Origin of the sequence: Haloechinothrix alba (genome assembly GCF_900188115.1) — a bacterium.
Lineage (GTDB): Bacteria > Actinomycetota > Actinomycetes > Mycobacteriales > Pseudonocardiaceae > Haloechinothrix > Haloechinothrix alba.
In genome coordinates, this window is sequence record NZ_FZNW01000004.1 from 115,343 (window position 1) to 173,013 (window position 57,671).

Sequence of the window (57,671 nt, forward strand, 5' to 3'; positions counted from 1 at the left end):
GCTCGAGGACATCGATCACCCGAAGCCGCTCGAGGAGCTGATCGAGGCGGCCTTCGAGACCTACCGGCGCGGCCACCCGTGGGTCGCGGACAACGAGCCGTCGCCGAAGTCGGTGGTCCGTGACATGTACGAGCGGGCGATGAACTTCACCGAGTACGTGCGTTTCTACGGGATCGCGCGCTCGGAAGGGCTGTTGCTGCGATACCTGTCCGATGTGTATGACGCGCTGCGGCACACGGTGCCGGACGAGGCCAAGACCGAGGAGCTCGGCGACCTGATCGAATGGCTCGGCGAGCTGGTGCGACAGGTCGACTCCAGCTTGCTCGACGAGTGGGAGCAGATCCGCGACCCGGATCCGGCCGCACGAGGGGCCTCCGGTGATCAGGTGCGTCCGCCGAGCACCCCGAGCGCGGTCACCGCAAACGAGCGGGCGTTCCGGGTCCTGGTGCGAAACGAGCTGTTCCGGCGCGTGGAGCTGGCAGCACGCCGCAACTACGACGCGCTCGGCGAGCTCGACGGCGAGTCCGGATGGGACTCGCAGGCATGGGAGCATGCGCTCGAGGAGTACTTCGCGGAGTACGACACGATCGGCACGGGTCCCGACTCACGCGGGCCTGCCTTCTTCCATGTCGAGACAGGACCCGGCCGGTGGCATGTCCGGCAGACGTTCGACGACCCCGACGGTAACCGCGACTGGGCGATTACCGCCGAGGTCGATCTCGCCGCATCGGACGAGGTCGGGCACGCGGTGGTCCGTGTTCTCGACGTGGGTGAGCTCTAGGATGTCGCCGGCCCCGCGTACCCGGCGCGCGGGGCCGGCATGTCACCGCACGGCCGTCGCGTCACACTAGGCCAGCGCGTAGATCCCGGACGCGATCGCGAAGCCCATCAGCCCGATCGTGGTCTGCATGACCGTCCACGTCTTGAGGGTGGTCTTGACGTCCATCTCCATGAACCGGCCGACGAGCCAGAACCCCGAGTCGTTCACGTGGCTCGCGGTGACCGACCCGGCTGCGAGGGCGAGCACGATCGCGGCGAGCTCGACACCGTTGAACGCGCCGGACTGCACCACGGGCTGCACAAGCCCCGCTGCGGTGATCAGCGCGACGGTCGCCGACCCCTGCGCGATGCGCAGCGCGGTGGCGATGACGTAGGCGGCGACGATCACGGGCAGGCCGATACCGTCCAGTGCGTCGGAGAGGGCATCGCCGATCCCGCTCGCCCTGAGCACCGCGCCGAACATCCCGCCTGCGCCCGTGATGAGGATGATCGCGCATACCGGACCGAGCGCCGAGTCGAGCAGCCGCTCGACGAGGTCCTTACCGCGGCCGCGGCGGGTGCCGAGCACGTACGAGGCGACGAAGACGGTGATCAGCAGGGCGACCGGTGTCGCGCCGAGCGCGCGCCACGTCGTATCCGGCTGCCTGCTCGTCCAGCCACCCGGCGGCGCGAGCCGTGTCGAGTCCGGTGTTGGCGAAGATCAGGACAAGGGGCAGCAGCAGGATGCTCACGACCGTGGCCGGGCGGGGCGGGTTCGGATCGTGCTCGGCCTGCGGGCCACCGAGGATCTCCGGCACGGGCAGGACGATGCGCTTGCCCACCCAGAGGCCGTAGAGGTAGCTGGTGACCAGCCAGGTGGGGATCGCGACGACCAGTGCCAGCACGAGCACGAGCCCGACATCCGCGCCGAGCAGCTCGGTTGAGGCGACCGGGCCGGGGTGCGGCGGGGCGAAGATGTGCATCACCGAGAACGCGCCTGCCACCGGAAGGCCGTAGCGGAGGACACCACCGCCGACGCGCCGCGCGACGGTGAACACGATCGGCAGCATCACCACGAGTCCGGCGTCGAAGAAGATGGGAAACCCGAACAGCAGCGAGGCCGTCCCCAGTGCCAGTGGTGCGCGATGCTCGCCGAACCGGGACACCAGGGCATCGGCCAGTGCCTGTGCGCCGCCGCTGACCTCGACGAGCCTGCCGAGCATGGCGCCGAGCCCCACGAGAAGGGCCACGGCCCCGAGCGTCTCGCCGAACCCGCCCGTGACGGTGTCGATGACCTCGCCTGCCGGGATCCGCGCGGCGAAGGCTGTTGCGATGCTCACCGCGATCAAGGCGAGGAACGCGTGCACACGTAGCTTGATGATCAGGAAGAGGAGCACGGCGATGGCTCCCGCCGCGATACCGAGCAGGGGGCCCGTTCCGAGGGTCTGGGTCATGAGAAGCTCCGTTGCTTGTCGTTGACGCGCGGGTCAGGCTTGCGGTCCGATAGCGAGCGTGGCCAGGGTCGTGCGGACGATCCGCTCGGGTGTCGCGGTCGAGTCGACCGTGGTCCCGTCCTCGTCGGGTCCCAGCGGTTCCAGGTCCGCCAGCTGGGACCGCAACAGCTCCGGGGGCATGAAGTGGCCGGTGCGGTGCAGCAGCCGCTCGGAGACCGTCTCCGTATCCCCGGTGAGGTGGACGAAGCGCACCCTCGCCCGCGCCCGCCGGAGGAGGTCGCGGTACGAGCGTTTGAGAGCCGAGCAGGTCAGGACCAGGTCCTGTCCGGTACCGGCGTGCTCGTCGATCCGGTCGCGGATGGCATTGAGCCAGGGAAGGCGGTCCGCGTCGGTCAGCGGAGTGCCCGCGGTCATCTTGCGGATGTTGCTCTCGGGGTGGAACTGGTCGGCCTCGGCCATCGTCCAGCCGAGCTCCTCGGCGAGCAGGGCGGCGACGGTGCTCTTGCCGACCCCGGAGACACCCATCACCACGATGGCCGTACGGGCGCTCGATCCGGCGTGTGACACGGTGCCTTCCCTCACGTGATGCGTGCGTGTGCGCTCGTCCGTAGCCACGTACGGATCAATTCGTAGTATCATTGGCGATAAAACATAGCACCATTACGCCACCCGGGGAAGACCGCGAAGCGAGATATCCTCGGTGGGTGAGCTCAGGCAGCCCGAAGGACGAGGTCAGCAGCGGCGCGCTGCACAGCACCGTGCTGGATGCGATCGGCAGGCAGATCGTCTCCGGAGAGCTCGCCGAGGGGCACGTGCTGCGTCTGGATCAACTGCAGCAGCAGGCAGGCGTATCCCGCACGGTGGCCCGCGAGACGGTACGTGTGCTGGAGTCGATGGGGCTGGTGCGCTCGCGCCGCAGGGTGGGCATCATCGTGCAGCCACGCTCGGCGTGGAACGTCTTCGACCCGTGGGTGATCTGGTGGCGGCTGGCCGGGCCCGGCAGGGACATCCAGCTGCGCTCGCTGACGGAGCTGCGCATCGCCGTCGAGCCGCTGGCCGCTGCCGCGGCGGCCAACAGCGCGACGGCACAGGACCGCGAGAGGCTGGTCGATCTCTCAGGCGCGATGCGCACCCGAGGCGAGGCGGGTGAGCTCGACGAGTTTCTGGAACTCGACATCGCTTACCACACACTCGTGCTGACATCCAGCGGAAACGAGATGTTCGCGGCGCTCACCGATGTGATCGCCGTTGTCCTGCGCGGCAGGATCAGTTTGGGGCTCATGCCGCGACACCCGGTGGCCGAAGCCCTCGACCTGCACGAAGCGGTGGCTCGCGCGATCGCGGCGCGACGGCCTGCCGACGCGGAGGACGCGATGCGGGAGCTGCTCCGTGAGGTCCGCGACGCGGTGGTACCGCAAGGCGCCTGAGTCGGGGAGCCGGCGCGACAGCACCGGTTCGCGAAGGCAGTGCGGTTCCGCGCCTACCCGTTCGGGCACGCGCGGAACCGGGCAGGGCTAAGAGTTCTGCTCCCGCCTCCGTGCCAGCAGGTCGTCAAGCAGCCCTGACGCGCCGATGCGGAACAACGTCGGGGTCGACCATCGCGGCCCGGCTGTCCCACGGACCAGCGTGAGGTACCGCAGGGCGTCGTCGGTGGTGCGGATACCTCCCGCGGGTTTGAGACCGCGGCGCTCACCGGTCGATTCGTGCCAGCCGCGGACGGCGTCGGCAAGCAGGTACATCGCGGGCAGGCTCGCGGCAGGTGAGATCTTGCCGGTCGAGGTCTTCAGTATGTCCGCACCGGCGAGCAGTGCGAGCCAGCTCGCCCTGCGTACCTGCTCGGCGGTTACCAGCTCGCCGGTCTCCAGGATCACCTTCAGCGTCGCATGCCCGCACGCCCGCTTCACCTCCGCGACCCCGTCGAAAACGGTTCCGTACCGCTCCTCGAGGAAGGCGCCCCGATCGAGCACCGCGTCGATCTCGGTCGCTCCGGCCGACACGGCGTGCTCGACCTCGGCGAGCTTGACCGGCAGCGGTGTTCTGCCCGAGGGAAAGCCACCGGCGACGCTCGCCACGCCGATACCGCTGCCTGCCAGCGACGTGGCTGCCGCCGCAACCAGATCGGGATACACGCAGACGGCAGCTACCGGGGGGACACCGTGCGCCCGCGGGTCGGGCTGGCGCGCTCGGCCGCACAGATCGCGAACGGAGCTCTCGGTGTCGGTGGCTGCGAGCGAGGTGAGGTCGAGCATTCCGATCACCGTGTCGATCAGCTCGCCGTCCGGGACGGGCACCTCGCTCGTCAACGCTGCGACCTCGGCCTGCATGTCGCCGTCGTCGATCGGCGGCATTCCGTGCAGGAAGCGGCGCAACTGCGCCTCGTCTCGGGCGGCATCCCCCGGCGCGAAGGGTAGGTCCTCTGCGGCATGCGGCATGCCCCGAGTCTAGGGCGTGGCCGGGGTGAGCCGCCCGTTAGTCGCCCTCGCCCGGCGGCAACGTGCCTCGCTTCCTCCTCGGACGCCGCTTGATCTCGACACCGCCCCAGAAGGCCAGTCCGTTGACATTCAGCACGGGACCGTCGGCGAGGGGTTCCTCTGCCTCGTTCCCGCTGCTCTCGAACGCTCCCATCAGGCCGATACCGTTGACCTCGACGTGGATGTCGTCCGGCACGATGATATCGATGCCTGCCATGATGGCCACCGCCGTGATCGTGGTGTGCCGTTCGGCGAACCGCGCCTGTCGCAGGTCGATGACCACCCCACCCCAGAAGGCGCAACTTGTGTGCTGGGGCGGTATCACCCAGCGGCCCTTGCGCTCGGTACCGGTCATGACGGCGATCGAGGTCGTCGATCCAGGGGTACCGCCGATCAGATCACCCGGCGCTCCGCCGGTGCGGGACGCCTGCTTGCCAGGCGTTGTAGCGAGGTCGGTTCCCGGTGCTTCGCCCGGCCGACCGCCCGGAAGGTCCACCGCGAGCGGTTCGAGGTCGGCGAAGGTCCTGGCGGCGTACGCCGATTCCACCCGCGTCTCGAACTCGACCATCGTCAGCCTGCCCTCGCTGAAGGCGGTTTGCAGGTGCCGGACCACCCGCTCCCGGTCCGCGTCGGAGGCACGCAGATATCCTCGGTCCGCGCCACCGTCCTGATCGTCCACGATGTGTGAGTCTAACGGCACGCAGGCGCCGGTGTGTGCCGGAACCACGAACACAGCTACCGTCTGGGAATCATGGACCTCACAGTCATCGATCACCCGCTGGCCAAGGTGCGCCTGTCCGTCATGCGTGAAGCCGGTACCGGCAACGCGGCGTTTCGTGCCGCGCTGGACGACCTCACCATGATGCTGGTGTACGAGGCGGTGCGCGGTACGCCGCTACGCACCGAGCGCATCCGGACCCCGCTCGTCGAGACGGACGGCTACCGCCTCGCGCAGCCCCCGCTGCTGGTGCCGGTGCTGCGCGCAGGGCTGGGTATGGCCGATCGCGCGCATCAGCTCATCCCGGAGGCGCAGATGGGCTTCGTCGGGCTCGCGCGGGACGAGGAGACCCTGCGGCCCGAGCCCTACATGGAATCGCTTCCCGGGGACCTGTCCGGGCAGCCCGTGTTCGTGCTGGATCCGATGCTGGCCACGGGCGGGTCGATGGAGTACACGGTGGGGCTGCTGGCCGCACGCGGCGCGGAGGAGATCACCGTGGTGTGCGCGCTGGCCGCGCCGGAGGGGGTGGAGCGGCTACGCGCGTCCGACCTGCCGGCCCGGGTGGTCACCGCCAGCGTCGACGAGCGGCTGGACGACGCCGGGTTCATCGTTCCCGGCCTCGGGGACGCCGGCGACCGGCAGTACGGACCCCGGTAGCGCCCGGACGAGATCGAGCCGAAGGGGTCCTTCGGCTCGCCACCACGCCGGGTATCAGCGGTCGGCGCCGAGCAGCGTGCTGATCGCCTCGGCCGCTTCCTCGTGCGGTACCTGTCGCTGGTCACCCGAGCCGAGGTCGCGCACGGTCACGGTGCCGTCCTGCCACTCCTCGGCGCCGACGATGACGACTGCGCGCGCGCCGGCCCGGTCCGCGCGGGTGATTTCCTTACCGAGCTTGCGCGGCTCCAGCGGGACCGAGGTGCGCAGCCCGGCCCTGCGCAGGGTGCGCGCGACCGTCCGCGCCGCGTCGTCCTGCTCGGCTGTCACCGGGATGACCACGACGTCGACCTCGCCGCGGGGAGCGGGGGAGAGGCCGTGGGTGTCGAGGAAGTCGAAGAGCGTGACATCTCCCATGCCGAACCCGATGCCCGGGATCTGCTTCGGGGTGAACAGGCCCGCCAGGTCCGCGTAGCGCCCGCCGCCGAACAGGGCGCGGTTGTTCTTGCCCGAGGTGTCGAAGACCTCGAACACGGTAGAGGTGTAGTAGGCGAGACCCCGCACGATGTGCGGATCGAAGCGGATGAGGTCGGCGGAGCTGCTACGCAGGGCGCGCACCACGTTGGAGTTGCCGGTGACCTCGTCCGGTAGCTCGTCGAGCAGGGACGTTCCGGCCCCGAGGACATCGGTGAGCCCGGCGAACTGCTTGTCGTCCAGCCCGATCTCCGCGGCGTCGGCGGCCAGGCGCTCGCTGTCGTACTTCTCCCAGCGGTCCACCAGGGCGAAGACCTCGCCGAGCTGGTCGGTCCGTACCCCGACGAGCTCGGTCAGGGCCGCGGACAGCAACTGGCGGTCGTTGACGCGGATGACGAACGTGTCCTCGTCGGCGCCGAGCGAGCGCATCATGCTGTCGATGAGCTCGAACATCTCGATCTCGCAGGCGGCGGCCTCGGAACCGAAGATGTCCACGTTGATCTGCCAGTGCTCCCGCACCCTGCCACGCTGCGGGCGCTCGTAGCGGTGGCAGTTCGGGTGGCTGTACCAGCGCACGGGGAACTGCAGCGAGCCGGCGTTACCGGCGACCATGCGCGCGGCGGACGGGGTCATCTCCGGGCGCAGCGCGAGCCTGCGCCCACCCTGGTCGGTCAGCGTGTACAGCTGCTGGTTGGCGATCTCCTCGCCGGACTTGGCCTCGTAGATCTCCGCGGGCTCCAGCTGGGGCCCGTCGTAGCGCCGGAAACCGAAGCGCTCGATGACGTCGTAGAGCCGGTGGAATACCTGGGTTCGCACGGACATCTCGTCGGGCAGGAAATCGCGCGTCCCCCGGTAGGGTGCGGTCGGCTGGTACTCGGTCACCGGGTATTCCTCGGCCAGTTCTCGTCGGGTGCGGTACCCGTCGAGGATATCGGCTCGCGCGTACCCCGCGTGTCGGGCACTGCGAAAGCCCGTGTCGGGTGCGCCGACAGTCCGTGTTGGGATCAGTGCGTCTGTGGGCCCGACACGGGGTGCTGACGGGCCCGACACGGGCTCAGCCGGAGCGTTCGCTCCCGCGGGACGAACCGATGAGCAGCGCGAGCGCTCCGCCCGCGACGCAGATCACCGCGGTGAGAGCGAAGGTCTCGCCGTACTGGGTCAGCAACGCCTCCCGGACGGCCGCGGTGTAGGCGGCCTCGGCCGCCTCGAAGGCTTCCTGCGAGGGGTACAGGGGCCGGACCGGGACGTCGAGATCGGCCGTGAGGCTGTGGAACCGGTACAACCCCCACGCCGACAGCGTGGCCAGGCCGACCAGCATGCCGGTCATGCGCGCCACGACCACCGCGGCGGAGGCGATGCCGTGCTGCAGCGGTGGAACCACCCGGAGCGCGGCCGCCGAGACGGGCGCGATGACGAGCCCGAGGCCGAGACCGACCAACGCGAGGTCCGTGTCCAGGCGGGGTAGGGCGATACCGGCGAGCTCGTGCCGCGCAGCGAGTACCTCGGCGGGCCAGCCGGACATCAGCCAGAACCCGCAGGCGGCGATCAGCATGCCGGCCGTCGCCACCCACCGCTCGCCGAGCCGGGAGCTGAGCAGCCCCCCGAGCAGGGCGCCCGCGGGAAGCGCGAGCAGGAACCGGAGCAGGAGCATGATCGCCCCCGTGTCACCCTTGCCGAGCAGCGACTGGGCGAACAGGTCGACGTTGACCAGCGTGACCATCAGCGCGGTGCCCGCCGCCGCGCTGACCGCGAGACCGGACAGGAACGGCCGCATCGCCACGCCTGCGGTATCGACCAGCTTGGTGCGTGCGCGCAACTCCCACGCCACGAGCCCCACAAGGGCCACTCCCGCGCAGACCAGCAGCGGCACTCCCCGCTCTGGCAGGACCTGCTCCCCGGGTTCGGGGTTGTACAGCCCGATCACCAGCAGGCCGAGCAGCACGGCGAGAAGCCCGCCGCCGACCACATCCACACGCGGCTTACCTGCGGATACCGACCGGTCCCTTCCGGGCGGCGCGGGCAACGCGTAGTGCACGGCCACGATCGCGAGGATCGCCAGCGGGATGTTCATCCAGAACACGCTGCGCCACCCGGCCAGTGCGGCGAGCGCGACTCCGTACACTGGTCCCAGCACCGCGCCGAGCTCCTGCGCAGCCCCGATACCGCCGAGCACGCCCGCGCGGCCGTGCCTGCTCCACAGGTCGGCGGCAAGTGCCATGGTGACCGGCAGTAGCGCGCCGCTGGCGACTCCCTGCACCACGCGCCCGGCCACGAGCACCGGCACTGTGGGGGCCACAGCAGTGAGCGTAGAGCCCGCCAGGAAGGCGGCGAGGCAGATCTGCAGTACGCGCTTGCGGCCGTAGCGGTCGGAGGCCTGCCCGAGCAGCGGCATGGCGGCCACGTAACCGAGCAGGAAACCGGTCACGACCGGGGTGAGGCGTTCCAACCTGTTCAGCGGGATCCGCAGGTCCGCCATGATCTCGTTGAACAGGCCGATCACCACGTAGGTGTCCAGTGCACCGAGGAGCACGACCATGCCGCCCGCACCGATCGCGACCGACCGCGCACGGCGCGAGCCTGCTACGGGTCCAGCCGGGTCGTCCTCCGGAGCGGTCAGCGTGGCCCCCTCGTGTTCGCTGCCTCGCGGCCGGCTCATTCGGGCGGACTCACCGTGACCGGTTCGTTGACCTCGGACAGCGTGACGTCGACGGTCGGCGTCTCGTCGCCGCCCGCTTCCGGGAAGGACAGCGTGACCTTGACGGGAAGGTGGTCCCGTTCCTCGTCCAGCCACAAAGTGATCTCCGCGTCGGACTCGACGCCGGGTATCAGCTCGTCGATGACCTGGTGTTCCACGGTACCGGTCACCCTGTGGGTCTCGGTGCCGTCGACGGTGTCGGTTCCGGTTGTCTCCGCCTCCCGCACCTGGTCGAGCAGGTGGGCCACGCCGCGCTCGGGGTCGAGCACGGCGGACGGGTCGTAGATCGAGGTGACCCGGTCGGCGGGGATCTCCTGGAAGCCTCCGGTGGGGCCTTTCAGGTAGAGGGACTCCTCGTGCAGCACGAACTCCGACTCCACCAGCTGACCACCCATCGACACGGTGGCCACGCCCTGCGCGGCCCCGTACGGCCCGCCGTCGGTCGTCAGGTCCCCCTCGACCATCTGCACGGTCAGTCCGGGCACATCGCCGGTGGCCTGCAACGCGAAGTGCGCGCTCGTGACCTCACCGGCGGAGTCGGCGGCGGCGTCCAGTAGCGTGCCCGCGGCGGGCAGGTCCTCGTCGTCCGATGTGCACGCCGCCGCGGCCAGCGCGGTCGCGGCGACCAGGCATGCCGTGCGGCGGACACGTTGTCGAAGCTGCAGCATTCCCGCATGGTAGACCGCGCGCTACGGCATGACGTTCGCGGCCAACGTGGCGCCCAGCTCCCAGCACGTATCGAGATCCTCATTGCCGGGTTCGCCGGTGACGGTCACCGGCTCGGCCGCCTTCTCCCACCCGAGCCCGGTGATGATGCTCTCGATCCCGCGGGTGGTGCCCGACGTGTCGCTGCCCCCGTGCACGTAGTAGCTGAACGGCCTCCCCCTCGTGGCGTCCAGGCAGGGATAGTAGATCTGGTCGAAGAAGTGCTTGAGCGCCCCGGCCATGTAGCCGAGGTTCGCGGTCGTGCCGAGCAGGTAACCGTCGGCCTCGAGCACATCGGACGCCGTCGCGGCGAGCGCCGGCCTGCGTACGACCGTCACGCCCTCGATCTCGTCGGTGGTCGCGCCGTCCACGACGGCCTCGAACATCGCCTGCACGTTCGGTGAGGGGGTGTGGTGCACGATCAACATAGTGGACATGACCTCACTGTGCACCACGACGTTGCCGCGTGGAGCGCGGCCCGCGTACCCCGGCGGGTGAGCGGGTGGCTCGCTCAGCCCTCGAGCAGCGCGCGGGTGTCCGCGTGCAGAGCCGAGAGGGCGTTCGCCGCAACACGCCGTGCCTGCTGCAGAGCCTCGGGTGAGCCCTGCTCAGGGGGCGGTTCGACTACCTCGAGGTAGGCCTTGATCTTGGGTTCGGTGCCGGACGGGCGCACGACGACGCGGACGCCCGCCCCGGTCAGGCGCAGCGTGTCGGACCCGGGAAGCAGGTCGTCGATGGTGACCGTACGCCCGGCGAGCTGTCGCGGCGGGTCGGACCGCAACTGCCGCATGATTCCCGGAAGCTCCCGGGAGGAGCGCACCCGTACCGTGACGGGGGCGGTCAGGTATACGCCGTGCTCGGTGGCCAGCTCGTCGAGCATCTGCCCGATCGACGAGCCTGCCGCTTTCCGGGACGCGGCGAGGTCGGCCGCGAGAACCGCGGCGGTGATGCCGTCCTTGTCCCGCACGGCTGCAGGGTCCGCGCACACCCCGAGGGCCTCCTCGTAGGCGTAGACCAGCCTGTCGCCGCCTGCGGCGCGTACCAGCCACTTGAACCCGGTCAGCGTCTCGGCGTAGCTCGCCCGGTGTGCGCGTGCGAGGGCAGCAAGCGCCGAGGAGGACACGATCGTCGTCGCGACGACCGGGTCGGGATGCCGCGCGCGATCCAGCGAGGCGAGCACGTGCTCGCCGAGCAGCGTCCCGGTCTCGTCCCCGGTCAGCATGCGGAAACCACCGGAGACGTCGTGCGAGTCGTGCCGGGTCGGGATGCCGAGGGCACAGCGGTCGGCGTCCGGGTCGAGCGCGACGGCGAGATCGGCCCGGCAGGACGCTGCGAGCTCGAGCAACCGGTCGCAGGCCCCGGCTTCCTCGGGGTTGGGGTAGGGCACGGTCGGGAAGTCGGGGTCCGGTTCGGCCTGCTCGGCAACCACGACCACGTCGTCGAACCCGGCGTGGTGCAGCGCGGCGACAGCGGTGTCCGCGCCGACGCCGTGCAGCGGGGTGAGCGCGACACGTATCCCGCGTGCGGTGCCGCGGGGCATCGTGGCGGCACGCGAGACGTAGCGGTCGACCACGGCCGGGTCGGGGCGGTCCCAGGCACGGGACCGGGTCAGGCTCCTGACCTCCGGCGCCGCCTCGATCGACGCGGAGATCTCCGCATCGGCGGGCGGGACGATCTGCGCCCCGGAGGCGTCGTAGAGCTTGTAGCCGTTGTCGCTCGCGGGGTTGTGCGAGGCGGTGATCTGGATTCCCGCGGCCGCGCCGAGGTCTCGGACGGCGAATGCCAGCACCGGCGTGGGGACCGGTTCGTCGAACACGCTGACGGTCAGGCCCGCCCCGCAGAGCACGCCGGCGGCCTCGGTGGCCAGCTCTGCGGAACCGTGCCGGGCGTCCCTGCCGACGAGCACCCTCGCGCCGGTGTGCCCGTGCTCCTCGAGCCACCTGGCGACGCCCGCTGTGGTGCGGGCCACCACGGCCCTGTTTATGCCGTTCGGGCCCGCGCGGAGCGGGCCGCGCAGGCCGGCAGTGCCGAACGTCAGCGGTCCGGACATCCGGTCGTCGAGCTCCGCGGCGGCTTCGGTGTCCCCGGACGCGGCCCGGTCGGCCAGGTCGTGCAGCTCGGCGCGGCAGCGCTCGTCGACGTCGCCTGCCGCCCATCGGCGGGCGGCCTCGAGCACGCCAGGGTCCGGTGCCATCACGTCGCCGAGATCAGCTCGACGAGCAGCTCGCCCATCCGCCTGGCGGAGGCCTGTCCCGCCGCGAGTACCTCCTCGTGGTCGAGCGGCTGCCCGGTGATCCCGGCCGCGGCGTTGGTCACAAGCGACAGCCCGAACACCTCGACCCCGGCGGCTCGACAGGCGATGGCCTCGAGCACGGTGGACATCCCGACCAGGTCCGCCCCCATCGTGCGCAGCATCCGGATCTCCGCGGGGGTCTCGAAGTGCGGGCCGGGAAGGCCCGCGTAGACGCCCTCGCGCAACGTGGGGTCGATCCGCCTGGCGTGCTCGCGCAAGCGAGGTGAGTAGAGGTCGGTGAGGTCGACGAACGACGCGCCCGTCAGTGGGGACCGCGCGGTGAGGTTGAGGTGGTCGCTGATCAGGACCGGCTGGCCGACCTCGTGGTCCTCATCGAGCCCGCCTGCCGCGTTGGTGAGCAACACGGTGCCGACGCCGGTCGCCGCGGCCGTACGCACGCCGTGGACCACCGGTTCGATGCCCTTGCCCTCGTAGAGGTGGGTGCGGCCGAGCAACACGAGGACGCTTCGCCCCCCGATCCGAAGTGAGCGAAGCGTTCCGGCGTGCCCGACGGCTCCCGGCTCGGCGAAGCCCGCCAGGTCACCAAGATCGAGCTCGGCGTCCGGTTCACCGAGCACGTCGGCGGCGGGGCGCCAGCCTGAGCCGAGCACGACAGCCACATCGTGCGCCTGCCGACCGGTCCGAGCCGCGATCTCGCTCGCCGCGCCCGCCGCCTGCCGGGCGGGGTCCTCGTGCACGTACTCCTCGCTGATAGCAGACTCCTTCCGCTTCTCGCCCGTACCGGCCGCCCGTACCGGCCGCCCGTACCGACCGCCCGTACCGACCGCCCGTACCGACCGGCTGTGCCGGTCGCTGCCGGTCGGTACCGACCTTTCCGGTCAACACCCAGGAGTATCGCAGGCAAGGGCGGACAGCGAGTCGAAGAAGATCTCCTCGAGGTCGCCGATCTGCTCCGAGAGGAACACCTCACCGCCGGTGATCTCGGATATCTCCGTCAGCTCCGCGGGGTCTACGTCGGTGCCGAGGCCGATGAACACGACCGGCACCGCCTTCCCGGCGCCGGTGTGCGAGTCGAGCTCGGCGAGGAGCTCCTCCCGTGAGATGCCGTCCGGGTTCTCGTCCGCGCCGTCGGTGAAGATGATGATCACACTGAGCTGTTCCTCGTCGCGGGCGTCGAGCATCTCCTCGTAGGCGGCCAGCGTGGTGTCGTACAGGGCTGTGGGGCCGCCCGGCTCGGAAACCTTCTCGTCGAGCTTCTGCGGCAGACCATCGGCGAGGTGCGTGCTCACCTCCTGCCACGGGGACAGGAGCCTGTGATGCTTGTCACCGTCGAGTTCGTGACCGAACTCCCAGTGGGAGACATCGGTGCCCGGCCGGAGCAGGTGCATTCCCTGGGCGACGGCGTCCACGGTGGCTTCCATCCGGGTGACCTCGGTGCCCGGGACGGCGGCGTTCATGGAGCCGGACACGTCGAGCACCACAAGCATCCTGCCTTCCTTGGACACCGTGGACCACTTCTCAAGGGCCGACTCGGCGCGGTCGGAGCTCGGTGGCGGTCCCACGGGGCCTGCGTCGGTGCGCACCGCCCGGTTCACGGCGGCATCGGATTCCGCGTGCCCCGTGGCCGTCTCCATGGCGTTCCCGGAGAGCACGCCATCCACGTCGCGGAAGCCGTGCGCGGCAAGCCGCTCGGCGGCGGCCTCACTGAACAACGCGTCGCGGAACAGCTCGGCGGACTCGCGTCGCTCGTCATCGCCGTCGGCGAGCACGACGGCCGGGTAGTCCAGCCACGGCGTGGGTACCTCGGGGTAGGCAGTCACGATCGGCGCCGGGCTGTCCTTCTCCTCGTGCGTACCGGGGATCACCTGCTGTTCGCTTGTGGGGAAGGCGTCGACTGTGGGCTCCGTTCCTCCTCCTGGAAGCCGGTTGAACGGGTTGTCCGATGGCGCGATCGCGTGCTTGGCCATCGCCTGCACGATGCGTGTGCGGGTGCCGTCGTCCCAGTCGTGCGCGCCGATGCTCATCACCGCGATCAGCGAGGCGGCGCTGGCGTTGGGGTCCACAGCGCCGGGCACGGCGTCCTCGTGGAGTACGCGGGTCCAGGTGAGCTGCTCATCCGGCCACCCGACGTCGCTCGCGTGCTCGTCGGTTGTCGCCAGCACGACCGGGCTGGTCGCTATCGAGGAGCCGTGCTCGGGTACGGACTCGTCCTCGGCGTGGGTTCGTTTGAGCCAGAGCGTGGAGTCGGGGATCCACAGGGCGGTGCTGCCGTCCCCGGCGTGGTCCGGGCCCCCGTTGTCGGCGTGGTAGGCCCCGGCCACCGACGCCGGCTCGGTGGCACGGATCTCGGGGTCGAGACAGGCTGCCTTTCCGTCCGCGTCCGGGAGGTCCTCTTCGGCGAACTCGGTGAGAGCGGGCGCGATGCTCGGGGCCGCATCCACGATGAACGGCTCGTCGCCGCCGCAGCCTGGCCCGTCGAAGACTCCCCAGGCCAGCCCCGCGGCCGCGACGAGAGCCGCGACGAGGCCGGAGACCGCCGCCGCGATCGTCCCGGTACGCCGCCGTGCGCGCGGGCCGGAGCGATGTCGTCCACTCACGGTGCGTGCCCCCATATCGTTCCATTGATCACTCAGTCAGGTGATTTTTCGCTATTGTGCTACGGAGTGCAAGGCTTCCCGGTCGCAGGCTCTCGAGTGCGGCTACCGGCACGGAGGCAGCATGCGGGCGCCGGGCCCGTGCGGTCGCCGCGCGTCAGCCGAGCACCGTGAAGCCCGGCGCGACCCGTTCGGTCAGCATCCGGTGCCCGGCGTCCTCGTCGCGGGTGGGCACGGTCACGCCGACCAGCCACATCTCGTTGCCGGATCGTGCGAGGTGGGCTGTCGTGGTGCGCCTCGGTACATGCGCTTCGTGGTCGCCGTCGGCAGGAACGCGGTAGCATACGGCCGTCGACGCTTCTGTGCCTTCGGGCGGATCCACGACTTCCCGCGTACCGAGCTCGATGCCTCCCCTGTGCACCTCCGTATGGAGCTCGTCGAGGTAGTCGTCGAGTTCGTAATGGACGAAGTAGTCCGGGAAACGCTCGACCGTGATGACGGCGGCTCCGTCGCCGGAGACGTACTCGGTCCGGGTGCTCGCCGGTAGCTCGCGGAAGTCGTGCCTGCTCACGAAGGTGGCCCACCCCTGCGGGACGGGGACGGTGAACGGTGCAGCACCGGCCCCGCTCGTGCTGCCCGCGTTTCCCGTGCGGCTGCCGTACCGGTAGGCGTACTCGCCGGTGGAACCGTCGCCTGCCCCGCCGCCGAGCGCGGTGGCAGGCAGGATCTCGGCACCTGCTGTCCAGCGTGTGGCTGCGGTGCCTGCCAAGGCGGACAGGCAGAACAGCAGCACGGCCGCCACGGCGAGCGCCACCGAGGTCGCCGGACCGCCGGTGCTGGCCGTGTCCCGCTCGCGGAACGGCAACGGCCCGGGGTCGGTTGCCAGCGGCGCCGCCGGCTCGGGGGCGGCCTCCTCCTGCGGGGAGTCCGGGGTGGCACCTGCGCCGCGCGCAGCGCCGGGCGGCCCGGCACCCTCCGGAGCACCGTCGGCCCCGACTCCCGTGTGCGGAAACAACGATTCCTGGAACAGCTGCGCGCCGGGCGCGGCTCGGTGGGCGGCGAGTGCCTGCCGAACCTCGGGCGGTCTCGGCCGGAGCCGGGGGTCCTTCTGCATCAGCGCGGTGACGATGTCGGAGAGAGGGCCGTCCGGCAGCCGCGGTACGGGGTCGTGCGAAACCGCGCGGACCGTCGCCATGGCGTCGTCGGCCTCGTCGTACGGCGGGTGCCCGGACAGCGCGGCGAACACGGTCGCGCCGAGTCCCCACAGGTCGGCCTCCGGGCCCGCGCCGTGCCCGGAGGCGACCTCGGGGGCCATGTACGCGGGGGAGCCGAGCAGGAGGTGCCCGCTGTCCCGCGCCGCGTCGGTGGCGTGCGCGGCGATCCCGAAGTCGGTGAGCTTGGCCCTGCCGTCCCGGCAGACCAGCACGTTGCCGGGTTTGACGTCGCGGTGGGTGACCCCTGCGGCCTCCGCTGCCTCCAACGCCGCGGCGACCGCGTCGGCGACCGTGGCGACCTGTGGCACCGACAGCGGCCCGAGGTCGGCGATGAGCCCTGCGAGGTTGCGTGCCGGTAGCAGCTCCATCACGATGCACGGCTCGCCGCCGGAGGTGACCACGTCGTGCAGGGTGATCACGTTGGGGTGGCTGATCCCAGCGACGGCGCGGGCCTCGCGCAGCGTGCGCTGCCGCATCCGCTCAGCCGTCTCGGCGGGTAGGGCGTGCTCGAGGTACACGAGCTTGACGGCCACCCATCGATGCAGGAAGTCGTCGAAGGCCGACCACACGGTGCCCATCGCCCCGGTGCCGAGCGGGACGTGCAGGCGGTAGCGGTCCGCGACGACGAGAGGCTCGCCGGCGCTCCCGCCCGCGGGACCTGAATCGTGCGATGCCACACACGTATTGTGTCGGACGCAGCTCGCTGTGTCCGAGCTGACGAGGTCGAATGCACCGGAACGTGGCCCGATCGAGTCGCGCGAGGGCGACCCGCGTCACATCGTGTCGCGTGCGTTTGGCTTTAGCATGGCGAGTTATGACAACGTCGTCCGCGCCAGAGGAACTCACCCTTGGCGGCGAGTTCCCGACCCCGACCCGTGAGCAGTGGCGGGAACAGGTGGCTGCCGCGCTCCGCAAGACCGGCATGCTCGACGCGGAGTCCGCGCCGGCCGAGCCCGAACGCCTGCTGATCAGCACCACCTACGACGGTATCGCCAGGGACCCGCTGTACACGGCGGAGGACGTTCCGGCGAGCGCGGGTGAGCCAGGGCTGCCGGGGTTGCCCCCGTACATCCGGGGCGACCAGCCCGAAGGCAGGGTGGTGACGGGGTGGGACACCCGGGTGCGGCACGCCGATCCGGACGTCGCCGCGACCAACCGCGCCATACTGGCCGACCTGGAGAACGGGGCCAACTCGATCTGGCTGCGGACCGGAACGGCAGGCGGTGACGCCGTCCCGCTCGACTCCCTCGCCGACGCGCTGGCCGGCGTGCACATCGACCTCGCCCCCGTGGTCCTCGACGCGGGTGCGGACTACCCGGCCGCCGCCGAGGCCCTGCTCGAGCTCTTCGCCGATCAGGACATCCCGGCGAGCACGGCGGTCGGCACGCTCGGTGCCGACCCGGTGGGGCTGCGCGCCGGCACGGGCCGGGCACACGACATCTCCCAGGCCGTGGAGCTGGCGTTGCGCGTGTCCGGCACCTACGAGCACGTGCGCGCGATCACGGTGGACGCGTTGCCGTACCACGAGGCGGGCGGTTCCGACGCCCAGGAGCTCGGTGCGTCGATGGCGGGCGCCGTCGCGTACCTGCGGGCCCTGACCGCTGCGGGGTTGCCCCCGGATGCCGCGGCGGCCCAGCTCGAGTTCCGCTACGCGGCAAGTACCGACCAGTTCCTGACCATCGCCAAGCTACGCGCCGCGCGGCGGATGTGGGCGCGGGTGTGCGAGGTCTGCGGCGTGAGCTCGTCCGCGGCCGCCCAGCGCCAGCATGCCGTGACGTCCCCTGCGTCGCTGACCACCCGCGACCCGTGGGTGAACATGCTGCGCGGGACCGTGGCCTGCTTCGCGGCCGCTGTCGGCGGCGCCAACGCGATCACCGTGCAGCCCTTCGACGCCGCCATCGGCAAGCCGGACGGCTTCGCACGGCGGATCGCGCGCAACACGAGCTCGATCCTGTTCGCCGAGTCCAAACTGGCCGGTGTCACCGACCCGGCGGGCGGTTCCTGGTACGTGGAGAGCCTGACCGACGCCCTCGCGCACGCGGCATGGCAGGAGTTCCAGGCGATCGAGGCCGCGGGCGGTATCGAGGCCGCACTGGACTCCGGCTTCGTGGCCGAGCGGCTCGAGCGAACCTGGCAGCAGCGGTCCGCGCGGCTGGCGACGCGGGACGACCCGATCACGGGGGTGAGCGAGTACCCGCTGCTCGGTGAGGAGCCGGTGCGGCGCGAACCATGGCCGGAAAGCACGGACCGGTCCGGCGGGCTGCCGAGACGCCGGTACGCGCAGGCCTACGAGGAGCTGCGGGACCGTTCGGACGCGCACCTGGCCACGCACGGCAGGCGTCCGCGGGTCTTCCTCGCGACGCTCGGCCCGCTCGCCGCGCACACCGCGCGGGCGGCGTTCGCCGCCAACCTCTTCGAGGCAGGCGGCATCGAGGCGGTCGATCCCGGGGAGACGGCGACGATCGAGGAGCTGGTCGCGGCCTACACGCGCAGCGAGACGGCGGCGGTGTGCCTGTGCGGGACCGACTCCGCCTACCGCGAGCAGGCAGGTGCGGTGGTCGAGGCGCTGCGCGCGGCGGGAGCCGAGGCTGTGCTGCTCGCCGGCAAACCGGACGAGCAGCACCGGCGCGCAGGGGTCACCGAGTTCGTGCACACCGGCTGTGACGCGCTCGGCGTCCTCACCGCGACCCTGGACACGTTGGGAGTGGCCCGATGACTGAGACCGAAGCCGGCGCAGGCGACGCCCGGCGCGTCCCCGACTTCAGCGAGATCCCCCTCGGCACGCCGGAAGGCGGGGATGCCGGCGACTGGGCGGCCGCGGTGCAGGCCAACACCGGTAAGGACGCCGACGCGCTCGAGTGGGAGACGCCGGAGGGTATCTCGATCAAGCCGGTGTACGACGAGCAGGACACCGCGGACCTGGACTTCCTGGACGGCTATCCCGGTATCGCACCGTTCCTGCGCGGTCCCTACCCGACGATGTATGTCAACCAGCCGTGGACGGTGCGGCAGTACGCGGGGTTCTCCACCGCCGAGGAGTCCAACGCGTTCTACCGGCGCAACCTCGCTGCCGGGCAGAAGGGACTCTCGGTGGCCTTCGATCTGGCCACCCATCGCGGGTACGACTCCGACCACCCCCGGGTCTCCGGGGACGTGGGTATGGCGGGCGTGGCCATCGACTCGATCTACGACATGCGCCAGCTCTTCGACGGCATACCGCTCGACAGGATGAGCGTGTCGATGACGATGAACGGCGCGGTGCTGCCGGTGATGGCGCTGTACGTGGTGGCTGCCGAGGAGCAGGGTGTGGCGCCCGAGCAGCTGGCAGGCACGATCCAGAACGACATCCTCAAAGAGTTCATGGTCCGCAACACCTACATCTACCCGCCACAGGCGTCCATGCGGATCATCTCGGACATCTTCGCCTACACCTCGCAGCGCATGCCGCGGTTCAACTCGATCTCCATCTCCGGGTACCACATGCAGGAGGCCGGGGCGACCGCTGACCTGGAGCTGGCCTACACCCTCGCCGACGGTGTCGAGTACATCCGCGCGGGACGCGATGCCGGGCTGGACATCGACTCGTTCGCGCCCCGGCTGTCGTTCTTCTGGGCGATCGGGATGAACTTCTTCACCGAGGTCGCCAAGATGCGGGCAGCGCGGCTGCTGTGGGCCAAGCTCGTCAAGCAGTTCGGCCCCTCCTCGGAGAAGTCGCTGAGCCTGCGCACGCACAGCCAGACCTCCGGCTGGTCGCTGACCGCCCAGGACGTGTTCAACAACGTCACGCGTACCTGCGTCGAGGCGATGGCCGCCACGCAGGGACACACCCAGTCGCTGCACACCAATGCCCTCGACGAGGCGCTGGCGCTGCCGACGGACTTCTCGGCACGGATCGCGCGCAACACCCAGCTGCTCCTGCAGCACGAGTCCGGAACGACAAGCGTCGTCGACCCGTGGGGTGGCAGCCACTTCGTCGAGCGGCTCACCTACGACCTCGCCCGCCGTGCCTGGGCGCATATCGAGGAGGTCGAGGCCGCGGGAGGCATGGCCAAGGCGATCGAGGCCGGTATCCCCAAGATGCGTATCGAGGAGGCGGCCGCACGCACGCAGGCGCGGATCGACTCCGGCAGGCAACCGGTGATCGGCGTGAACACCCACCGGCTGCCGGAGGGGGAGGACTCCGAGCAGATCGACGTGCGCCAGGTCGACAACGCGGAGGTACGGGCGCAGCAGCTGGACAAGCTGCACAGGCTGCGCGCGGAGCGGGACGACGATGCCGTCGGCGAGGCGTTGCGCGCGCTGACCGCCGCGGGGGAGGCGTCCGCGGACTCCACGGACATGTCGACGAACCTGCTCGCCAGGGCCATCGACGCGGCGCGTGCCAAGGCCACCGTCGGTGAGATCTCCGAGGCGCTGGAACGGATCTGGGGCAGGCACTCCGGGCAGATCCGTACGATCTCCGGTGTGTACCGCGACGAGGCTGGCTCGTCTCCGCACGTGGAGGCGGCCAGGAACAAGGTGGAGGCTTTCGCGGAGGAGGAAGGCAGGCGCCCGCGCATCCTGGTGGCGAAGATGGGGCAGGACGGTCACGACCGGGGCCAGAAGGTGATCGCCACAGCCTTCGCCGATATCGGTTTCGACGTCGACGTCGGCCCGCTGTTCTCCACCCCTGCCGAGGTGGCTCGCCAGGCTGTGGAAGCCGACGTGCACGTGATCGGGGTGTCCTCGCTCGCGGCAGGGCACCTCACGCTCGTTCCCGCGCTCCGTGCCGAGCTCGCGGAGCTGGACCGCGCCGACATCCAGGTCGTCGTGGGCGGCGTGGTTCCACCGCAGGACTTCGACGCGTTGCGGGAGGCAGGGGCAGCCGCGATCTTCCCACCCGGGACGGTGATCGCCGATGCCGCCATCGACCTGCTGGACAAGCTGCACGGTGAGCACTGAGGGGCGGGCACGGCGCGGTGGGTGGGGGCGCGTGTGGCGGGTCGCCCACCCGCCGGACGTAGCGACGACCCGCGAGGAACTCTGCGAGGAATACTGACCCCATGCCGCCCAAGAAGATCGACGTGGCCTCGTACGCCGAGGGAGTCCTGGCAGGCGACCGGGGCATGCTCTCCCGGGCGATCACGCTGGTCGAGTCCAGCCGTGCCGAGCATCGCGCGCAGGCGCAGGAGCTGTTGACGCGGCTCCTCCCGCACGCGGGGCGGTCGATGCGAGTGGGCATCACCGGGGTCCCCGGCGTCGGCAAGTCGACGTTCATCGACGGGCTCGGCAGCATGCTGCTCGAGAAGGGTCACCGCCTCGCCGTGCTCGCCGTCGACCCCTCGTCGACGCGTTCCGGCGGCAGCATCCTCGGGGACAAGACGCGGATGGCGCGGCTGGCCGTCGAGCCCGGCGCGTTCATCCGGCCCTCGCCGACATCGGGCACGTTGGGCGGGGTGGCCGGGGCGACGCGGGAGACCATCGTGCTGATGGAGGCGGCCGGACACGACATCGTGTTCGTCGAGACCGTCGGCGTCGGCCAGTCCGAGGTCACCGTGGCGAACATGGTGGACTCCTTCCTGTTCCTGACGCTGGCCCGCACCGGCGACCAGCTGCAGGGCATCAAGAAGGGCGTGCTCGAGCTCGCCGACGTCATCGCGGTGAACAAGGCCGACGGCGAGTACCAGCAGCAGGCGCGTAAGGCCGCGCGGGAGCTGCAGGGTGCGCTCCGCCTGCTCTACGGTCCGGATGCCGACTGGACACCACCGGTACTGACCTGCAGCGGCCTGAGTGGTACGGGCCTGGACACCGTCTGGCAGCAGCTCGTCACCCATCACGAGTCGCTCGAGTCGTCCGGGTCGCTCGCGGAGAAGCGCAGGCAGCAGCAGGTGGACTGGACCTGGTCGATGGTGCGGGACGAGCTGCTCTCGCGGCTGGAGCGGCACCCGGGTGTCCGCGACCTCGTACCTGGCGTCGAGCAGGCGGTGCGGGACGGGGAACTCACCCCGGCGCTGGCCGCGCACCGCATACTGAACGCCTTCTCGCACGACGGTGACCAGTAGCAGGATCCGGTAGCGGGGCTCATCAGCAGGATCCGGTTGCGGGGCCCGGAAGCGGGCACGGGCAGCACCGTGTTGTCAGCGTGCCGAGATGACACACCGTGGTCGAACGGGCACACTGTCAAGGGCGATATCGTTCCCGGGCATGCTCGCTGGGCTCGATCGCGGGCTCGAACGTGGGGCACAGGAACCGGACCGGAAGGCAGCGTGATGACGAAGGTGCGCGGCGTGGCGTTCACGCTACTGCTCGTCGGAGTGATCGCCGCGCTGGTGCCGACGCTCGGGCTGGCAGGCCCCGAGGAGCATACCGTGCGGGGCACGCCGAGCGCGGCCAGTGACCCGGAGGTCGTGGCCGAGCAGGCCGAGGAGCAGGCCCGTGAGCAGGCCGGGGAACAGGCCCAGGAGCAGGAGCAAGACCAGGACGAGGACGGCACCGGCGAGGAGGGCGCTCCGAACGAGGGGCCGCGCCTCGATCCCAACGCGAAGGACAGCGACGACAAGCTCATCGTCGGGGGAGCCGCGGTGTTGCTGCTCGGCATCGTGCTCTGGGGCCGGCACGTCCGCTCCGAACGCCGGAACCCGTCGAGCGGCTGATCACCGTCGGGCTGCGGTCCTACGTTACCGCGCGAGCGAACTCTGCGTAACCATTCGCCGCATTCGAGCGACCGGCTGTCTCGTCGCTACGTGAATCGGCGCACAACCCGCTCCGGCGTCATGCACAATGAGTGGCAAATGCGTACCACCATGACTGCCCCTCGATCTGCGTTGCCTCCGCAGACTTCGCGCGCCGTCGTCGGTTCCGGCTGTGGAGGTGGCCAATGACAGTTGCGTTCTCGCGGCCAGAGGTGCCCGGTGACCGTGGCGACCAGCAGGCCATCACCGATGCCTCGCTCGACGGTGCGATCACGGCGAGCGGTGTCAGCATGGCGTCCGTGCCGGATCTCGCCGCCGGGCGCGGACCGGACTGGCTGGAGCAGAGCTTGACGCGCAGCGTGTCCGATGTCGTCGCCTGGCGCAGGCATATTCACGCCAACCCGGAGTTGTCCAACAGGGAGTACGGCACCACCGAGCTCGTCGAGTCGGTGCTGCGTTCGCTCGGCCTGCGGCCGACCGTGCTCTCCGGCGGGACCGGCGTCGTCTGTGACATCGGTAGCGGCGACACCTGTGTCGCGCTGCGGGCCGATATGGACGCGCTCCCGATCACCGAGGCCACCGGTCTCCCGTTCGCGTCGTCCGTGGACGGTGTCGCGCATGCCTGCGGGCACGACGCGCACACGGCGATCCTGATGGCCACGGCGATGGCGCTGACCGCTGCCCCCGAGCTGCCGGTCAAGGTGCGCCTCATCTTCCAGCCCGCGGAGGAGGTCATGCACGGCGGCGCGCTGGACGTGATCTCGGAGGGCTGGCTGGACGGGGTCGACCGGATCTTCGCCCTGCACTGTGCGCCGCACCTTCCGGTCGGCACGATCGGGTCCCGTACCGGTGCGGTGACCTCGGCTGCCGATCTCGTCACGCTGCGACTGAGCTCGCCGGGAGGGCACACCGCGCGCCCGCACCTGACAGCCGACCTGGTGCACGCGCTGGGCACGGTGGTCACGGGACTGCCCGGCGTGCTGTCCAGACGGGTCGACCCCCGCTCCGGGACGGTGCTGACCTGGGGATCGGTGCATGCCGGGGATGCGCCGAACACGGTGCCCGAGCACGGCTCGTTGCTCGGCACGTTGCGTACGGCAGACCGAGAGGTCTGGCGCGAGCTGGAGCCGCTCGTGGCCTCCGCGGTCGAGGCGCTGGTCGCGCCGACAGGGGTCGAGCTCGACTTCGACTACCGGCGTGGCGTGCCGCCCGTTGTCTGCGACGAGGACAGTACCGCGCAGCTGCGCGCGGGTGCGGCGGCGGCGCTGGGCTCGGACGCGCTCGTCGACATCGAGCAGTCCTCCGGAGGGGAGGACTTCGGCTGGTACCTCGAACACGTTCCGGGGGCTTTCGCCCGTCTGGGAGTCTGGCCGGGCCACGGTCCGGTGCGGGACATCCACCAGGGGACCTTCGAGCTGGATGAGCGCGCGCTGCTGGTGGGTGTCCGCACGCTCGTGCACACCGTCCTCGCCTCCTAACCGCGTCGGGCGCCCCGGCACCCCGAGCTGGGCGCTTCAGCGGCTACGACGGCGCGGTTGTCCACGGATGTTCGTCCGGTACTCCCGGCCGACCCGCTGCACGGGCGGATTGGAGGGCGTGGACGACCTCGTTGCCGACCCCCTGCACGGTTGCGATGCCGCCGAACCGGCACCCGTACACGTACAGGTGCCCTACGACCGGTGGCCCGCTCGCCGCTCGGGTGTCGTGCTGCATCACGGGCCCACGGAGCCGGGGGATGTCGTCGAGCTGTCCGCTCTACCGGTGCACGCGGTGGACAGGGCGCTGACCGACCTGCTGTGCGGGCGTTCGGCAAGGACGGCTCTGGCCTGTTGTGATCAGGCGCTGGCCACGGTCGTGCTCGTGCGGCGGACGCGGCGCGGGAGGAAGACCTGCGGTGTCGCGGATGGCTCGTAGTACGGGCAACGGCAGCCGATCTCGCCGAGCCGTCGCGCCTGCTGGCCGAGCGGCGGGCGGCGTTCCGGCACCGAGGACTGTAGCCGCGCCCGACACGGGATGCCGGAGCGCCCGACACGGTGCGTTCAGGGGCCGATCCCGATACACGGCCGGGTACGCAGGTTGGCCACGTAATCGGCGGGCGCGCCCGCGGCCTCGGCCGCGTCGGCCAGCATGCCGAGATAGCGCGCCGACGGCAGGCCGCCCTCGTAGGCGTCCAGCACGTAGAACCAGGCGAGCACGTCACCTTCCATCGTCTGCACGCGCAACCGGATCTTGTTGTGCAGGAACAGCTCCCCGCCTTCCCAGCGGTCCAGCCTGTCCTCGTCGAACGTGCTGACGTCGTAGAGCACGACGAACACCCTGGACTCGGGGTCCTCGACGATGGTGGCGAGAGCTCCTTCCCACCCGACGTCCTCTCCTCCGAACGTCAGGCGCCACCCCTCGAGCCAGCCGGTGCCGGCAAGGGGAGACAAGGGTGCGCGCTCCATCATCTGCGCGGGATCCATGTTGGATCCGTAAGCGGCGTAAAGAGGCACGGTCGACAGCCTAGTAGCTCGTTGATCATCGGCGTGCGGGAACTGTGTGTTCACGGTAGCAGCGCCGTGGGTGCCGAGCACGTTCAGGCGGCCGCCACGTACGGTGGCAGTGGCTCAGATTGTCGAGCGGAGGAGGCCGCGTGACCAGGATCGTGATCATGGGTGGTGGGCCCGCAGGCTACGAGTCGGCGCTGGTCGCCGCCCAGCATGGTGCTGACGTGACCGTGATCGACCAGAACGCACTCGGCGGCGGTTGTGTCCTGTACGACTGTGTGCCGTCGAAGACACTCATCGCCACGTCGGGCGCGCGAGCCGGGCTGCACGGTATGGGTGAGCTGGGGGTGTCGCTGGACCTGGACAACGTCACGGTCGACAACCACGTGGTGCACGGCCGCGTCAAGGGCCTCGCGCTCGCCCAGTCGGCCGACATCAAGGCACGGGTCCAGCGTGAAGGCGTGCGGGTGCTCACCGGCACCGCCCGGCTGTGCGACGCCGAACCGGGTCTGGCCGTCCACGAGGTCGAGGTGACTGTCGACGGCGGCGAGACCGAGAGGCTCACCGCGGACTTCGTGCTCATCGCCACCGGCGCGACGCCGCGCGTGCTGCCCGGTGCGGTGCCGGACGGGGAGCGGATACTGGACTGGCGGCAACTCTACGACCTCGACGAGATGCCGGAGCACCTGATCGTGGTCGGGTCCGGCGTGACCGGCGCGGAGTTCGCCTCGGCGTACACCGAGATGGGCGTGCGCGTCACGGTGGTCTCCAGCCGGGACCGCATCATGCCGCACGAGGACGCCGACGCCGCGGCCGTGATCGAGGAGGTGTTCAGCCAGCGGGGTGCCACCCTGGCCAAGCACGCCCGCGCGGAGCAGGTCGAACGTACCGAGAACGGGGTGGTCGTACACCTCAGTGACGGTCGCACGATCGAGGGTAGCCACGCGCTGATGACTGTCGGCTCGGTTCCGAACACCTCCGGCATCGGGCTGGAGACGGTCGGGATCGAGACGGACTCGCGTGGCTTCATCCCGGTCGACCGGGTTTCCCGTACCAGCGCCTCGGGCATCTACGCCGCGGGTGACTGCACTGGGCTGCTCATGCTGGCCTCGGTCGCCAGCATGCAGGGTCGGATCGCGATGTGGCACGCGCTCGGTGAGGGCGTCTCCCCGATCAAGCTCAAGACCGTGGCCGCGAACGTGTTCACCCACCCGGAGCTGGCCACGGTGGGCATCAGCCAGCAGGCGATCGACGCGGGCGAGGTACCGGCCCGCACGATCATGCTGCCGCTGGCGACCAATCCGCGCGCGAAGATGGAAGGGCTCCGGCACGGGTTCGTGAAACTGTTCTGCCGGCCGGCCACCGGAGTGGTCATCGGGGGCGTCGTGGTGGCCCCGATGGCCAGCGAGCACATCCTGCCCATCGCCCTTGCCGTGCAGAACCAGCTCACCGCACACGACCTCGCGCTGACCTTCGCGGTGTACCCCTCGCTGTCCGGCTCGCTGACCGAGGCCGGGCGGCAGCTCATGCGGCACGACGACCTGGACTAGGGGTCGGCGGCAGGACCAGAGCGTGCCGCGTATCAGCGGGCAGGCGCGAGCAGTCCGAACCGGACGTGTCATACACCGTGCGCGGGGTAATCCGGGCACACGCGTGCGCGCAGGGTTACCGTGACACCATCGTTGACGTCGAGAGGAGCGCGCGGTGGGCAGGCAAGCGCGTACGGCCAGCTGGTCGGGAATAGGTCGCCTGGGCGTCGTGGACCGGGAGGACGCGTGGCAGCGGCTGGGTAAGGAGTCCTTCGATCTCGTCGTGATCGGTGGCGGCGTGGTCGGTGCGGGGACCGCGCTGGATGCCGCCACCAGGGGGCTGCGGGTCGCGCTTGTAGAAGCGCGTGACCTCGCGTCGGGGACGTCGAGCCGCTCGAGCAAGCTCGTGCACGGTGGTCTGCGGTACCTGGAACAGCTGGAGTTCTCCCTGGTGCGCGAAGCGCTCGCCGAACGGGAGCTGATGCTCACCAAACTGGCTCCGCATCTGGTCAAGCCCGTCAGCTTCCTGTACCCGCTGACACACAGGGTGTGGGAGCGTCCTTACACTGCGGCGGGGCTGTTCCTGTACGACACGATGGGCGGGGCCCGCTCGGTTCCCGGGCAGAAGCACCTGACCCGGGCGGGTGCGCTGCGGATGGTCCCCGCGCTCCGGCGGGACTCGCTGGTCGGGGGCATCCGCTATTACGACGCGCAGGTCGACGACTCGCGGTACACGATGATGCTGGCACGCACGGCCGCCCGCTACGGAGCCGTGGTACGTACCTCGACCCAGGTCGTCGACTTCCTGCACGAGGCCGACCGGGTTTCCGGCGTGCGCGTCCGGGATGTCGAGGACGGCCGGGAAGTGGAGGTCCTCGCGGGTGCGGTCGTCAACTGCACCGGGGTGTGGACCGATGAGCTGCAGCAGCTCTCGGGTAGTCGAGGCCGTTTCAGGGTGCGGGCCAGCAAGGGTGTGCACGTGGTGGTCCCGCGCGACCGGATCGTCTCCGAGTCGGGCATGATCCTGCGCACCGAGTCGTCGGTGCTGTTCGTGATCCCGTGGGGCAATCACTGGATCCTGGGCACCACGGACAGCGACTGGCGGCTGGATCTCGCGCACCCCGCGGCCACCAAGCAGGACATCGACTACATCCTCGGTGAGATCAACGCGGTACTCGCCACGCCGCTGACCCACGACGACATCGAGGGCGTCTATGCCGGGTTGCGCCCGTTGCTTGCCGGGGAGAGCGAGGAGACGTCCAAGCTCTCCCGCGAGCACGCCGTCGCGCGGGTGGCTCCCGGCCTGGTCGCGATCGCGGGTGGCAAGTACACGACCTACCGGGTCATGGCGGCCGACGCGGTCAACGCCGCCGCGATCGATCTGCCGACGAGGGTGCAGCCCTCGATCACCGACAAGGTACAGCTGCTGGGGGCGGACGGGTATCACGCGCTGGTCAACCAGGCCGACCGGTTGGCGGCGCAGTACGGTCTGCATCCGTACCGGCTGCGTCACCTGCTGGACCGGTACGGGGCGCTGGTGCACGAGCTGCTGGCGCTGGCCGAGAACGAGCCGGAATGGTTGCGCCCCCTCGAGCACGCACCGGACTACTTGCGTGTGGAGGTGGCGTACGCGGTCAGCCACGAGGGTGCGCTGCACCTGGAGGATGTCCTCGCGCGGCGCACCCGGATCGCGATCGAGTGCCCGCACAGGGGTGTGGACTGCGCTCGCCAGGTCGCCGAGATCATGGCTGGGATACTCGGATGGTCCGGTAAGACCACCGAGCGAGAGGTGGAGACCTATGTCGCGCGGGTGGCAGCCGAGCGCGACTCGCAGTCCCAGCCCGACGACGAGGCCGCGGACGCCAGCAGGCGGGTAGCCCCTGATGTTCGCCCGCACCTGGACGCGCTCGACGTGGGCACGCAGCGTTGACCCCGCGTCGGCAGGCTCCGGCGCTCAGCCGTCGGTGGACAGCCGGGACCAGACGAGCAGGTCCTCGGGCTTGTCGTCGATGACGATGGCTTCGCGAAGGGTGCCGTCCAGGGTGAAGCCGCACTTCTCGGCTACCCGCCGCGAGACCTGGTTGCTCGCCGCGTGCTGGTAGGAGATGTGGTGCAGCCCGAGCCCGCCGTAGGCGAACCGCAGCACGGCCTGGATCGCGGGTGTGATGATGCCCTTGCCGCGGTGCGCGGGATGGGTCCAGCAGCTGAGCTCGGCTGTCCGGTCAACGGGATCGATGTTCTTGAGATCCACCTCGCCGAGCAGGGCCCCGGTGGTCTGGTCGGCGACCACCCAGGTGTAGCGCTCGTCACTGGCCCACTCCCGCTCGCGGGTGCGAATGTAGTCCGTAGCGGTGTCCAGGTCAGCGATGCGAGAGCTGCGGTACCGCTGCGTCTCGGGGTCCGCGAAGGCTTCGAGCAGGGCCGGACGGTCGTCGATCCGGTCGTCCGCGCGTAGCTGGCGAAGGTAGTACGTTCCGGCGTTGATCTCAACGGGCTCCACGCGTCCGACGCTACTCGCTGCCCGCGGCGGGTGTGCGCGCCGGTCAGCGCGCGCCCGGCCGGCCGCGCCCGTTCGCGGCGCCGACCAGCAGGGCCACCGCGACAGGGATCAGGAACACCAGGAACATGCCTCGGGCGATGGTGAAGTACAGGACGATGGCCAGGATCGCCGAGAGCGGCACGGCGCTGGATGCCAGCCACGCGCCGGGGGAGCGGGCCGGGCGCGTGGCTGGCGCGTTCTCGGCCGGTTCCCGTCGTTGCGCGGGGCGATCCAGCACGGCGGGCCGGGGCCGGGGCAGGTCGACGAAAAGCTCGGCGAGCTCGCCGAGCGTCTTGATCGTGGTGACGCGAGCCGACCGCTCGCCGTACTCGTCGATGTCCAGCCGCCCGTCGCGCACGTGCTCGCTCAGCGCGTCGAGCGCTTCCTGCCGGTCAGCATCACTGATCCGGAACTCGGGTAGGTCCGGGTCCACACCGCGATCCTACGGGTGCTGAATGACGCTTTCAGTCCATCAGCGGGACTGAAAGCGTCATTCAGCACAACACTGCTGGGTGGTCAGTCCTGGATCTCGCAGAGCACGGTGCCCTGGTTGACGGTCTCGCCGATCTCGAGCGACAGGCCGGTGACCGTACCGGACTTGTGCGCGTTCACCGGGTTCTCCATCTTCATCGCCTCGAGCACCACGACGAGCTCGCCTGCCTCCACCTGCTGGCCTTCGGAGACGGGAAGCTTCACGATCGTGCCCTGCATCGGCGCGGTCACGGCGTCGCCGGATACCGATGCCGACTTGCCGGTGGAGCGCTTACGTGGCTTGGTCTTGGTCGCTGTCCCGTTGCTGCTGCCCGATCCGCCGAAGTCGCTCGGCACCGAGACCTCGAGCCTGCGCCCGCCGACCTCGACGACGATGTTCCTGCGGGACTGTTCGTCGGAGTCCTCGGCGCCGGCCGCACCGGCCTCGAACGGCTCGATCACGTTGTCGAACTCGGACTCGATCCACCGGGTGTGCACGGTGAAACCGTCCTCCCCGACGAACGCCGGGTCGCGCACGACGGCGCGATGGAACGGCACGACGGTGGCCATACCCTCCGCGACGATCTCGTCGAGGGCTCTGCGGCTGCGCTCCAGGGCGTTCTGCCGGTCGGAGCCGGTCACGATCAACTTGGCCAGCAACGAGTCGAACTGCCCGCCGATCACAGTGCCCGACTCGACCCCGGCATCGACGCGGACGCCCGGCCCGTCCGGCGGCACGAACCGCGTGACGGTGCCCGGTGCCGGGAGGAAGTTCCGGCCCGCGTCCTCGCCGTTGATCCGGAACTCGATCGAGTGGCCGCGAGGTTCGGGGTCGGCCGTGAAGCGCAACGGCTCACCGGCCGCGATGCGGAACTGCTCGCGAACGAGGTCGATGCCCGTGGTCTCCTCCGTGACCGGATGCTCCACCTGCAGCCTCGTGTTGACCTCGAGGAAGGAGATGGTGCCGTCCTCGCCGACGAGGTACTCGACCGTCCCCGCGCCCCAGTAGGCGGCTTCCTGACAGATCGCCTTGGCGGACTCGTGGATACTGTCCCGCTGCTTGTCGGTCAGGAACGGCGCCGGTGCCTCCTCGACGAGCTTCTGGTGCCGCCGCTGCAGCGAGCAGTCGCGCGTGCCTGCCACGATCACGTTCCCGTGCTTGTCCGCAATGACCTGCGCCTCCACGTGCCGGGGCCTGTCCAGGTAGCGCTCCACGAAGCACTCGCCCCTGCCGAACGCCGCGACGGCCTCCCGGGTGGCCGAGTCGAACATCTCGGGGATCTCCTCGATGGTGCGCGCCACCTTGAGTCCCCGGCCACCACCGCCGTAGGCGGCCTTGATGGCCACAGGCAGGCCGTGCTTCTCGGCGAAGCTCACGACCTCGTCCGCGGACGCCGCCGGGTCCTTGGTGCCGGGCACCAGCGGCGCGTTCGCGCGATCGGCGATGTGCCTGGCGGTTACCTTGTCACCGAGGTCCCTGATGGCCTGCGGGGACGGTCCGATCCAGGTCAGCCCGGCGTCGATCACGGCCTGAGCGAAGTCGGCGTTCTCGGAGAGGAACCCGTACCCGGGGTGGACGGCGTCGGCACCGGAGCGCTTGGCCGCTTCCAGGAGCTTGTCGAAGACGAGGTAGCTGTCCGCCGCCGTCGAGCCACCCAGCGCGAAGGCGTCGTCAGCCAAACGGACGAACGGTGCGTCCCGGTCGGGGTCGGCGTAGACTGCCACGCTGCCCAGGCCGGCGTCCTTCGCCGCCCGGATGACCCGAACGGCGATCTCGCCACGGTTGGCGACGAGTACCTTGGTCACTGGCTGTCTGCCGTGCTCCGGGGCTGTCTCGGGCACGCCCTAACCTCCTCTGTCACGAGCTGTTCATACTCTCTGCAACGAGTCGCCCGTACCGTCTGTGACGAGCCGCTCACACCTGACGTGTATATACATATGTACGTAAGGTCTTGGGGGGAGTTTACGGACTCGTGGCGATTCGTGGATCGAGAGTCTGCTCACGTTCGGCGTGAGACGGGCCATCCCCGACGACCCAGTGTGCCCGCTCGCGCGGGTTCGAGCATCGAACGGGGGAGCGCACATCCCGGTACGCCTCTCGTCCTGTACCCGGAGGTGGGCCGGGGTCGATCTCAGGGGGAGCTGGGGGCGTTACCGGATACCGTGGTCGCCGCCGATGGACGAATGTCGTGGGCATAGCCGATATCAAGAACGTGCGGTGGGCACTCGTGCTCGGGCTGGGCGCGTTCGCCCTGATCCGTCCGGTGCTGAGCATGACCGGAGGTATGGATGCGTTGGGGACGCCGCTCGGTCCCGTCTTGGTGACGGCGGTCATCTCGGTGGTGTGGGTCGCCGCCGTCGTGGTCGCGCGGGTCGCCGAGCCCGTGCTGACCCTCGTGCTCACCGGGATCGCCTACGGTGTCTTCGCCATCGTCCTCAGCGCCGTCCTGTCGCCGATCGTCAGCGGAGAGCTGCAAGGCCCGCTGGCGACATCGTTCGGGTTCGCGGTCGTCCCCGTGCTCCTCGTCAACGCGCTGTGGGGAGCCGTCGCAGGCGCCATCGCACTTGTGCTCACCGGGCGCAGGCGTGAGCAGGGGCGATCGTCACGTACCGGTCGCCAGTGATGCGTGCGGAACTCTGCTCGAGCTGGGCCAGGTGGGGTATAGCCACTGCACGTCGGTCCGGAGCGTCGGCTAGCGGAAGTCGCCCGCTCGCGCACGTGCGAGCGCAGCTCCGCTGGCGATTTCGTCGCGGGCGTGACGGTGTTCGAGGTAGAAGCCGAGAAGCGCGAGAACGATCGCTGGATCGGCCGACAGCATCTTGCTCTGGATGAGGATTCCGGGAATCCGGCGTTTGCCGTCGCTACGGCGGAACTTGGTTGGCTTGTCGTGTCGCCACACCTTCATCAGTTGACGACGTTCCCATTGGGCGTCCTCGTACCCGAAGACGACGATATAGGGGATTCGGTTGTAGGCGGCGAAGATCATTTGGATGCTTGACCATGGCAAGAAGGACCGAAAAGTCCAGCCGCGATGACAGACCCCTTCACGGGTAACCACGAGGTAGGATCGGAGGAACTTGCTTCGAGTGAGAAGAACGGGAAAGAGGGCGAAATACACTGCCAACGCACCCCACACGTAAGTACTCTCGTGGTCCTGTACAGCGGCGTGGGCGGCACCAGCAGCCAGTAGTCCTGCCAAGCTGGCTGTGAGCAGCAGTGTACGACGGGGCGCATCGTTCGATACAGGAATTATTAGACCCGGTACTCCGTTATCGGTCGTATACGCAGTCAGTTCGTCGACACCTTGCGGGTAGTCGCGAAACCACGCGTGGTAGCCGAGCCACCATATTTGTGCCCCGATGAGCGCGAGGGCAAGCGAATAACTAGCTATCCCGGTCTCCCCAGTGGAATACCCGATGACTGCGACAGTCAACGGACCGACGAACAGGAGTAGGGTGATGCTCACCATGTGTTGATAGTGGGGCCATGGAGCCTTCTTGGGCCACACATCCGGCCAGGGTACGAGATCAGAAGACGGCATCCCAGGCATCCTTGGCCCCTCCTGCGACGGCGCTACCGACGTCACTGGCGAAGTCGCCAGTCTGCTCGCCTGCTGTCGCGAGTCCCTCCCCGATTGCTTGTCCGGTCTCGGCAACCGTCTTACCTCCGTCCACGACGGCGTCACCGACGTTGCCCACGCCGTTCTCCCAGAGGGAGTCGACCATGCCCGAGGTGAACACGCCTACTCCCGCGCCGACAACTGTGCCGACGGCGACCCCTACCGGACCACCAACAACAGCACCCACCGCCGCGCCGGCCCCGACCGAAGCCGCGAACCCCGCGCCGCCGGAAGCTACAGCCTGCGCCGGGTCCTTTCCTTGGTGAATGTCGTACGCGATTCCGCCGATGGCGAGCGCGGCCCCGCCACCCTTGACGAACAACTGCGATTTTGCGCGCGCTCTGGCAGATCGCTCTTCCAGGTCTCTCGCGGCGCTGGCACTCGTGGCCTTGCGATTGTTCAGGTAGTCCTGTTGATCGTAAAATGCCGTTCGATTGTAAACGACCTCTGTGTACGAACGGTTGAGATGTCGTAGTGCCTGAGCGGCGTCGTTGCGATAGAATTGTGCCCGGTCAAACAAGTGCGAAGAATAGGCAGCACTCGCAGCGGCCATGGTCTCCGTCGCGATGTCCGCCACCGTGAACCAGGCTTTCGTGCTCGTGTCGTTGGACGTGTCGTTGAGCTCGTCGACGGCCTGCTGCCAGCTCCGCCGGACGTCTTCGGCGTCCCGCTCGGCCTTCTCGTACGCCTCGACCTTGGCCGCGTGCACTTCCTGTGCCGCGACGGCGTCCTGATGGTCGCGTCGTTCCTGCTGGGTTACACCGTTTCCGGACGGTGCCGGGCCGGGATCCGGCGGGGCGGAACCGGGTGGCTGGATGGTCTGCCCGTCGACGACCAGACCGGCTGAGGCCGCCCTGTTACAGATATCGGCCATATCGTCCTGGGCGCGCTTGAGCGCACCGCCGATGTCCTCGAACTTCCGTGCCATCTGGCGGGCTGCCTCGGCGAAGTCATCGGCCTTGCGCCCGCCGTCGGTCATCTGACCGCGGAAGTTCTCCGAGGCTGGCCCTTCCCATCCCGAGTCGGCGTCGTTGCGCGCGGAGAGGATCTTGGAAGCGCCGTCCTCGATCCCGTCGGCCAGTGAGTCGCGCACCCAGTCGGCCGTGGCCCAGATGCTTTCCGGGTCGCCGTCGATCTTCGTGTCGATGCCCATTACTCCCCCTCGGTCGCGGCGCCTTCCAGTTCCTCGGCGGCGCGGACCTCGTAGTCGGCGTAGTCCACGCCGGCCTCGGCGATGGCCTCGCCCATCGCCTTCAGCCCGAGGACGAGCTGCCCGGCGTTGTCGACGAGCTGGGACACGATGCCGACTATCGCGGGGCCCGCCTCACCCGCGTCCGGGGGATCCGGCACCGACCGGCCGATCTCGTCGAGGTCGCCCCCGGCTTCCTGCAACGTGGCGGCGATGCCGTCCAGCACACCGTCCTCGACACCGTGCCCGCTCATGCCGAGACACTCCCGTGCCGGTGCTCCTCGGGAATGATGACGTCGAGCAGGACCAGGTCGAACGGTTGCACCTGCTGGATGTTGTCCAGGTACGCCGTCGGCAGGACCATCCAGGGCTGCTGCTCGCCGCAGCAGTACTTCAGGCGGTCCATCGCCGAGTAGGCCATCAGCGCCATGCGCCCGTCCCTGGTCCGCCGCAGCTCGACGACGGCCTCCTCCGGGTTCTCGGTGTGCTCGGCCAGCGGCAGGTAGACCACCGGAGGGAACTCCGGCGGGATCGGCGTGTTGCCCGCCTGCTCATCCGGTGAATCGGTCACGGTGTCCCCCTCGAAACGGCGATGTCGGTACCGCGGTTCGCGGGTAGTGCAGCACGGGCGAGGTTGGCGCGGCAACCGGAACCAGCTGACGGTGGGACGCGCCGCGGCTACTCCTGGTTCCGTGGCCGCCACAGGTCGACCACGCGCACGCCGACCTCGGCAAGCAGCGAGCGGGTCAGTGGCAGGCTGATACCGATCACGCTGGAGGGGTCACCGTCGACGCCGTCGACGAACCAGCCGCCGAGCCCGTCGAGGGTGAACCCGCCCGCGACGGACAGTGGCTCGCCGGTGGCGACGTATGCCTCGATTTCGACACCGCTCGGCGCGGAGAAGCGAACGGTCGTCGTCCGGGACTCCACGGCGTCCTTGGTGCGCGCGCCGCCGTCCAGCCGCACAACGGCGTGCCCGGTCAGCAGCTCACCACTGTGCCCTGCCATGCGCTTCCAGCGTTCCCGTGCGACCCGCGGGTCGTTCGGCTTGCCGATCATCTCCCCGTGCAGCGAGAGCATGGAGTCACACCCGATCACGACCGCGTCCGGGTGTTCGGTGGCGACCTCGGCGGCCACGGCATCGGCCTTGGCGGCGGCGAGTGCCGTCACCAGACGCTCGGGGGTGGGGTCTGTCAGGCCTGCGGCCACGGCGTCCTCATCGACGCCCGATACCCGCACGACGGGCTCGACACCGGCATTGCGCAGCACCCCGAGCCGTGCGGGGGAGGCGGAGGCAAGGACGAAACGCACGCGACGAGTGTAGTTCCGGCGGCCCGCGTCAGTCGCCGGTGGTGCCGTCGATCTGCTCGCGCAGGATGTCCGCGTGCCCGGCATGTCGCGCGGTCTCCTCGAGCATGTGGATGTAGATCCACCGCAGGGAGACCTCGCCGAGCCTGCGGTTCGGCACGGTGTGCGACAGCTCGTACCGCGCGGCGATCTCCCGGGATCGCGTGCACTGGCGTTGGTACCGCTCGATCAGGTCGGCTACCGACTCCTCCGGCCCCACCCGGAAGTCCGCGTCCGGGTCGTCCTTGCTCCAGGGCGGCCGCGGTAGCTCGGATCGCGGTGTCTGCGCGAGGACAACCTCGAACCAGCTGAACTCCACCCAGCACAGATGGTTGAGCAGTCCCGCGAGCGTTGTTGCCGACGGCACGAGGCTGCGCCGGGCGTCCTCGCCGGAGACGCCGTGGACCTTGCGCGTGACCGCATCCCGGTAGTAGTCGAGGAAGGTCTCCAGGGTCGTCCGCTCGTCGGCCGTGGCCGCTCGCTCAGCGGTGTCGAGGTCTTGTGCCATGGCCAGACCCTAGCGATCGGGCCGGATCCCGAGATACATCAGTGGCCTGCCGGCCGGACGATCGGCGCATCATCCGACCGGCAGGCCGCCTGGACGGGTGGGTAGCCGCGACGGCCGTCGCGTGCGGTTACTGCGGCCGTGCCGATGCACGCCAGGCACCGGGCCCCGGCCGCAGCGGGCGGCGCAGCCGTGCAGCGGGGTCGGCCCAGCGGGACCACCCGCCGCGTGCGGGTTCGGGTTCCTCCCGTGCGGTGGACCCGCTCAGCGCCACGGTCAGCGCGGCTACCTCGTGATCGTCCGGCCTGCCGCGCACGACACGCAGGTGCGGTCGCCGCGCCTCACCCTCGGTGGTTTCGTTGCCTTCCTCGCTCATGACGTCCTCCGGCTGGTGTGCCCTACAGCGGGATGTTGCCGTGCTTCTTCGGAGGTAGCGATTCGCGCTTCTCGTTGAGGATCGTCAACGAACGCGAGACGTAGCCGCGAGTGTAGGAGGGCGGGATCACCGAGTCCACGTACCCGCGCTCCGCCGCCACGTACGGGTTGCACAGCGTGTCCTCGTACTCCTGGATGAGCTCGCTGCGCAGCGCCTCGACGTCGCGCCCTTCCTGCTCGGCCTCGGCCAGCGTCTTGCGGTAGACGATGTTGGCGGCGCCCTGGGCACCCATCACGGCGATCTGCGCCGTGGGCCACGCCAGGTTCATGTCCCCGCCGAGGTGCTTGGACCCCATCACGTCGTAGGCGCCGCCGTAGGCCTTCCGGGTGATCACCGTGATCTTCGGGACGGAGGCCTCGCAGTAGGCGTAGATCAGTTTCGCCCCGCGCCGGATGATGCCGTCCCACTCCTGGTCGGTGCCGGGCAGGAAGCCGGGCACGTCCACGAACGTCAGCACGGGGATGTTGAACGCGTCACAGGTGCGCACGAACCGCGCTGCCTTCTCGGATGCGTCGATGTCCAGGCAGCCCGCGAGCTGTGTCGGCTGGTTCGCCACGATGCCGACGCTCTGGCCGTCCACCCGGCCGAACCCGACGAGAATGTTGGGCGCGAACAGCGCGTGCACCTCGAGGAACTCGCCGTCGTCGACGACACGCCTGATGACCTCGTGCATGTCGTAGGGCTGGTTCGGCGAGTCGGGCACGAGGGTGTCCAGCTCGCTGTCCTCGTCGGTGATGCCGTCGGCGATGGCCTCGCCCTGCGGGTGCGGCGCGTCGAACACCGGTGGTTCCGCCATGTTGTTCGACGGGAGGAAGGACAGCAGCTCCTGGACGTAGGAGATCGCGTCATCCTCGTCAGCGCCGAGGTAGTGCGCGTTGCCGGACTTGGTGTTGTGGGTCCGGCCACCCCCAAGGTCCTCGAAGGTCACTTCCTCGCCGGTGACCGTCTTGATCACATCAGGGCCGGTGATGAACATCTGGGAGGTCTGGTCGACCATCACCACGAAGTCCGTCAGCGCGGGCGAGTACACGTGCCCGCCCGCGTTGGCGCCCATGATCAGCGAGATCTGCGGTACCACGCCGGAGGCCTTGGTGTTGCGCATGAAGATCTCGCCGTAGAGACCGAGGGAGGCCACGCCCTCCTGGATGCGGGCCCCGCCGCCCTCGTTGATGCCGACGATCGGCCTGCCCGTCTTGATGGCGAGGTCCATGACCTTGACGATCTTCTCGCCGTAGACCTCGCCGAGCGAGCCGCCGAACACGGTGACGTCCTGGCTGAACACGCACACGGGACGGCCGTCGACCGTGCCGTAGCCGGTCACGACGCCGTCGCCGTAGGGGCGTGACTTCTCCTGCCCGAAGTTGGTCGACCTGTGCCTGGCCAGTTCGTCGAGCTCGACGAACGAACCGGGGTCGAGCAACATGTCGATGCGTTCGCGTGCGGTCTTCTTGCCCTTGGCGTGCTGGCGCTCTACCGCGCGCTCTGACCCTGCGTGGACGGCTTCGTGGTTTCGCTGGTACAGGTCGGCGAGCTTGCCGGCCGTGGTGTGGATATCGGCTTTGTCACCGCCCTCCGGCGACGGCGGTCCGATCGGCTCCGTTGCGCTGCTCATAGCCCGCGAGCTTAACCTCGTGCGACGCCACGCGCGGGTGAGAGGTCAGCAATATCACGGAACTCGTTCTACGCTGAGACCATGACGGCACCAGACACGGCACTCGACGGCGAGCGGTTGCGCACGCACCTGGCCGCCCCGAACGGTCCCTATGCCGCTGTCGAGGTTGTGGACAGTACGGGATCGACGAACGCCGATCTGCGGGACGCGGCCGCGCGCGGCGCCGCGGACCTGACCGTGCGCATCGCCGGGGAACAGACCGCGGGCGCAGGCAGGCACTCGCGCACCTGGACCTCGCCTGCCGGCTGCGGTGTCTACCTGAGCGTGCTGCTGCGCCCGGCCGGGGTACCCGTGCGCAACCTCAGCTCGATCGCGCTCGTGGCCGGGCTGGCTGTGCTGGACGTGGCTCGCGAGGCCGGCGTGTCTGCGCACCTGAAGTGGCCGAACGACGTCCTCGTCGGCGACGCGGAGGCCGAGGCCAAGTGCGCGGGCATCCTCTCCGAGATGGTTCCCGAGGCCGACCCGGCACATCCGGCCACTGTGCTGGGAATCGGCGTCAACGTGCACCCGGTTCCCGATGTCACGCCCGGTCCGGGCGCGCTGCCAGCGACCTCGCTGGACGAACACGGTGCGCGCGTCACCGACCGGACGGAAGTGGCGATCACGTTGCTACGGGCGCTGGCCGACCGGGAGAGGCGGTGGCGCGTCTCCTCAGGGGACATCGACGATGCCGGGATGCATTCCGAGTACCGGATGCACTGCCGCACGCTGGGAGAACCCGTCGAGGTCACGTTGCCGGACGGCGCGGTGCTGACCGGCCGCGCCGGAGACGTGGACCCGATCGGCCAGCTCCTGGTGGACTCCGCTGACGGCACCAGGCACACCGTGGTCGCGGGCGACGTCGTCCACGTACGCAGACGCACCTGATCGAGCGATACGCAGCACGGTTCACGCGCTCGTGGCGTGCGCCCGTCTGGCGTAGCCTGTGCACGACCTCGGTACGAAGCCGGGCGAGCGGCACGTCAGGGCACCATATCGACGCCGGCAGGCGTGCGTCGCGACCGACCGGGTCAGAGCGGACACGGACAGATACGGGAGTGTGCGAGCGTGGGCTACCCGAAGGGCATCGTCAGCGAGTCGGAGAAGGTCGTCGAGCACAAGCATCCGCACGTCAAGATGCTTTTCGTGCCGATCCTGACCGGACTCGTCGTACTCGGGGGCGGCGGGTGGCTCGCCGTACTCGCCCGTGATCTCGACGAGCCGTGGGACATGGTGACGCTGATCGCCATCGGTGCCGTCGGGCTGATCGCGCTCATCTGGCTGGTCATCGCACCCATCGCGCGGTGGCGGACCACCCATTTCATCGTCACGACCGAACGAGTGATCTCCCGGGAGGGAGTCTTCAAGCGCACCGGTATCGACATCCCGATGAACCGGATCAACAGTGTGCGGTTCGAGCACTCGCTGGCCGACCGCATCCTCGGCTGCGGCTCGCTGATCATCGAGTCCGCCTCCGAGCAGGCCCTCGAGTACGACGACATCCCCTCGGTGGAGCAGGTCCACTCCGCGATCTACTTCCAGGTCAGCGAGAACGAGTACGCCGACGACCCGACGGAGGACGCCTGAGCCGATCGGGCCGGAGCTGCAGCCGTATCAGCGGTACTGTCGTAGGTCATGGGTACACGGGAACTGGGAATGCCGGACCGCTTCCCCGCGGACGGCGTCGTCGAGCGTGTGACGATCTGGGAGGTCGGTGCGCGCGACGGTCTGCAGAACGAGCAATCGATCGTCCCGCTCGAGGTGAAGGCGGAGTTCCTGCGCCGCCTCGCCGAGGCGGGGCTGACCACGCTGGAGGCGACGAGCTTCGTCCATCCGGACTGGGTTCCCCAGCTCGCCGACGCGGAGCAGCTGCTTGCCGGGATCGATCGCCACGACGGCGTGCGGTACCCGGTGCTCGTGCCGAACGAGCGGGGCCTGGACCGGGCGCTGGCTTCCGGAGTGACGCACATCGCGGTGTTCGCCAGCGCCACGGAGGAGTTCGCACGCCGCAACCTCAACTCCGACCTGACAGGGCAGTTCGAGATGTTCGCCCCTGTCGTCGAGCGCGCCCGTGCCGCGGGCCTCGACGTGCGCGGCTACCTGTCGATGTGCTTCGGCGACCCGTGGGAGGGCGGGGTGGCTCCGGAGCAGGTCGCGGACGTCGCAGCCCGGCTCAGGGAGTTGGGGTGTTCGCAGCTCTCGCTTGGCGACACCATCGGAGTGGCCACTCCGGGACACGTCGAGCGGGTACTCGCGGCTGTGTCCGCTCGGGGCGTGCCCGTCGATGCGGTAGCCGTGCACTTCCACGACACCTACGGCCAGGCTCTGGCGAACACCTTGGCCGCGCTCCGCGCCGGGGTGTCCACCGTCGACGCCTCGGCAGGCGGGCTCGGCGGCTGCCCCTACGCGGCCTCTGCCACCGGCAATCTCGCCACCGAGGATCTGGTGTGGATGCTCGACGGGCTCGGTGTCGAGCACGGCGTGGACCTCGACAAGCTCGTGGCGACGAGCCTCTGGATGGCCGAACAGCTCGGCAGGCCCGCGCCGTCCCGGGTGGTCCGCGCGCTCGGCGGGTGAACCGGTCCGGAGCGTGCGATTCCCGAAGCCGGGAACCGCGCCTGCCTGCCGTGCGTCCAATGCTGACCGTCGGTACCCGAGGGGCCCTTCGGCTCGCCCCGGGCGGTTAGTGGATGTGCTCGGTCCCGAGGATCGTCAGGGCTTCGGAGTGCAGCCTCCCGTTCGAGGACAACGCGTTCCCGCCGTCCAACCGGGCGATACCGGACAGGTCGGTCAGCTGCCCGCCCGCCTCGCTGAGCAGGACCGCGAACGGGGCGATGTCCCACGGGTTGACGATCGGCTCGGCAGCGAGGTCGATGGCACCTTCCGCGACGAGGCAGTGGTGCCAGAAGTCGCCGAAGGCGCGGTTCTCCCAGCAGGCGTCGACCAGCGCCACGTACGCCGCACGCGAGTGGTACTCGGCCCAGGTGGCCAGGTTCGTGGTGGAAAGGAACGCATCGGACAGCGACCGGATCCCCGAGACGGCGATCGGCCGCGGACCGCCCCCGTCGTCGGTGTACGCACCGTCGCCGGCGTGTGCCCACCAGCGCCTGCCCAGCGCCGGTGCGCTGACCATGCCGGATACCACCGTCCCGTCGTCGACCAGTGCGATCAGCGTGGCCCACACCGGCAAGCCACGCAGGAAGCCCTTCGTGCCGTCGATGGGGTCGATCACCCACACACGCTTACCCGGTAGCGCTTCCGCGTCGCCTCCCCGTTCCTCACCGGCGATGAGGTCCTCGGGCCTGTGCTCGGCGAGCAGGGCCCGGATGGCGTCCTCCACCGCGACGTCGGCGTCTGTGACGGGTGTGCGGTCCGGCTTGCGGTCCACGGCGAGGTCGTTGGCGCGGAACCGGTCAAGCGTGACGGCGTCGGCCGCGTCGGCCAGCATGGTCGCGAGTTCGGAGTCTGTGCGGTAGTCGGCCACGGTCACGATAGTTTCACGAGGGTACGTCGTAGAGTGAGTCAGGTGAGCAAGGTACTTCTCGGTGAGGACGATCCGGCGATCGCCGAGCCGCTGTCCCGCGCGCTGCTCAGGGAGGGGTACGACGTCGAGGTCCTCGAGGACGGCCCCGGTATCCTCGAGGCGGCCAAGCAGTACCCGACGGACCTCCTCGTGCTCGACCTCGGGCTGCCCAAGATGGACGGGTTGGAGGTTTGCCGGCGGTTGCGCGCCAGCGGTTCGGACGTTCCCGTGCTCATGTTGACCGCGCGAACCGACGAGGTCGACTTCGTCGTCGGGCTCGACGCGGGCGCTGACGACTACGTCGCCAAGCCGTTCCGCCTCGCGGAGCTGCTCGCGCGGATTCGGGCGCTGCTGCGCCGCCGGTCCCCCGAGGTGCTGGAAGCCGCAGGCGTGCGGATGGATCTGGGTGCGCGGGTCGTCACCGTGCACGGCACCGAGATGCAACTCGCGAACAAGGAGTTCGAGCTGCTCAGGGTCCTGATGAAACGGGCAGGGCAGGTGGTCTCCCGTGAGGAGATCCTCTCCGAGGTCTGGAACGACCTGGGAACCAAGACGACCAAGACGTTGGATATGCACATCTCCTGGCTGCGACGCAAGCTGGCGATAGCCAGCGGCGAGATCGACGGCCGGGGTGACCACACGATGAGTCAGGCGGACCTGGAGAGACGCATCGCCACGGTGCGGGGTCTCGGGTTCCGTTTCGACACCACCTGAGGGTCCGGTAGTGCGCAGGCGCATTCTGCTCGCGATCCTGCTGGCGGTCACCGTGACCGCGGCGGCACTGGGAATACCGCTCGGCGTGACCGCGTGGGAGCTGGTGCACAACATCACCCGCGACGACCTGAGCACACGCGCCGAACGGATCGCCGCGAGCCTCAACGACCGCGTGGAGCAGGGCGAGAGCCTCGATCTCAGCCGGGTGCGTCTCGCCGTGCGGGACGACGAGTCGCTCACGGTGCGGCTGCCGGGCAGGCCGGACCTGACCTACGGCGCCGAGCACGACGGTGAGCAGATCGTCGAGCGCGTCGAGCTGCTCGACAGCGCCTCCCTGGAGCTCGCGGCCCCGGTCGGCCCCCTCCGCGCGCGCCAGACCCAGGTCACGATCGCGGTGTTGCTGCTCGCGGTGTTATCCGTGGGGACGGGAACCGTGGTAGCCGGGGTGACCGCCAGGAGGCTGGTGCGGCCGCTGCACCATGTCGCCGAGCGTGCGGCCCGGCTCGGCGCGGGAGACTTCCGGCCGGACCCGCAGCGCTACAACGTGCCGGAGCTCGATCAGGTCGCTGAGACCCTGGACAGCTCGGCCAGTGCGCTGGCCAGCCTGGTACACCGGGAACGCCAGCTCGTAGGGGACGTCTCCCACCAGCTGCGCAGCCGCCTGACAGCCGTGCAGCTGCGCCTCGACTCGTTGACCATGCACTCCGACTCCGAGGTGGTCGAGGATGCGGGGGCGGCTCAGGAGCAGGCCGACCAGCTGGCCCAGGTCCTGGACGAGCTGCTCGCCGCCGCCAGGGCCGCGCGCGAGTCGGGCGCGGAGCCCCTCCCGCTGTCGACCACCCTTCCCCGGATCGCCGAGGAGTGGCGCGCGGTCCTGCAGGCGGACGGGCGGACGTTGAAGCTGCGCATCGCGCCTGGACTGATGGTGCGGGCGACCCCGGCGCGGCTGCGGGAGATCATCGGGGTGCTGCTGGACAATGCCAAGCGGCACGGTGCGGGTCCGGTGACGCTGTCCGCGCGGCCACGCGACCGGGACGACACCGTGGTGATCCAGGTGTCCGACACCGGCCCGGGCATTCCGGACGCCCTGGTGCCGCATATGTTCGATCGGGGGGTCTCCGGGGCAGGCTCCACGGGGGTCGGCCTGGCGCTGGCCCGGGCGCTGGCCGAAGCCGACGGCGGGCGGCTCGAGCTGTCCGCGCAACGTCCGGCGACGTTCAGCGTCTTCCTGCGGGTGCCGAAGTCCACCGAGATCGCCGGGGTGGACTGGCCCGAGAAGAGCTCCCCGCGCTGACCGGCCGGGCGCCTCCGCCCGCGCGCCGGACGGCTCACGGACGGTGCTCGGCGGTGGTGTCGCCGGTCACCGGCAGCGGGGTGGCGTCGTCCGGGGAGTACCCGTGCGGGAACACCCACCTCCGGAAGCCCCAGAACCGGAACGCCATCGCCAGCAGCAACCCGATCACCGAGCCGGCCGTGAAGTCGGCGACCTCCTGCACCAACAGCGACACGTGCGGGATCTCGAGGTCGAGTACGTAGCGGGAGATCAGTAGCGGGATCAGGTTGATGACGATCGCTACACCGCTGATCAGGAAGAACAATGCCGCCTCGTGGTGTCGCTCCCGCCCCCCTCGGGTCCGGAAGGACCACTCACGGTTGAGGACGTAGGACACGATGGTGGCCACGAGGATCGCGATGCCCTTGGCGGTGGTGGGTTTCTCGGTGAGGATCGTGAGCTTGAGCAGGTACCAGACGCCGTTGTCGACGAGGAACGTGGTACCGCCGACGAACCCGAACTTCACCAGCTCCTTGTGCCGGACGAGGACCGGGCGCAGCGCGGGCGGCACATGCGGCAGGAGCGCATCACCAACAGTCACCCGAGGCAGTTTACGGGGTCGCGCCGGCACGAGTCAGCGTGCTCGGGGCGGCGCGTGCGGGTGCGGGCTGTCATTACCCGGTGCGCTGGGTTTATCGGGTGATCGTGACGGAACGGGACCCGGTCCGGTGGGGAAGCTCGACCAGCTGGGCGGCAGCGGCCAGCTGGGTGTGCCCTGCCACGGCGAGGTCTCCGGGGTGGCAGGTGTGGTGCTCGCCGTGGGCGGCACGTCCGGCGGCGAGCCGGACGGTGGCACGCTCGGCGGGGTGGACACGCTCGGCGGTGTCGGCGGTGTCGGCGATGGCGTCGTCTGCGTGTCCGGTGTCTGCGGGACGGGCGGTGACGACGGCGTGGTCGGTTCGCCCGGTGGTGTGTTCGGTGGCACGTCGCACGGCCACCACCAGCCGACCGTGACGGTGTCGCTGTCCTCGGCGATGCCGATGCGGCCGGTCACGGTGACGGTGTCGTTCGCGCACGGGTCGTACCGGTTCTGCACCAGGGTCCAGACGCGTACCGTGTCGTCGGGCTCGAGGGCGTCCTGCGTCGTGCAGCGAGTTTCCTCCGCAGTGGAGGTGCAGGTCATACGCCACGGTGTCTGCCAGCTGAACACGGTCGCGGGACCATCGATGTGCAGCGAGGCGCGCTCGGTGGTCTCCCCGGTGTTCGTCACCGTGATGTGCGAGAGCCTGCCGTTGCCGGAGCCGGATACGCCGTGCCCGAACGGCCGCGCCGTGACCGCGACACCGTCCGCAGGGGGATCCATCCGGACGGCGATGGTGATGCGCACCGTGGCCAGGTCGCCACTGTCCACGGTCCCGGTGATCTCGCCGGGCTCGGCGCCCGCACCGGCCGACAGGCGGAACAGCAGGGTCACCGACTCGCCGGGGTCGAGCCCTTCCCGGGTGCCGCAGGAGACGGTACCGGTGCCGCTCGGGCACCGGATCGCGGAGTCGGCGGAGTCCTGCTGCTGGGTGCGCGCGCCGGCGTGCGGTGGCGCGGCCGACCGGGCACCCGAGTCACCCATCGGCTGGCTGCCGCCGTTCGGATGGGACTCGGCGACGACGCCGTCGGGCAGCGTGAGCGTGACCGTGGCGGGATCGGACGGCGACTCCCCGTCGTTGCGCACGGTGATCGGCACATCCGTGGGTTCGCCGCCAGGGGTGAGCTCGATGCCGCCCGGCGGGCCGGCCGCATCCAGCTGCGCGGGTGCCGGGGCGGGTTCGGGAGCCGGTTCCGGTTCCGGGGCAGGCGGCGGCGGGAGGTCCGGAGTTTCCGGATCATCCCCGTCCGGCGGGTCCTCCGCCGGTGGTGCATCCGGCGAGTCCGGTTCCTCCGGAGGCGGCGGTGGTTGGGGGCCCTCCTCCTGCTGCTGCTCCTGCTGCTGGGGAGCCGGTTGCTGCGCCTCCGGGATACTCTGGTCACCGCCTGCGACCATGCCGACGGCGACAGCCGCTGCCACCGCGGTCGCCGACGCGGCGACACCGAGGAACTGGCGTGGCGCTCCCGCGGCAGCGCCGGCAGCACCGGCCCCACCGGACGCTCCCGACGCGGCTCCGGCAGCCGTGGTGGCAGCGGCTGTCCCGGCCGCCCCGGCCGCCGCGGAGGCCTTGGCGGCTCCCGCGGTCGCGAGGTAACCGAGCACGGCCCCGCCGAGCACGATCGGTGCGATGACGGCACGCAGGGCCCCGTTGATGTCGGCGAGCTCCGCGGCGAGCGCGCGGCAGCTGTCGCACTCGTCCAGGTGGGCCTCCACCTGCGTGCGTTCCCGCTTGGACAGCCCGTCACGGGTCCACGCGCCGAGCCGGTCGGCGGTGGCCCTGCAGCGGTCTTCGGACGTCTGGGAGAGATGGACCTGCAGGTATGCCTGCCGCAACCCTTCGCGAGCGCGGTAGGCGAGCGCGGACACGCCGTTGGCGGTCAGGCCGAGCAGGGGGGCGATCTCGGCGGGGGACTGTTGCTCGATCTCGGTGTGCCACAGCACCGCCTGCCAGCGTTCCGGGAGGCGGGCGAAGGCCTGCGCGGCCATGCTGCGTTCGAGGCCTGCCACTGCGGTGTCGGAGAACGGTACCGTCAGCGCGCTGCCGACCTCGCCGGTGGCCGAGCTCATGTCCTCGTTGAGATCCACCCTGCGGTCTCGCCTGGTCTTGTCGTAGGCGGAGTGGCGCAGCGTGGTGAGCAGGTAGGCGCGGAACGCGGAGTCCGGCCCCTTGCCGGCCCGCAACGTGTCCAGCATCTTGGCGAAGGCGTCCGCCACCAGGTCATCCGCCTCGGTCGAGGACCTGGCCAGTTGCCGCGCCAGGTTGTTCGCCGCCGAGACGTGGCGTTCGTAGAGCGTGCCGTACGCGGAGAGGTCACCCTCGCGGACGGAGGCGATCAGCTCGGCATCGCTCGCGCCGGCTGGCTCTGCTGGAACCGTCGACACTGGCCTCCTCCTGGCATGACGTTCGCGGGTCGGTCCCGCGCCGGCGCGTACGGTGCTGTTGCCGGTACTGGGATAGTCCTATCGTGGGTGGTCCCGTCGTGGGGCCACCCACGATAGGACGGGTTGCCATCCTCAGTCTGACGGAGCACCGGGCGAGCGTCGCGTTCCGGGTCCACCGAACGGCCTAGAGCCGGTAGGACGGTTCGAATTCGTATCGCGGTCTCCCGTCACGACGCGAATGTGGTTCCGTCTCCCTTCACGAACGCATCATCACTGTGGAGGTACAGGCTGTGGTTGACAGGTCTGCCTCGGGAGCGTATCCGGGCGGTGGGCACGCCGCATCCGACGCGACGGCAGGGGCCGACGAGGAGTCGCGGGACCACGAGGCCGGCGCGCTGCGCGCGCTGCGCGCTCGCTGGCGCACCGCCAGCCTCGCGTCCGGGTGGCGATTCCCCAGTGACTGGGCGTTGCCCGAGGTCGACACGGTGTGCGCCACGGTGATGCGCGAGGGTGTGACGGACAGGGCGTTGTCCGGCCTCGGCAGGGCACGGGCGGCGGCTGGTGCCGGGTTGGAGGAGACCCTGGCCGACCTGGCCGCGCTGCACGCGGTTCTCGACGCGGACCGGTCCGCCGGCGGGTTCGCCGATCCGGACATCGATGCCACTCCCGCACGGTTCGTGCGCGTCACCGCGGTGGCGTGGGCGGATGTCGCGTTGGACCAGCTGGCCCACACCGAGGTCACGGACTCGTTGACCGGGTTGCCTACGGCGGCGTACCTGCGTACCCGGCTGGCCGAGGTCTACGGGCGCGCCGCGCGGGACGGTCGCTCGGTTCCGGAGGACCACGTGCTGCTGACGGTGTCGGTCGATCTGGCTGATGTCACCGGGTGGCCCAGGCTGACCGGCATGATCCTGATCGCCGATGTGCTCAGGTCGGTGTTCGACGCGGGCGAGAGCATCGCGGTGCTCGGCCCGTCCACGATCGCGGTGCTCGCCGACCGCTCCACCGGCCCGGCCGACCGGGCGGTCGCGGTACGCCGCGAGGCGAACCAGCGGTTCCTCGCCGACCCCGACCTCAGCGGCCTTGCCGGCGCGCGGATCCGGGTGAGCAGGCTGTGCTCGACCTACGCCGATACCTGCGCCTTGCTCCAGGAGCTCAGCCAGAGCTGACCCGGCTCGCGTGCGCTCGACGGTGCACCGCTGAACCGTTACCCGACCTTCGGTCCTACTCGGATGCCTTGACATGGGGGATGTGCGTGCGTGACGATAATCCCTCTTTTAGGAAACTTTCCTAAAAGATGTGACCGGACTGGGCGTGAACAGGTCGACCCCGAGGGAGATGTCAGCCGCAGGGTGCGACATTAATTGGAAAGAAAGTTAACTGTTTGCCGGGCGCGACGCGACAGCGGCGTGCGCGGCGCGCTCGTGACGACAGGTCTGTGAGGAAGCCCATGATCAGAGATATCTCCAACCGGCCGGCTGTTCGCCGGCGACGACGGTGGCCAGCTCGCAGGGTGAGCTCGTTCGCCGCCGCGGCCACCGCGATCGTGGTGCCGTTGAGTGTGGTCGCCCCGGTGGCACAGGGGGCCGATACGACCGGGACGCAGGTCCCGGTGCGAGCCAACGCCAACGGTGCCGGCTACGACGATGCCGACGGCAGGCAGTGGTCGGCCGACCAGGCTTACCGGCAGGGGGAGTGGGGGTTCGGCACGGTGTACGGCTCGGGCTCGATCGGCGAGTCCATCGCCGGTACCGATGATGATGCCCTGTACCAGAGCTACAACTACTTCGACGGCGGGTCGGGTTACACCTTCGATGTGCCGGACGGCTCGTACGAGGTCACGCTGAAGATGGTCGAGGACTGGGCGACGGCCCCCGGGCAACGGGTGTTCGATGTGCACAGCGGCTCGGAGACGGTCCTGACCGGTGTGGACATCCATGCCGAGTGTGGTTCGCTGACCGCGTGCGACCGGTCGTTCACCACGACCGTCTCGGACGGTCGGCTCTCGGTGGGTTTCACGATGAATGGCGGGGCGAGCTACGCCACGCTCTCGGCGATCAGCGTCGTACCGGACGACGGTACTCCCGACCCGGACCCCGACCCGGAGCCTCCGGCTGCGCCGCAGGACGTGTCGGCGACCGCGTCCGGTCCGAGTCAGGTCGACGTGACCTGGGCGGACAACGACGAGCCCGACGTGGACGGTTACAAGGTCTACCGGTCGACCGAGCCGGGATTCGAGGTCGGAGCCGGCACCCTCGTGGCAGAGGACATCGCGGTCTCCTCCTACTCGGACTCGGGGCGCTCACCCGAGACGACGTACTACTACCGGGTCAGCGCGGTGGATGACACCGGAGCGGAGTCCGCACCGTCCAGTGAGGTCAGCGCGACGACGCCGCGACGGGACGACGATACCCCGGACGGGCACACTCGCGTGGCGTACTTCACACAGTGGGGTATCTACGACCGTGACTTCCTGGTCAGGGACGTGGACGTCTCGGGAGCGGCGGGGCAGCTCACGCACATCAACTACGCCTTCGCCGACGTCGACCAGAACCTGGAGTGCGCAACCGGGGATGCCTTCGCCGACCACAACAAGGCGTTCTCCGCGGAGGAGAGCGTAGACGGCGCGGCCGACTCCTGGGACCAGCCGTTGCGTGGCAACTTCAACGAGCTCGCCGAGCTCAAGGAGAAGCACCCGGACCTGAAGGTCATGCTCTCGCTCGGCGGGTGGACGTGGTCGGGGAACTTCTCCGACGCGGCCCTGACACAGGAGTCCCGTGAGCACTTCGTCGAGTCCTGTGTCGACCGCTTCATCGAAGGCAACGTGCCCGGCCTGCCCGACGGCGCGGCCGCCGGCGTCTTCGACGGTATCGACGTGGACTGGGAGTGGCCGGGTTCGGAAGGCGCGCCGGGCAACGTCATCAGGCAGGAGGACAAGCGGAACTACACGCTCCTGCTCGAGGAGTTCCGGCGTCAGCTCGACGAGCTCGGCTCCGAGACCGGCGAGCACTACGAGCTGACGGCGTTCCTGCCTGCCGCTCCGGAGAAGATCGAGGCCGGCATCGAGATCGACGGGGTGTTCGACGCGCTCGACTACGCGACCGTGCAGGGCTACGACTTCCACGGCGCGTGGGATGACGAGACGAACCACCAGGCACAACTGTTCTCCCCGCCGGGCGACCCGACGCCGCAGCGGTGGAGCGCGGACCTGGCCGCTACCACCTACCTGGACGGGGGTGCCGAGCCGAGCGAGATCGTCCTCGGCGTGCCTGCCTACGGGAGGGGCTGGTCCGGCGTGCCGGGCACCGACGACGGTCTGTACCAGGACGCTGCCGGACCGGCGGACGGCACCTATGAGCAGGGTATCGAGGACTACCACGTGCTCAAGGACAAGCCGGGCCAGCGTTTCCGCGACGACGAGCACGGTGCGCTGTGGCTCTATGACGGTGACGAGTGGTGGAGCTACGACGATCCGGCCGTGCTCGAGCGGAAGGCCGAGTACATCACCGACCGCGGTCTCGGCGGGTCGATGATGTGGTCGCTCGACGGTGACGACGCGAACGCGACGTTGACCTCGACGCTCGCCGACGCACTGCCCTGAGGTGTGTCTCGCAACCACAGGTGTTCTCCGGGCACGTGCCCACGCGGTCTCGCAGGCACGTGCCCGCCTGTGGCGCTACGGCCCTACTTCCGCGTAAGCCCCGACAAGCCCCGACAAGCCCCGACAAGCCCCGAGGGAAAGGAACCGTCATGACTCACTCGACCGCCGCGCGCGTTGGGGTCGCGATGTTCACGGGTGCGGCCACCACCGTCGCGCTGGGACTTGTGGGTGCCGCTCCTGCTGCCGCGCACGGCTACACCGACAGCCCGACGAGCAGGCAGCTGCACTGCGCCGACGGCACCGTGACCGGCTGTGGCCAGATCAGGTACGAGCCCCAGAGCGTGGAGGGCCCGGACGGGTTCCCGGAGGCCGGTCCCGCGGACGGCCGGATCTGCTCGGCCGGCAACGAACCGTTCGCCTCGCTCGACGACCCGCGCGACGGGCAGTGGCCGACCGAGCAGCTCACCGCCGGGGCCGAGCACGAGTTCAGCTGGTCGTTCACCGCGGCGCATTCCACGGAAAGGTTCGAGTACTTCGTCACCAACGACAGCTACGCCCCGGCGCGGCCGCTCACCAGGGACATGCTGGAGCCCACGCCCTTCCTCACGGTCCCGTTCAGCGGGCAGCCGCCGTTCGAGTACTCCCACACCGGCACCCTGCCGAGCGACAAGGAGGGGCAGCACCTCATCCTCGCCGTCTGGACCGTCGCGGATACCGCGAACGCCTTCTACGCCTGCCACGACGTGGTATTCGGAGACGACGGATCCGACCCCGGTGACCCGCCGGACCCGGGTCCCGGGCCCGTGGAGTGGGACGAGTCCACCGTGTACTACGCGGGTGACGAGGTGAGCCATCAGGGCGTGGTGTACCGCGCGCAGTGGTGGACTCGCGGTGACGAGCCCGGGACCGGTGGTCCGTGGGGCGTCTGGCAGCGCGTCGACTCCGGCGGCTGACGAACCGTTCCCGCGATGCCGGGGATGCCCTAACCGGCGGCGGTGGTGAGACGCTCGGCGGCTGCCTTGCCGTTCACCGCCGCCGCCCCGTACGTGGCGACGTAGGCGGTGCACGGGGGCTGCCAGGTCGGCAGCCCCATCTCCACGACCGTCGCGTCCGGCCGTGCGGCGTGCACCGGGACGGCTCCACACGGGCGGCGTCGGCACCAGGGATCCAGGCCGCGACACCCCAGGGCAGGCTGCCGGAGGCCATCGAGTTCGGCGTCTCGATCTCCACCACGAGCGGCTCCCGCAGCGGGGCAGGCTCGCCGGTCACCAGTACCGCCTGCCGCGCGGCCGTGAGCCCGATGGCGCCGTCGAACTCGGCTCGCCCGGCGGTGGCCCGCCAGGCATGCAGCCGCCGTACCCGGGAGGCTGCCTCCTCGAGCCGCCCTGCGCGTAGTCGCCCGCTCCGTACAGCATCCACAATGGCCTGGGTCGTCGCACGGAGCACGTCGGGGCCCTGGACGGCGCCAAGGCACAGGAGGTCCGCGCCGGCCAGCAGGCTCCGTACGACTCCCTCGCGTATCCCGACGGTGTCACTGATCGCCTGCATCTCGAGCGCGTCGCTGACGACGAGGCCGTCGTAGCCCATCCGCTCCCGCAACAGGCCCTCGAGCGCCGCCGGCGACAGTGTCGCGGGGGCAGTGCCCGTCAGCACGGGTACCCGCACGTGGGCGGTCATGATCGCCTGGGCTCCCTCGGTGACCGCGGCACGGAACGGGGCGAGCTCGCGGCCGGTCAGCATGTCCATGGAGATGTCGATGGTCGGTAGCTCGTGGTGCGAGTCCTGGCGGGTCGCCCCGTGGCCGGGGAAGTGCTTCACACACGCGGCGACTCCTGCCTCCTGCAACCCGCGCACCGCCGCGCCGGTGTGCCTGCTGACCAGCCTGGCGTCCGAGCCGAAGGACCGGGTGCCGATCACGGGGTTGTCCGTCGCGGTGTTGACGTCCCCGCTGGGAGCCAGGTTGAGGTTGATCCCGACGACGTCGAGCTCGGCACCGAGCGAGCGGTGTACCGCGCGGGTGAGCTCGGTGTCGTCGATGGCGCCGAGCGCGGCGTTGCCGGGGTACGGGCTGCCGGTCGCGTGGGCGAGGCGGGTGACGTCGCCGCCTTCCTCGTCGATGGCGATGACCGGCTGCCCGTACGAGCTCAGGGTCGTCGACAGGGTCGACAGTTGCTCGGTGTCGGCGACGTTGCCGTTGATGGCGAACAGGCAGACTCCCCCGAGGCCGTCCGCGATCGCCTCGCACAGCCAGCTCGGTGCGTTCGGGCCCGTGAACGGGGCGAGCAGGGTGGTCGCGGCCATCCGGTGCAGGGTGGGGTCGGCGGGCGTCATCCTTTCACCGCCCCGGCGACCAGACCGGACACCATGCGTCGCTGCACGAACAGGAAGAAGATGATCACGGGGATGGTCATGACGGTGGATGTCGCCATGACACCGCCCCAGTCGATGCCTTCTCGGGCGATGAACCAGCGTAGTGCGACAGGCATGGTGTAACCGCTTTCGTCTGCCATGAGTGTGAACGCGAAGATGAACTCGTTCCATACGGTGATGAACGAGAAGATGCTCGTCGCCACCAGGCCCGGAGCGACCAGCGGGAACAGGATCGAGACAAAGGTGCGGAACCGGGACGCGCCGTCGATCTCCGCGGCCTCCTCGAGCTCCCGCGGCACGGCTGCCACGAAGGTGCGCAGCATCCAGATCGCGAAGGGCAGCGTGAATGCCACGTTGATGATCACGAGGCCGAGTAGCCGGTTGGTCAGTCCCGCCTGGCGTGCCATCACGAACAGGGGGATGAGCAGTGCCTCGTGCGGAACCATCTGCACGATGAGCAGCATGATGAGGAAGGAGGCCCGGAACCGGAAGCGGAACCGGGCCACCGCTGTCGCGCCGAGCAGCGCCGCAGCCGAGCCGAACAGTACGGCGCCGAGCGCCACGACGGTGCTGTTGCGCAGGTAGATCCACAGGGACGTGTTGCCGATTCCCTCCGTGAAGATCTCCCGGAAGTGCGCCCAGGTCACGCTGGTCGGCACAAGCACGATGTCGGTGGTGAAGATGTCCTCGTTGGTCTTCAACGCCGTCGAGACCATCCAGAACACGGGGAAGACGGAGAAGACGATGACGGCGATCGCGGCGGCGTTGATCGCGACGCGGCTGGACCGCCTTCCTGCCACTGCCCTCATCGGACATCCTCCTGCCGCACGATCTGCCGCACGTAGAACACGGTGATGACGAGGAGGATCACGGCGAGCACGATCGCGATCGCCGAACCGAGGCCCATCCGGGGCGGGGACCGGAACGCTTCCGCGTAGGCATACAGCGACAGGTTGTAGGCAGCCGGGTTACCGATACCGCCTGCCAGCACGTGCAGCTGGGTGAACACCTTGAAGTCCCAGATGATCGACAGCACGAGCAGCACAGCGAATACCGGCTTGAGCAGGGGGAAGGTGACCTGCCAGAAGCTTCGCCACGGGCCCGCTCCGTCCACTCGCGCGGCCTCGAACAGCTCGCCGGGGATGCTCTTCAGTCCCGCGAGTACCGACACAGCGATGAACGGGAACGACTGCCACACCACTGCCAGGGTCAGTACGAAGTAGAGCGGCAGGGGGTCGAGGAACCAGGAGTAGCCGCTCCAGTCCGCGCGTCCGAGCAGCGCTCCGGTCAGCCAGTCGGGTGCCTGGTTGAGCAGCCAGTTGGCGACCCCGCCGTGCTCGTCGAACAGCCAGCGCCACACCGTCGCCACCGACATGTGGGGCATCGACCAGGCCAGCATCGTCGAGATGACCACGGTAGTGGACATCACCCGGCCCAGCCGGTGGATGAGCAGTCCCACCAGCGTGCCCAGCACCAGTGTCGCGGAGACGGCGACCGCGGCGAAGGCCACGGTGTTGCGCAACGCCTGCCAGAAGACCTCCGAGGTGAGGATCTCACGGAAGTTGGCAGCCCCGACCGACTCGGCGGGCTCGCCGCGGATCTCCCGGAGGCCGACGTCCTGGGTGGACATCACGAGCATCCGGTACAGCGGGTACAGCAGCAGGCCCGCGATGACCACGAGGGTGGGGGCCAGCAGCAGGTACGGCGTGAGCCGGGTCCGTGACCCGCGGGGCCGGGGACCGCCGCGGGCCGGGGCGGTGCGCCGGCCGCGACGGGTCCCCGATCGTAGGGCTGTGTCGGTCACCGGTCGAGAATCTCGTCCATCTGCTCGGCCGCTGCGTCCGTGGCTTGTTCGACGGACGTCTCGCCACGGACGATGTCACTCAGCATCTGCTGCACGACAGAGTCCTCGACCTGGACCCAGTTCTCGTCCACAGCGTAGGCCTTGCCCAGTGGCATGGCCGAGGCGAACGGGCCGAGCCAGTCGTCCTCCTTGTAGGTGTCGTCGGCAAGCAACTCCGGGTAGGCGGGCAGCAGGCCCGCGATCGGCGCGTACTCGGTGACCTTCTCCTTCGAAGCCAGCAGCGTGATGTAGTCGAAAGCCACATCCTGATGCGGGCTGTCGGCCCATACCGCGAGGTCGTTGCCTCCCGCGAACTGTGGGGCGGCGCCGCCGTGCCGTGCCGGTAGCTCGAAGGCGCCGATCGCCTCGTCATCGAGGTCCTCAGCCGTGTCGGTGATCACGCTCTTGGCCCACGAGCCGTCGACGAACATGCCGACCTTGTCGTTGGCGAACAACCGGGAGATCTCCACCGAGTCGCGGGTCACGGCGGCCTCGGATGACACTCCTTGCTCGACCAGGTCGGTGTACCAGGCGATGGCGTCCCGTGCGGCGGGCTCGTCGAGCCGGGACGCCCACCCGTCGCCGTCCTGCTCGACGATCTCGCCGTCGTTGCCCCAGATGAACGGGGCGAGGGCGTGCATGGCGTCCGAGCCGCCGTTGATCTCGAAGCCGCTCACACCCTCCTTGGCCGAGGAGATCGTCTCGGCGGCGGCGCGCAGCTCCTCCCAGTCCGTGGGGATGTCGATGTCGAGCTCGTCGAACCAGTCCGCGCGGTAGATGACCGCACGAACCCCGCCGAGCCACGGCACCGCGTGGATCGAGCCGTCGAGGGTCTCGTTCTCCCACAGGTTCTCCGGGATGGCTTGCCCTTCCTCCCAGTCGTCGACCTGCTCGGTGATGTCGGCGAGTACGCCCTGGTTGGCCCACGTCACCACCTGGGTGTTGCCGATCTCGGTGACGTCCGGCCCCTCGCCGCCCGCTGCCGCCGCCTGGAACTTGGTGTCGACATCGGGCCACGGGACCCACTCGACCTCGACCGCGATGCCGTGCTGCTCCTCGAACTCCTCGTTGACCTCGGCCATGAACGAGTTGTGATCCTCGTCCGGTGGGCCGAGCCGCCACACTGTGATCTCGTCAGGGGCCTCGGCCTGGTCGTCGGCTGCCCCGTCGCCACATGCCGCGGCGATGAGAGCGACCCCGGCCGACAGGGCCACGATCTTCGCTGTCTTCACTAGGGCTCTCCTTGTCCGTCCGTGCTCCCCGCGTCCTGTGTGCGTCTCCCGACCGTGGAAAAACTAACAGGAAACTTTACTAAAAAAATAGAGTATGGTTGGGTCGTTAACGGATCGAGACGGAAGGGGTCGACACGGATGCCAGCCCGACCGGGCACCCCCACGCTGCTACGCGAGATCAACGACCGTACGGCGCTGGAGCTGCTGTTGAGCTCAGGTCCGCTCACTCGTGCCGAGTTGGGTGAGCGTACCGGGCTGTCCAAGGTGACCGCGTCGCAGCTGCTGGCAAGGCTCGAGTCTCGCGGGCTGGTGGAGGTCGTCGGAACCCGGCCGGGAGGCCGGGGCCCGAATGCCTCGGTGTACGGGGTGGTGCCGTCCTGTGCCTACGTCACCGGGCTGGAGATCGGCCCGGACAGCGTCACGGCGGGCATCGCCGACATCACCGGCCGCATCGTGTCCGAGCTGACCGTCGACCCGAACGGCTCGGAGGAACCGGCACGAGTGGTCCACGAGGTCGTGGACAAGGCCGCGCGCTCGGCCGATGTGCCGTTCTCCCGGATACGGGCCTTCGCCATCGGAACCCCGGGCATGGTGGACCCGCGCACCGGCGACGTGCGGTTCTCCTTCGACCTGCCGCGCTGGCACGGCGGGGTGCTCGAGTCGCTGCGGCGCGACCTGCGCAGGCCGGTGATCATCGAGAACGACGTCAACCTCGCCGCGATCGCCGAGCGCGCAGGGGGAGCGGCGGCCGAGACGAACGACTTCGCGTTGCTGTGGTTGAGCGTCGGGCTCGGGCTCGGGGTCGTCATCGACGGCGAGCTCTACCGTGGGCGCTCCGGCGCCGCCGGGGAGATCGGATGGCTGCCGGTGCCCGGTGCTCCGAAGCCCGCCACGGTGGCCACGCCACGCAGCGGCACCCTTCCCACGATCGGTGGTGCGTTCCAGACGCTCGCCGGCGGCGAGACGGTACTCGAGCTCGCAGCGGAGAGCGGGTACGTGGCGCGGACGCCTGCAGAGGCCGTCGAGATGGCCGTCACGGCCGGGGATGCGGCAGCTCCCCTGCTGGACGAGCTGGCTGGTCGCCTGGCTGTCGGAGTCGCCTCGATCTGCGTGGTGCTCGACCCGGGCCTTGTGGTGCTGGCAGGCGATGTCGGCCGGGCGGGCGGTGAGCAGTTGGCGACGCGGGTACAGCGGCACGCAGCCGCGATGTGCCCCAATCCGCCGGCGATCGCGGTCAGCCGGGTGGACGACAACCCGGTGCTGCGCGGTGCGGTGTTGGCAGCGGTGGACCGGGCGCGGGCGGACGTGTTCACTCCCGACCGGGACTGACCGGGACCGACCGGGACCGACATCGCCTGCCGCGCTGCTCGCCGCGCCGGACGTCGACGGCGCGGGGCCGCACCGGAACGTGCCGCGATCCACTCCCGGTAGCGCGTACCCGCCCGTGCCGGTACCGCTCGCCGCTACGCTACCCACGCGGGGCGGCGACCCCTGCGATACCGCTCGCGATGTCGCGCACGTCGCACCACGGGCTGTCGGGTAGGCGCGAACCCGAAGCGGGTGGATAGGGTGGTTCGCCGCCACGATGGAGGCGTGGGTGGTACCCGACCTGCGAGAAAGGCCCTCGGCGCACGGAAGAAGGAACGTTCGGTCACAT

Annotated in this window: 52 protein-coding genes and 1 pseudogene (2 of these 53 running past the window's edge); 22 read left to right on the forward strand and 31 right to left on the reverse strand. The window is 69.8% G+C overall.

Features of this window, described 5'->3' with window-relative positions; all coding sequences use genetic code 11:
• Positions 1-781 carry the final stretch of a DEAD/DEAH box helicase gene (locus CHB84_RS04490; protein ID WP_089300206.1) on the forward strand. 1,751 nt of this gene lie to the left of the window's left edge, so only the last 781 of its 2,532 coding nucleotides appear in the window; the start codon falls outside the window, past its left edge; it ends in the stop codon at positions 779-781.
• A 66-nt stretch (positions 782-847) separates the two neighbouring features.
• Here the strand turns inward: CHB84_RS04490 and CHB84_RS04495 are convergent.
• Both CHB84_RS04495 and CHB84_RS04500 read right to left on the reverse strand, forming a co-directional pair.
• Positions 848-2,213: pseudogene (locus CHB84_RS04495) on the reverse strand (GntP family permease).
• A gap of 33 nt (positions 2,214-2,246) precedes the next feature.
• Positions 2,247-2,738: a gluconokinase gene (locus tag CHB84_RS04500; protein ID WP_245818567.1), complete on the reverse strand. Its 492-nt coding sequence runs from the start codon at positions 2,736-2,738 to the stop codon at positions 2,247-2,249.
• Between the two features lie 179 nt (positions 2,739-2,917).
• Here CHB84_RS04500 and CHB84_RS04505 point away from each other — a divergent pair, with 179 nt between their 5' ends.
• On the forward strand, positions 2,918-3,640 hold the full coding sequence (locus tag CHB84_RS04505; protein WP_089300208.1) for a FadR/GntR family transcriptional regulator: 723 nt from the start codon (positions 2,918-2,920) through the stop codon (positions 3,638-3,640).
• An 87-nt stretch (positions 3,641-3,727) separates the two neighbouring features.
• Here CHB84_RS04505 and deoC read toward each other — a convergent pair whose 3' ends face one another.
• A complete protein-coding gene (deoC, locus tag CHB84_RS04510; RefSeq protein WP_089300209.1) occupies positions 3,728-4,645 on the reverse strand; it encodes a deoxyribose-phosphate aldolase in 918 nt (305 codons plus the stop codon).
• Positions 4,646-4,682: 37 nt separating this feature from the next.
• On the reverse strand, positions 4,683-5,363 hold the full coding sequence (locus tag CHB84_RS04515; RefSeq protein ID WP_089300329.1) for a DUF1707 SHOCT-like domain-containing protein: 681 nt from the start codon (positions 5,361-5,363) through the stop codon (positions 4,683-4,685).
• A gap of 72 nt (positions 5,364-5,435) precedes the next feature.
• Between CHB84_RS04515 and upp the strand changes: the two genes are divergently transcribed.
• On the forward strand, positions 5,436-6,059 hold the full coding sequence (gene upp, locus CHB84_RS04520) for a uracil phosphoribosyltransferase (protein ID WP_089300210.1): 624 nt from the start codon (positions 5,436-5,438) through the stop codon (positions 6,057-6,059).
• 54 nt (positions 6,060-6,113) lie between these two features.
• Here upp and hisS read toward each other — a convergent pair whose 3' ends face one another.
• The 8 genes from hisS to CHB84_RS04560 all read right to left on the reverse strand — a co-directional run bounded on the left by hisS (position 6,114) and on the right by CHB84_RS04560 (position 16,669).
• Positions 6,114-7,412: a histidine--tRNA ligase gene (gene hisS / locus CHB84_RS04525; RefSeq protein WP_089300211.1), complete on the reverse strand. Its 1,299-nt coding sequence runs from the start codon at positions 7,410-7,412 to the stop codon at positions 6,114-6,116.
• Positions 7,413-7,584: 172 nt separating this feature from the next.
• Positions 7,585-9,186 (reverse strand): MFS transporter, encoded by a 1,602-nt coding sequence (locus CHB84_RS04530; RefSeq protein WP_089300212.1) that lies wholly within the window; start codon positions 9,184-9,186, stop codon positions 7,585-7,587.
• Positions 9,183-9,893: an LppX_LprAFG lipoprotein gene (locus CHB84_RS04535; RefSeq protein WP_089300213.1), complete on the reverse strand. Its 711-nt coding sequence runs from the start codon at positions 9,891-9,893 to the stop codon at positions 9,183-9,185. The genes CHB84_RS04530 and CHB84_RS04535 overlap by 4 nt, the downstream gene beginning before the upstream one ends.
• A gap of 21 nt (positions 9,894-9,914) precedes the next feature.
• Positions 9,915-10,367 (reverse strand): flavodoxin family protein, encoded by a 453-nt coding sequence (locus CHB84_RS04540; protein ID WP_089300330.1) that lies wholly within the window; start codon positions 10,365-10,367, stop codon positions 9,915-9,917.
• 74 nt (positions 10,368-10,441) lie between these two features.
• Positions 10,442-12,124 carry a phospho-sugar mutase gene (locus CHB84_RS04545; RefSeq protein ID WP_089300214.1) on the reverse strand — a complete coding sequence of 561 codons (1,683 nt, stop codon included), beginning with the start codon at positions 12,122-12,124 and terminating at the stop codon, positions 10,442-10,444.
• A complete protein-coding gene (locus tag CHB84_RS04550; protein WP_089300215.1) occupies positions 12,124-12,921 on the reverse strand; it encodes a purine-nucleoside phosphorylase in 798 nt (265 codons plus the stop codon). Before CHB84_RS04550 ends, CHB84_RS04545 begins: the two co-directional genes overlap by 1 nt.
• A 141-nt stretch (positions 12,922-13,062) precedes the next feature.
• Positions 13,063-14,781: a substrate-binding domain-containing protein gene (locus CHB84_RS04555; RefSeq protein WP_176439775.1), complete on the reverse strand. Its 1,719-nt coding sequence runs from the start codon at positions 14,779-14,781 to the stop codon at positions 13,063-13,065.
• A 154-nt stretch (positions 14,782-14,935) separates the two neighbouring features.
• A complete protein-coding gene (locus CHB84_RS04560) occupies positions 14,936-16,669 on the reverse strand; it encodes a serine/threonine-protein kinase (RefSeq protein WP_089300217.1) in 1,734 nt (577 codons plus the stop codon).
• Positions 16,670-16,806: 137 nt separating this feature from the next.
• On the opposite strand from CHB84_RS04560, the gene CHB84_RS04565 reads away from it, so the two are divergent.
• The 6 genes from CHB84_RS04565 (at position 16,807) to CHB84_RS04590 (ending at position 24,577) form a co-directional block, all read left to right on the forward strand.
• Positions 16,807-18,708: a methylmalonyl-CoA mutase family protein gene (locus tag CHB84_RS04565; RefSeq protein WP_089300218.1), complete on the forward strand. Its 1,902-nt coding sequence runs from the start codon at positions 16,807-16,809 to the stop codon at positions 18,706-18,708.
• Entirely contained in the window at positions 18,705-20,933 is a 2,229-nt protein-coding gene (scpA, locus tag CHB84_RS04570) for a methylmalonyl-CoA mutase (protein ID WP_089300219.1), read from the forward strand. The genes CHB84_RS04565 and scpA overlap by 4 nt, the downstream gene beginning before the upstream one ends.
• A gap of 101 nt (positions 20,934-21,034) precedes the next feature.
• Positions 21,035-22,033: a methylmalonyl Co-A mutase-associated GTPase MeaB gene (gene meaB, locus CHB84_RS04575; protein ID WP_089300220.1), complete on the forward strand. Its 999-nt coding sequence runs from the start codon at positions 21,035-21,037 to the stop codon at positions 22,031-22,033.
• A 225-nt stretch (positions 22,034-22,258) separates the two neighbouring features.
• Positions 22,259-22,624, forward strand: a complete 366-nt coding sequence (locus CHB84_RS04580) for a hypothetical protein (RefSeq protein WP_141134565.1) — start codon at positions 22,259-22,261, stop codon at positions 22,622-22,624.
• A gap of 224 nt (positions 22,625-22,848) precedes the next feature.
• Entirely contained in the window at positions 22,849-24,141 is a 1,293-nt protein-coding gene (locus CHB84_RS04585; protein ID WP_089300222.1) for an amidohydrolase, read from the forward strand.
• A gap of 118 nt (positions 24,142-24,259) precedes the next feature.
• Positions 24,260-24,577 carry a hypothetical protein gene (locus CHB84_RS04590; RefSeq protein WP_245818554.1) on the forward strand — a complete coding sequence of 106 codons (318 nt, stop codon included), beginning with the start codon at positions 24,260-24,262 and terminating at the stop codon, positions 24,575-24,577.
• Between the two features lie 125 nt (positions 24,578-24,702).
• On the opposite strand, the gene CHB84_RS04595 is transcribed toward CHB84_RS04590, so the two are convergent.
• Entirely contained in the window at positions 24,703-25,155 is a 453-nt protein-coding gene (locus CHB84_RS04595) for a gamma-glutamylcyclotransferase family protein (RefSeq protein ID WP_089300223.1), read from the reverse strand.
• A gap of 140 nt (positions 25,156-25,295) precedes the next feature.
• On the opposite strand from CHB84_RS04595, the gene CHB84_RS04600 reads away from it, so the two are divergent.
• Both CHB84_RS04600 and CHB84_RS04605 read left to right on the forward strand, forming a co-directional pair.
• Positions 25,296-26,699: an NAD(P)H-quinone dehydrogenase gene (locus CHB84_RS04600; RefSeq protein WP_089300224.1), complete on the forward strand. Its 1,404-nt coding sequence runs from the start codon at positions 25,296-25,298 to the stop codon at positions 26,697-26,699.
• 154 nt (positions 26,700-26,853) lie between these two features.
• A complete protein-coding gene (locus CHB84_RS04605; protein WP_245818555.1) occupies positions 26,854-28,608 on the forward strand; it encodes a glycerol-3-phosphate dehydrogenase/oxidase in 1,755 nt (584 codons plus the stop codon).
• 24 nt (positions 28,609-28,632) lie between these two features.
• Here the strand turns inward: CHB84_RS04605 and CHB84_RS04610 are convergent, their stop codons facing one another.
• The 3 genes from CHB84_RS04610 to CHB84_RS04620 all read right to left on the reverse strand — a co-directional run bounded on the left by CHB84_RS04610 (position 28,633) and on the right by CHB84_RS04620 (position 31,530).
• The gene (locus CHB84_RS04610) at positions 28,633-29,178 is read right to left on the reverse strand and encodes a GNAT family N-acetyltransferase (protein ID WP_089300225.1); all 546 of its coding nucleotides are present in this window, start codon (positions 29,176-29,178) and stop codon (positions 28,633-28,635) included.
• 43 nt (positions 29,179-29,221) lie between these two features.
• Complete coding sequence (locus tag CHB84_RS04615) at positions 29,222-29,650, reverse strand: DUF1707 SHOCT-like domain-containing protein (protein ID WP_089300226.1); 429 nt, start codon at positions 29,648-29,650, stop codon at positions 29,222-29,224.
• 83 nt (positions 29,651-29,733) lie between these two features.
• Positions 29,734-31,530, reverse strand: coding sequence for an acetyl/propionyl/methylcrotonyl-CoA carboxylase subunit alpha (locus CHB84_RS04620; RefSeq protein WP_089300227.1), 1,797 nt, complete (start codon positions 31,528-31,530; stop codon positions 29,734-29,736).
• A 347-nt stretch (positions 31,531-31,877) separates the two neighbouring features.
• On the opposite strand from CHB84_RS04620, the gene CHB84_RS04625 reads away from it, so the two are divergent.
• Positions 31,878-32,312 carry a hypothetical protein gene (locus tag CHB84_RS04625; RefSeq protein WP_217898467.1) on the forward strand — a complete coding sequence of 145 codons (435 nt, stop codon included), beginning with the start codon at positions 31,878-31,880 and terminating at the stop codon, positions 32,310-32,312.
• 69 nt (positions 32,313-32,381) lie between these two features.
• Here CHB84_RS04625 and CHB84_RS22265 read toward each other — a convergent pair whose 3' ends face one another.
• From CHB84_RS22265 to CHB84_RS04665, 8 genes are all read right to left on the reverse strand, one after another.
• Positions 32,382-33,158, reverse strand: coding sequence for a M73 family metallopeptidase (locus CHB84_RS22265; RefSeq protein WP_141134566.1), 777 nt, complete (start codon positions 33,156-33,158; stop codon positions 32,382-32,384).
• Between the two features lie 58 nt (positions 33,159-33,216).
• Entirely contained in the window at positions 33,217-34,461 is a 1,245-nt protein-coding gene (locus CHB84_RS04635; protein WP_089300229.1) for a WXG100 family type VII secretion target, read from the reverse strand.
• Positions 34,461-34,751: a hypothetical protein gene (locus CHB84_RS04640; protein WP_089300230.1), complete on the reverse strand. Its 291-nt coding sequence runs from the start codon at positions 34,749-34,751 to the stop codon at positions 34,461-34,463. The genes CHB84_RS04635 and CHB84_RS04640 overlap by 1 nt, the downstream gene beginning before the upstream one ends.
• On the reverse strand, positions 34,748-35,068 hold the full coding sequence (locus CHB84_RS04645; protein ID WP_245818556.1) for an SAV_915 family protein: 321 nt from the start codon (positions 35,066-35,068) through the stop codon (positions 34,748-34,750). The genes CHB84_RS04640 and CHB84_RS04645 overlap by 4 nt, the downstream gene beginning before the upstream one ends.
• A 107-nt stretch (positions 35,069-35,175) precedes the next feature.
• Positions 35,176-35,808, reverse strand: a complete 633-nt coding sequence (locus tag CHB84_RS04650) for a Maf family protein (RefSeq protein ID WP_089300231.1) — start codon at positions 35,806-35,808, stop codon at positions 35,176-35,178.
• A 28-nt stretch (positions 35,809-35,836) separates the two neighbouring features.
• A complete protein-coding gene (locus CHB84_RS04655) occupies positions 35,837-36,352 on the reverse strand; it encodes a DinB family protein (protein ID WP_089300232.1) in 516 nt (171 codons plus the stop codon).
• Between the two features lie 127 nt (positions 36,353-36,479).
• Positions 36,480-36,725 carry an acyl-CoA carboxylase subunit epsilon gene (locus CHB84_RS04660; protein WP_089300233.1) on the reverse strand — a complete coding sequence of 82 codons (246 nt, stop codon included), beginning with the start codon at positions 36,723-36,725 and terminating at the stop codon, positions 36,480-36,482.
• A gap of 22 nt (positions 36,726-36,747) precedes the next feature.
• Positions 36,748-38,397 (reverse strand): acyl-CoA carboxylase subunit beta, encoded by a 1,650-nt coding sequence (locus CHB84_RS04665; RefSeq protein WP_089300234.1) that lies wholly within the window; start codon positions 38,395-38,397, stop codon positions 36,748-36,750.
• A gap of 81 nt (positions 38,398-38,478) precedes the next feature.
• On the opposite strand from CHB84_RS04665, the gene CHB84_RS04670 reads away from it, so the two are divergent.
• The 3 genes from CHB84_RS04670 to CHB84_RS04680 all read left to right on the forward strand — a co-directional run bounded on the left by CHB84_RS04670 (position 38,479) and on the right by CHB84_RS04680 (position 41,013).
• On the forward strand, positions 38,479-39,324 hold the full coding sequence (locus CHB84_RS04670; protein ID WP_089300235.1) for a biotin--[acetyl-CoA-carboxylase] ligase: 846 nt from the start codon (positions 38,479-38,481) through the stop codon (positions 39,322-39,324).
• Positions 39,325-39,504: 180 nt separating this feature from the next.
• Complete coding sequence (locus CHB84_RS04675) at positions 39,505-40,023, forward strand: PH domain-containing protein (protein ID WP_089300236.1); 519 nt, start codon at positions 39,505-39,507, stop codon at positions 40,021-40,023.
• Positions 40,024-40,071: 48 nt separating this feature from the next.
• Positions 40,072-41,013 (forward strand): hydroxymethylglutaryl-CoA lyase, encoded by a 942-nt coding sequence (locus CHB84_RS04680; protein ID WP_089300237.1) that lies wholly within the window; start codon positions 40,072-40,074, stop codon positions 41,011-41,013.
• Positions 41,014-41,119: 106 nt separating this feature from the next.
• On the opposite strand, the gene hisN is transcribed toward CHB84_RS04680, so the two are convergent.
• The gene (gene hisN, locus CHB84_RS04685) at positions 41,120-41,926 is read right to left on the reverse strand and encodes a histidinol-phosphatase (protein WP_245818557.1); all 807 of its coding nucleotides are present in this window, start codon (positions 41,924-41,926) and stop codon (positions 41,120-41,122) included.
• 36 nt (positions 41,927-41,962) lie between these two features.
• Here hisN and CHB84_RS04690 point away from each other — a divergent pair, with 36 nt between their 5' ends.
• Positions 41,963-42,673 (forward strand): response regulator transcription factor, encoded by a 711-nt coding sequence (locus tag CHB84_RS04690; protein ID WP_089300238.1) that lies wholly within the window; start codon positions 41,963-41,965, stop codon positions 42,671-42,673.
• A 10-nt stretch (positions 42,674-42,683) separates the two neighbouring features.
• Positions 42,684-43,967 carry an ATP-binding protein gene (locus CHB84_RS04695; RefSeq protein ID WP_089300239.1) on the forward strand — a complete coding sequence of 428 codons (1,284 nt, stop codon included), beginning with the start codon at positions 42,684-42,686 and terminating at the stop codon, positions 43,965-43,967.
• A gap of 34 nt (positions 43,968-44,001) precedes the next feature.
• Here CHB84_RS04695 and CHB84_RS04700 read toward each other — a convergent pair whose 3' ends face one another.
• Both CHB84_RS04700 and CHB84_RS04705 read right to left on the reverse strand, forming a co-directional pair.
• Positions 44,002-44,547 carry a GtrA family protein gene (locus CHB84_RS04700; RefSeq protein WP_089300240.1) on the reverse strand — a complete coding sequence of 182 codons (546 nt, stop codon included), beginning with the start codon at positions 44,545-44,547 and terminating at the stop codon, positions 44,002-44,004.
• Between the two features lie 33 nt (positions 44,548-44,580).
• Positions 44,581-46,968, reverse strand: a complete 2,388-nt coding sequence (locus tag CHB84_RS04705) for a sigma-70 family RNA polymerase sigma factor (protein WP_089300241.1) — start codon at positions 46,966-46,968, stop codon at positions 44,581-44,583.
• Between the two features lie 290 nt (positions 46,969-47,258).
• Here CHB84_RS04705 and CHB84_RS04710 point away from each other — a divergent pair, with 290 nt between their 5' ends.
• The 3 genes from CHB84_RS04710 (at position 47,259) to CHB84_RS04720 (ending at position 51,522) form a co-directional block, all read left to right on the forward strand.
• Positions 47,259-48,137: a GGDEF domain-containing protein gene (locus CHB84_RS04710; protein WP_425432274.1), complete on the forward strand. Its 879-nt coding sequence runs from the start codon at positions 47,259-47,261 to the stop codon at positions 48,135-48,137.
• 344 nt (positions 48,138-48,481) lie between these two features.
• Positions 48,482-50,569 carry a glycosyl hydrolase family 18 protein gene (locus CHB84_RS04715; RefSeq protein WP_176439776.1) on the forward strand — a complete coding sequence of 696 codons (2,088 nt, stop codon included), beginning with the start codon at positions 48,482-48,484 and terminating at the stop codon, positions 50,567-50,569.
• A 149-nt stretch (positions 50,570-50,718) separates the two neighbouring features.
• Positions 50,719-51,522 (forward strand): lytic polysaccharide monooxygenase, encoded by an 804-nt coding sequence (locus CHB84_RS04720; RefSeq protein WP_245818558.1) that lies wholly within the window; start codon positions 50,719-50,721, stop codon positions 51,520-51,522.
• 73 nt (positions 51,523-51,595) lie between these two features.
• On the opposite strand, the gene CHB84_RS04725 is transcribed toward CHB84_RS04720, so the two are convergent.
• The 4 genes from CHB84_RS04725 to CHB84_RS04740 are packed head-to-tail and all read right to left on the reverse strand — an operon-like array spanning position 51,596 to position 56,014.
• A complete protein-coding gene (locus tag CHB84_RS04725; protein ID WP_217898468.1) occupies positions 51,596-52,900 on the reverse strand; it encodes a glycoside hydrolase family 3 protein in 1,305 nt (434 codons plus the stop codon).
• A complete protein-coding gene (locus CHB84_RS04730; protein WP_089300243.1) occupies positions 52,897-53,748 on the reverse strand; it encodes a carbohydrate ABC transporter permease in 852 nt (283 codons plus the stop codon). The genes CHB84_RS04725 and CHB84_RS04730 overlap by 4 nt, the downstream gene beginning before the upstream one ends.
• Positions 53,745-54,743 (reverse strand): carbohydrate ABC transporter permease, encoded by a 999-nt coding sequence (locus CHB84_RS04735; protein ID WP_217898469.1) that lies wholly within the window; start codon positions 54,741-54,743, stop codon positions 53,745-53,747. Before CHB84_RS04735 ends, CHB84_RS04730 begins: the two co-directional genes overlap by 4 nt.
• The gene (locus CHB84_RS04740; RefSeq protein WP_089300244.1) at positions 54,740-56,014 is read right to left on the reverse strand and encodes a sugar ABC transporter substrate-binding protein; all 1,275 of its coding nucleotides are present in this window, start codon (positions 56,012-56,014) and stop codon (positions 54,740-54,742) included. Before CHB84_RS04740 ends, CHB84_RS04735 begins: the two co-directional genes overlap by 4 nt.
• Positions 56,015-56,152: 138 nt before the next feature.
• On the opposite strand from CHB84_RS04740, the gene CHB84_RS04745 reads away from it, so the two are divergent.
• Both CHB84_RS04745 and CHB84_RS04750 read left to right on the forward strand, forming a co-directional pair.
• Positions 56,153-57,343 carry an ROK family transcriptional regulator gene (locus tag CHB84_RS04745; RefSeq protein ID WP_089300245.1) on the forward strand — a complete coding sequence of 397 codons (1,191 nt, stop codon included), beginning with the start codon at positions 56,153-56,155 and terminating at the stop codon, positions 57,341-57,343.
• A gap of 326 nt (positions 57,344-57,669) precedes the next feature.
• Positions 57,670-57,671, forward strand: partial view of a 5-(carboxyamino)imidazole ribonucleotide synthase gene (locus CHB84_RS04750; RefSeq protein WP_089300246.1) — a 2-nt sliver only. 1,186 nt of this gene lie beyond the right edge of the window; just 2 of its 1,188 coding nucleotides fall inside the window; the start codon is cut by the window's right edge — 2 of its three bases fall inside, at positions 57,670-57,671; its stop codon lies off the right edge, out of view.

Excerpts from the sequence above, each read along its gene's own strand:
- scpA (WP_089300219.1), top strand. The coding sequence starts at position 18,705 with ATGACTGAGACCGAAGCCGGCGCAGGCGACGCCCGGCGCGTCCCCGAC.
- CHB84_RS04720 (WP_245818558.1), top strand. The coding sequence starts at position 50,719 with ATGACTCACTCGACCGCCGCGCGCGTTGGGGTCGCGATGTTCACGGGT.
- CHB84_RS04540 (WP_089300330.1), bottom strand. The coding sequence starts at position 10,367 with ATGTCCACTATGTTGATCGTGCACCACACCCCCTCACCGAACGTGCAG.
- CHB84_RS04535 (WP_089300213.1), bottom strand. The coding sequence starts at position 9,893 with ATGCTGCAGCTTCGACAACGTGTCCGCCGCACGGCATGCCTGGTCGCC.
- deoC (WP_089300209.1), bottom strand. The coding sequence starts at position 4,645 with ATGCCGCATGCCGCAGAGGACCTACCCTTCGCGCCGGGGGATGCCGCC.
- CHB84_RS04500 (WP_245818567.1), bottom strand. The coding sequence starts at position 2,738 with ATGGGTGTCTCCGGGGTCGGCAAGAGCACCGTCGCCGCCCTGCTCGCC.
- CHB84_RS04635 (WP_089300229.1), bottom strand. The coding sequence starts at position 34,461 with ATGGGCATCGACACGAAGATCGACGGCGACCCGGAAAGCATCTGGGCC.
- meaB (WP_089300220.1), top strand. The coding sequence starts at position 21,035 with ATGCCGCCCAAGAAGATCGACGTGGCCTCGTACGCCGAGGGAGTCCTG.
- CHB84_RS04530 (WP_089300212.1), bottom strand. The coding sequence starts at position 9,186 with ATGAGCCGGCCGCGAGGCAGCGAACACGAGGGGGCCACGCTGACCGCT.
- CHB84_RS04585 (WP_089300222.1), top strand. The coding sequence starts at position 22,849 with ATGACAGTTGCGTTCTCGCGGCCAGAGGTGCCCGGTGACCGTGGCGAC.
- CHB84_RS04670 (WP_089300235.1), top strand. The coding sequence starts at position 38,479 with ATGACGGCACCAGACACGGCACTCGACGGCGAGCGGTTGCGCACGCAC.
- CHB84_RS04665 (WP_089300234.1), bottom strand. The coding sequence starts at position 38,397 with ATGAGCAGCGCAACGGAGCCGATCGGACCGCCGTCGCCGGAGGGCGGT.
- CHB84_RS04660 (WP_089300233.1), bottom strand. The coding sequence starts at position 36,725 with ATGAGCGAGGAAGGCAACGAAACCACCGAGGGTGAGGCGCGGCGACCG.
- CHB84_RS04545 (WP_089300214.1), bottom strand. The coding sequence starts at position 12,124 with ATGGCACCGGACCCTGGCGTGCTCGAGGCCGCCCGCCGATGGGCGGCA.
- CHB84_RS04730 (WP_089300243.1), bottom strand. The coding sequence starts at position 53,748 with ATGAGGGCAGTGGCAGGAAGGCGGTCCAGCCGCGTCGCGATCAACGCC.
- CHB84_RS04565 (WP_089300218.1), top strand. The coding sequence starts at position 16,807 with ATGACAACGTCGTCCGCGCCAGAGGAACTCACCCTTGGCGGCGAGTTC.
- CHB84_RS04655 (WP_089300232.1), bottom strand. The coding sequence starts at position 36,352 with ATGGCACAAGACCTCGACACCGCTGAGCGAGCGGCCACGGCCGACGAG.
- CHB84_RS22265 (WP_141134566.1), bottom strand. The coding sequence starts at position 33,158 with ATGGTGAGCATCACCCTACTCCTGTTCGTCGGTCCGTTGACTGTCGCA.
- CHB84_RS04640 (WP_089300230.1), bottom strand. The coding sequence starts at position 34,751 with ATGAGCGGGCACGGTGTCGAGGACGGTGTGCTGGACGGCATCGCCGCC.
- upp (WP_089300210.1), top strand. The coding sequence starts at position 5,436 with ATGGACCTCACAGTCATCGATCACCCGCTGGCCAAGGTGCGCCTGTCC.
- CHB84_RS04745 (WP_089300245.1), top strand. The coding sequence starts at position 56,153 with ATGCCAGCCCGACCGGGCACCCCCACGCTGCTACGCGAGATCAACGAC.
- CHB84_RS04680 (WP_089300237.1), top strand. The coding sequence starts at position 40,072 with ATGGGTACACGGGAACTGGGAATGCCGGACCGCTTCCCCGCGGACGGC.
- CHB84_RS04725 (WP_217898468.1), bottom strand. The coding sequence starts at position 52,900 with ATGACGCCCGCCGACCCCACCCTGCACCGGATGGCCGCGACCACCCTG.